General features: G+C 70.6%; 45 protein-coding genes and 1 pseudogene. 25 read left to right on the top strand and 21 right to left on the bottom strand.

Going from position 1 to position 51,899, the window contains the following annotated elements; translation table 11 throughout:
• Nucleotides 1–160: 160 nt before the first annotated feature.
• Nucleotides 161–466, bottom strand: a complete 306-nt coding sequence (locus AB0M08_RS38725) for an STAS domain-containing protein (RefSeq protein WP_364504863.1) — start codon at nucleotides 464–466, stop codon at nucleotides 161–163.
• Complete coding sequence (locus tag AB0M08_RS38730) at nucleotides 463–912, bottom strand: ATP-binding protein (protein ID WP_364504865.1); 450 nt, start codon at nucleotides 910–912, stop codon at nucleotides 463–465. The genes AB0M08_RS38725 and AB0M08_RS38730 overlap by 4 nt, the downstream gene beginning before the upstream one ends.
• A gap of 124 nt (nucleotides 913–1,036) precedes the next feature.
• Between AB0M08_RS38730 and AB0M08_RS38735 the strand changes: the two genes are divergently transcribed.
• From AB0M08_RS38735 to AB0M08_RS38755, 5 genes are all read left to right on the top strand, one after another.
• The gene (locus tag AB0M08_RS38735) at nucleotides 1,037–2,914 is read left to right on the top strand and encodes an ATP-binding protein (protein ID WP_364504867.1); all 1,878 of its coding nucleotides are present in this window, start codon (nucleotides 1,037–1,039) and stop codon (nucleotides 2,912–2,914) included.
• 94 nt (nucleotides 2,915–3,008) lie between these two features.
• Entirely contained in the window at nucleotides 3,009–3,707 is a 699-nt protein-coding gene (locus AB0M08_RS38740) for an energy-coupling factor ABC transporter permease (protein WP_364504869.1), read from the top strand.
• Complete coding sequence (locus AB0M08_RS38745; protein WP_364504871.1) at nucleotides 3,704–4,051, top strand: PDGLE domain-containing protein; 348 nt, start codon at nucleotides 3,704–3,706, stop codon at nucleotides 4,049–4,051. The genes AB0M08_RS38740 and AB0M08_RS38745 overlap by 4 nt, the downstream gene beginning before the upstream one ends.
• A gap of 3 nt (nucleotides 4,052–4,054) precedes the next feature.
• A complete protein-coding gene (cbiQ, locus tag AB0M08_RS38750) occupies nucleotides 4,055–4,807 on the top strand; it encodes a cobalt ECF transporter T component CbiQ (RefSeq protein WP_364504873.1) in 753 nt (250 codons plus the stop codon).
• On the top strand, nucleotides 4,804–5,568 hold the full coding sequence (locus AB0M08_RS38755) for an ABC transporter ATP-binding protein (protein WP_364504875.1): 765 nt from the start codon (nucleotides 4,804–4,806) through the stop codon (nucleotides 5,566–5,568). Before cbiQ ends, AB0M08_RS38755 begins: the two co-directional genes overlap by 4 nt.
• A 24-nt stretch (nucleotides 5,569–5,592) precedes the next feature.
• On the opposite strand, the gene AB0M08_RS38760 is transcribed toward AB0M08_RS38755, so the two are convergent.
• Nucleotides 5,593–5,976, bottom strand: coding sequence for a peptidoglycan-binding protein (locus AB0M08_RS38760; protein ID WP_364504877.1), 384 nt, complete (start codon nucleotides 5,974–5,976; stop codon nucleotides 5,593–5,595).
• A 188-nt stretch (nucleotides 5,977–6,164) separates the two neighbouring features.
• A complete protein-coding gene (locus AB0M08_RS38765; protein WP_364504879.1) occupies nucleotides 6,165–8,573 on the bottom strand; it encodes a phosphoketolase family protein in 2,409 nt (802 codons plus the stop codon).
• A gap of 209 nt (nucleotides 8,574–8,782) precedes the next feature.
• On the opposite strand from AB0M08_RS38765, the gene nhaA reads away from it, so the two are divergent.
• Together nhaA and AB0M08_RS38775 are read left to right on the top strand one after the other, a co-directional pair.
• Entirely contained in the window at nucleotides 8,783–9,952 is a 1,170-nt protein-coding gene (gene nhaA / locus AB0M08_RS38770; protein WP_364504881.1) for a Na+/H+ antiporter NhaA, read from the top strand.
• A 49-nt stretch (nucleotides 9,953–10,001) separates the two neighbouring features.
• Nucleotides 10,002–11,132, top strand: coding sequence for an FAD-dependent monooxygenase (locus AB0M08_RS38775; protein WP_364504883.1), 1,131 nt, complete (start codon nucleotides 10,002–10,004; stop codon nucleotides 11,130–11,132).
• Between the two features lie 94 nt (nucleotides 11,133–11,226).
• Here AB0M08_RS38775 and AB0M08_RS38780 read toward each other — a convergent pair whose 3' ends face one another.
• Complete coding sequence (locus AB0M08_RS38780; protein ID WP_364504885.1) at nucleotides 11,227–11,898, bottom strand: enoyl-CoA hydratase-related protein; 672 nt, start codon at nucleotides 11,896–11,898, stop codon at nucleotides 11,227–11,229.
• Between the two features lie 96 nt (nucleotides 11,899–11,994).
• On the opposite strand from AB0M08_RS38780, the gene AB0M08_RS38785 reads away from it, so the two are divergent.
• From AB0M08_RS38785 to AB0M08_RS38800, 4 genes are read left to right on the top strand one after another with little or no spacing between them, the layout of a single operon-like run.
• Nucleotides 11,995–12,159: a hypothetical protein gene (locus tag AB0M08_RS38785; protein ID WP_364504887.1), complete on the top strand. Its 165-nt coding sequence runs from the start codon at nucleotides 11,995–11,997 to the stop codon at nucleotides 12,157–12,159.
• Nucleotides 12,160–12,213: 54 nt separating this feature from the next.
• Nucleotides 12,214–12,717 (top strand): SRPBCC family protein, encoded by a 504-nt coding sequence (locus AB0M08_RS38790; protein WP_364504889.1) that lies wholly within the window; start codon nucleotides 12,214–12,216, stop codon nucleotides 12,715–12,717.
• Nucleotides 12,714–13,082, top strand: a complete 369-nt coding sequence (locus tag AB0M08_RS38795; RefSeq protein WP_364504891.1) for a YciI family protein — start codon at nucleotides 12,714–12,716, stop codon at nucleotides 13,080–13,082. Before AB0M08_RS38790 ends, AB0M08_RS38795 begins: the two co-directional genes overlap by 4 nt.
• Before the next feature lie 53 nt (nucleotides 13,083–13,135).
• Nucleotides 13,136–14,416, top strand: coding sequence for a sigma-70 family RNA polymerase sigma factor (locus AB0M08_RS38800; protein WP_364504893.1), 1,281 nt, complete (start codon nucleotides 13,136–13,138; stop codon nucleotides 14,414–14,416).
• Between the two features lie 133 nt (nucleotides 14,417–14,549).
• Here the strand turns inward: AB0M08_RS38800 and yicI are convergent, their stop codons facing one another.
• The 6 genes from yicI to AB0M08_RS38830 form a co-directional block, all read right to left on the bottom strand.
• Entirely contained in the window at nucleotides 14,550–16,802 is a 2,253-nt protein-coding gene (gene yicI / locus AB0M08_RS38805) for an alpha-xylosidase (RefSeq protein ID WP_364504895.1), read from the bottom strand.
• A gap of 9 nt (nucleotides 16,803–16,811) precedes the next feature.
• Nucleotides 16,812–17,699: a carbohydrate ABC transporter permease gene (locus AB0M08_RS38810; RefSeq protein WP_364504897.1), complete on the bottom strand. Its 888-nt coding sequence runs from the start codon at nucleotides 17,697–17,699 to the stop codon at nucleotides 16,812–16,814.
• Nucleotides 17,696–18,577: a sugar ABC transporter permease gene (locus AB0M08_RS38815; protein ID WP_364504899.1), complete on the bottom strand. Its 882-nt coding sequence runs from the start codon at nucleotides 18,575–18,577 to the stop codon at nucleotides 17,696–17,698. The genes AB0M08_RS38810 and AB0M08_RS38815 overlap by 4 nt, the downstream gene beginning before the upstream one ends.
• A 63-nt stretch (nucleotides 18,578–18,640) precedes the next feature.
• Nucleotides 18,641–19,954 carry an extracellular solute-binding protein gene (locus tag AB0M08_RS38820; protein ID WP_364504901.1) on the bottom strand — a complete coding sequence of 438 codons (1,314 nt, stop codon included), beginning with the start codon at nucleotides 19,952–19,954 and terminating at the stop codon, nucleotides 18,641–18,643.
• 153 nt (nucleotides 19,955–20,107) lie between these two features.
• Entirely contained in the window at nucleotides 20,108–21,124 is a 1,017-nt protein-coding gene (locus AB0M08_RS38825) for a LacI family DNA-binding transcriptional regulator (protein ID WP_364504903.1), read from the bottom strand.
• 130 nt (nucleotides 21,125–21,254) lie between these two features.
• Nucleotides 21,255–24,158: a glycoside hydrolase family 3 C-terminal domain-containing protein gene (locus AB0M08_RS38830; RefSeq protein ID WP_364504905.1), complete on the bottom strand. Its 2,904-nt coding sequence runs from the start codon at nucleotides 24,156–24,158 to the stop codon at nucleotides 21,255–21,257.
• Between the two features lie 192 nt (nucleotides 24,159–24,350).
• On the opposite strand from AB0M08_RS38830, the gene AB0M08_RS38835 reads away from it, so the two are divergent.
• Entirely contained in the window at nucleotides 24,351–25,712 is a 1,362-nt protein-coding gene (locus AB0M08_RS38835; protein ID WP_364504907.1) for an FAD-dependent oxidoreductase, read from the top strand.
• Between the two features lie 35 nt (nucleotides 25,713–25,747).
• Here the strand turns inward: AB0M08_RS38835 and AB0M08_RS38840 are convergent, their stop codons facing one another.
• Together AB0M08_RS38840 and AB0M08_RS38845 are read right to left on the bottom strand one after the other, a co-directional pair.
• Nucleotides 25,748–29,050: a S8 family serine peptidase gene (locus AB0M08_RS38840; RefSeq protein ID WP_364504909.1), complete on the bottom strand. Its 3,303-nt coding sequence runs from the start codon at nucleotides 29,048–29,050 to the stop codon at nucleotides 25,748–25,750.
• Nucleotides 29,051–29,207: 157 nt separating this feature from the next.
• The gene (locus AB0M08_RS38845; protein ID WP_364504911.1) at nucleotides 29,208–29,858 is read right to left on the bottom strand and encodes a TetR/AcrR family transcriptional regulator C-terminal domain-containing protein; all 651 of its coding nucleotides are present in this window, start codon (nucleotides 29,856–29,858) and stop codon (nucleotides 29,208–29,210) included.
• A 124-nt stretch (nucleotides 29,859–29,982) separates the two neighbouring features.
• On the opposite strand from AB0M08_RS38845, the gene AB0M08_RS38850 reads away from it, so the two are divergent.
• Together AB0M08_RS38850 and AB0M08_RS38855 are read left to right on the top strand one after the other, a co-directional pair.
• Complete coding sequence (locus AB0M08_RS38850) at nucleotides 29,983–31,215, top strand: MFS transporter (RefSeq protein ID WP_364504913.1); 1,233 nt, start codon at nucleotides 29,983–29,985, stop codon at nucleotides 31,213–31,215.
• 13 nt (nucleotides 31,216–31,228) lie between these two features.
• Nucleotides 31,229–32,950: a glycoside hydrolase family 3 N-terminal domain-containing protein gene (locus tag AB0M08_RS38855; protein WP_364504915.1), complete on the top strand. Its 1,722-nt coding sequence runs from the start codon at nucleotides 31,229–31,231 to the stop codon at nucleotides 32,948–32,950.
• Nucleotides 32,951–33,182: 232 nt separating this feature from the next.
• Here AB0M08_RS38855 and AB0M08_RS38860 read toward each other — a convergent pair whose 3' ends face one another.
• Nucleotides 33,183–34,109: an alpha/beta hydrolase gene (locus AB0M08_RS38860; RefSeq protein ID WP_364504917.1), complete on the bottom strand. Its 927-nt coding sequence runs from the start codon at nucleotides 34,107–34,109 to the stop codon at nucleotides 33,183–33,185.
• A gap of 84 nt (nucleotides 34,110–34,193) precedes the next feature.
• Between AB0M08_RS38860 and AB0M08_RS38865 the strand changes: the two genes are divergently transcribed.
• Nucleotides 34,194–34,646 carry a helix-turn-helix domain-containing protein gene (locus AB0M08_RS38865; protein ID WP_364504919.1) on the top strand — a complete coding sequence of 151 codons (453 nt, stop codon included), beginning with the start codon at nucleotides 34,194–34,196 and terminating at the stop codon, nucleotides 34,644–34,646.
• A gap of 840 nt (nucleotides 34,647–35,486) precedes the next feature.
• Here AB0M08_RS38865 and AB0M08_RS38870 read toward each other — a convergent pair.
• Nucleotides 35,487–36,119 carry a TetR family transcriptional regulator gene (locus AB0M08_RS38870; RefSeq protein ID WP_364504921.1) on the bottom strand — a complete coding sequence of 211 codons (633 nt, stop codon included), beginning with the start codon at nucleotides 36,117–36,119 and terminating at the stop codon, nucleotides 35,487–35,489.
• A gap of 92 nt (nucleotides 36,120–36,211) precedes the next feature.
• Here AB0M08_RS38870 and AB0M08_RS38875 point away from each other — a divergent pair, with 92 nt between their 5' ends.
• Genes AB0M08_RS38875 through AB0M08_RS38885 form a run of 3 tightly spaced genes read left to right on the top strand, consistent with a single transcriptional unit; the run spans nucleotide 36,212 to nucleotide 39,293 of the window.
• Entirely contained in the window at nucleotides 36,212–37,360 is a 1,149-nt protein-coding gene (locus AB0M08_RS38875; protein ID WP_364504923.1) for an acyl-CoA dehydrogenase family protein, read from the top strand.
• 13 nt (nucleotides 37,361–37,373) lie between these two features.
• Complete coding sequence (gene fabG, locus AB0M08_RS38880) at nucleotides 37,374–38,123, top strand: 3-oxoacyl-ACP reductase FabG (protein WP_364504925.1); 750 nt, start codon at nucleotides 37,374–37,376, stop codon at nucleotides 38,121–38,123.
• A gap of 12 nt (nucleotides 38,124–38,135) precedes the next feature.
• The gene (locus tag AB0M08_RS38885) at nucleotides 38,136–39,293 is read left to right on the top strand and encodes an acyl-CoA dehydrogenase family protein (protein WP_364504927.1); all 1,158 of its coding nucleotides are present in this window, start codon (nucleotides 38,136–38,138) and stop codon (nucleotides 39,291–39,293) included.
• A 172-nt stretch (nucleotides 39,294–39,465) separates the two neighbouring features.
• Here the strand turns inward: AB0M08_RS38885 and AB0M08_RS38890 are convergent, their stop codons facing one another.
• Complete coding sequence (locus AB0M08_RS38890; protein ID WP_364504929.1) at nucleotides 39,466–40,431, bottom strand: polysaccharide deacetylase family protein; 966 nt, start codon at nucleotides 40,429–40,431, stop codon at nucleotides 39,466–39,468.
• Between the two features lie 128 nt (nucleotides 40,432–40,559).
• On the opposite strand from AB0M08_RS38890, the gene AB0M08_RS38895 reads away from it, so the two are divergent.
• On the top strand, nucleotides 40,560–41,111 hold the full coding sequence (locus AB0M08_RS38895) for a hypothetical protein (RefSeq protein WP_364504931.1): 552 nt from the start codon (nucleotides 40,560–40,562) through the stop codon (nucleotides 41,109–41,111).
• Between the two features lie 46 nt (nucleotides 41,112–41,157).
• Here AB0M08_RS38895 and AB0M08_RS38900 read toward each other — a convergent pair whose 3' ends face one another.
• From AB0M08_RS38900 to AB0M08_RS38910, 3 genes are read right to left on the bottom strand one after another with little or no spacing between them, the layout of a single operon-like run.
• Complete coding sequence (locus AB0M08_RS38900; RefSeq protein WP_364504933.1) at nucleotides 41,158–42,153, bottom strand: LLM class flavin-dependent oxidoreductase; 996 nt, start codon at nucleotides 42,151–42,153, stop codon at nucleotides 41,158–41,160.
• A 28-nt stretch (nucleotides 42,154–42,181) separates the two neighbouring features.
• Nucleotides 42,182–42,706 carry a hypothetical protein gene (locus AB0M08_RS38905; RefSeq protein WP_364504935.1) on the bottom strand — a complete coding sequence of 175 codons (525 nt, stop codon included), beginning with the start codon at nucleotides 42,704–42,706 and terminating at the stop codon, nucleotides 42,182–42,184.
• Nucleotides 42,707–42,740: 34 nt separating this feature from the next.
• Complete coding sequence (locus tag AB0M08_RS38910) at nucleotides 42,741–43,685, bottom strand: DMT family transporter (RefSeq protein WP_364504937.1); 945 nt, start codon at nucleotides 43,683–43,685, stop codon at nucleotides 42,741–42,743.
• Between AB0M08_RS38910 and AB0M08_RS38915 the strand changes: the two genes are divergently transcribed.
• From AB0M08_RS38915 to AB0M08_RS38925, 3 genes are read left to right on the top strand one after another with little or no spacing between them, the layout of a single operon-like run.
• On the top strand, nucleotides 43,684–45,096 hold the full coding sequence (locus AB0M08_RS38915; RefSeq protein ID WP_364504939.1) for a PLP-dependent aminotransferase family protein: 1,413 nt from the start codon (nucleotides 43,684–43,686) through the stop codon (nucleotides 45,094–45,096). The two genes, AB0M08_RS38910 and AB0M08_RS38915, sit on opposite strands and share 2 nt — an antisense overlap.
• Nucleotides 45,097–45,137: 41 nt before the next feature.
• Entirely contained in the window at nucleotides 45,138–45,347 is a 210-nt protein-coding gene (locus AB0M08_RS38920; protein WP_364504941.1) for a DNA-binding protein, read from the top strand.
• Nucleotides 45,348–45,378: 31 nt separating this feature from the next.
• Nucleotides 45,379–46,266 carry a L,D-transpeptidase gene (locus tag AB0M08_RS38925; RefSeq protein WP_364504943.1) on the top strand — a complete coding sequence of 296 codons (888 nt, stop codon included), beginning with the start codon at nucleotides 45,379–45,381 and terminating at the stop codon, nucleotides 46,264–46,266.
• Between the two features lie 557 nt (nucleotides 46,267–46,823).
• Here AB0M08_RS38925 and AB0M08_RS38930 read toward each other — a convergent pair.
• Nucleotides 46,824–47,960, bottom strand: coding sequence for an LCP family protein (locus tag AB0M08_RS38930; protein ID WP_364504945.1), 1,137 nt, complete (start codon nucleotides 47,958–47,960; stop codon nucleotides 46,824–46,826).
• A gap of 233 nt (nucleotides 47,961–48,193) precedes the next feature.
• Nucleotides 48,194–48,424 (bottom strand): annotated as a pseudogene (locus AB0M08_RS38935) (helix-turn-helix transcriptional regulator); the annotation flags it as partial.
• Nucleotides 48,425–48,669: 245 nt separating this feature from the next.
• Between AB0M08_RS38935 and rho the strand changes: the two are divergent.
• The 3 genes from rho (at nucleotide 48,670) to AB0M08_RS38950 (ending at nucleotide 51,755) form a co-directional block, all read left to right on the top strand.
• The gene (gene rho, locus AB0M08_RS38940) at nucleotides 48,670–49,815 is read left to right on the top strand and encodes a transcription termination factor Rho (RefSeq protein WP_364504947.1); all 1,146 of its coding nucleotides are present in this window, start codon (nucleotides 48,670–48,672) and stop codon (nucleotides 49,813–49,815) included.
• 240 nt (nucleotides 49,816–50,055) lie between these two features.
• The gene (locus AB0M08_RS38945) at nucleotides 50,056–50,844 is read left to right on the top strand and encodes an SAM-dependent methyltransferase (protein ID WP_364504949.1); all 789 of its coding nucleotides are present in this window, start codon (nucleotides 50,056–50,058) and stop codon (nucleotides 50,842–50,844) included.
• Between the two features lie 32 nt (nucleotides 50,845–50,876).
• The gene (locus tag AB0M08_RS38950; RefSeq protein WP_364504951.1) at nucleotides 50,877–51,755 is read left to right on the top strand and encodes a helix-turn-helix transcriptional regulator; all 879 of its coding nucleotides are present in this window, start codon (nucleotides 50,877–50,879) and stop codon (nucleotides 51,753–51,755) included.
• Nucleotides 51,756–51,899 lie beyond the last annotated feature (144 nt).

The following is a 51,899-nucleotide window of genomic DNA, read 5'->3' on the forward strand; positions in this document are numbered from 1 at the left end:
CCCGCCGCCCGCCCCCCCCCCCCCGGGGGGGGGGCGCGCGGGGGGGCCGGGGGGGGGGGGGGGGGGGCCCCCCCCCCCCGGGCGCCCCCGGGGCCCCCCCCCCGGGACCGGGACGCGCGCTGGGGCCGGGACCACCCGCCCGGATCGCGAGCGGGCCGGGTCAGGGGGAGGTGAGCAGGGACAGGACGCCGGTGGCGGCCATCGAGCGGCGGACGATGCCCCGCGCGCCGGTCACCTGGAACGCGACCGCGCGGCTCTCCGCCGTCGTCCGGGCGTTGAGCAGGGCGTCGATGCCGGCCGAGTCGCAGAAGGTGAGCGCCGCGACGTCGAGGACCAGGCGCCGTGGCAGCGGATCGGTGAGAGCCTCGCGCACGTGCACGTCGACCAGATCAGCGGTGGCCAGGTCCAGCTCACCGTGGAACGCGAGCCGGCGCACCCCGGCTCCGTCGTACCGGATGATCCTCATGCCGCACTCCTCCGGGGCATGTCCTCATGATCGGAACGGAAGGTACCGGACTCCACCGGGGTGAATCCGGGGCAGGAGAGGAGCTGGACGCGGACCTGTTTGCCGCCCTCGTGGTTGTGCACCGACCAGCCGGCCGAGAGCGCCTCGATCAGCTCGATGCCGCGCCCGCCGACCTCGTCCGGTGGCCGGCGGCGCGGTACCACCGACGAGCCGTCCGCGACCGAGACGACCACCCGTTCGTCGTGCGCCTCCACGTGCAGGGCGACGCAACCGCCGCCGTGCCGGACCGCGTTGGTGACCAGCTCGCTGACGACCACGGCCGCCGCGTCCAGCCAGTCGGCGTCGCGGAAGCCCCAGCCCGTCAGCACCGCGACCACCGCCCGGCGCGCCGCGCCGGGGGCGCCGCGGTCGAGTGGTACGTCCAGGTGTGCGGTCAACGCGCTCATGTGACACCCCGAGATCGCCGATGTGCGGCCGGACAGTACCCCTGCCACGCCAGTCGCGAAACCTGGAGTCGATTTTGTCGCTTTTCTCCGTTTTATGGGGTTACGTCGTCCTAGAGTGACGCCCATGGCAGCGGTGCTCGTGGTCGAGGACAATCCGGAACATCAGGCGGTACTCGCCGAGATCGTCCGGCGGCTGGGACACCAGGTCACCGTCGCGGGAGACGGCCGGGAGGGGCTCGCCGTCGCGCTCGACACCCGCCCCGACCTGGTGATCGCCGACGTCGACATGCCGCACCTGGACGGGATCCGGATGTGCCGGGCCCTGCGCGCCGACCCGGTCACCGCGGATGTCCCGGTCGTGCTGATCACCGGCTATCTCCCGCCCGGCGACAGCCTGCTCGACGACACCCAGGCGGCCGCCGTGGTGTCCAAGCCGTTCAGCGTACGGGGACTGACCGAGACCCTGCGTACCGTCCTGGAGTCCGCGGTGCCCGGCCGGGACGACGGCGCGTTCCTGACCGGCCTGATGCAGAGCCTCGACGTCGGGGTGGTCGCCTGCGACCTGGCCGGCCGGATCGTCCTCGTCAACCAGGCGGTCCGCGACTTCTACGGCGAGGAGAGCGTCGACGTCCCGCTGCGCGACTGGCCGGAGCGCTTCCGGCTGAAACGGCACGACGGCACCCCGATCGAGCCGGGCGAGCTGCCGCTGGACCGGGCCCGGCGCGGCGAGGAGGTGCATCACGCGGACCTGCTCGCGTACGACCGCCTGCACCGCCCCCGCTGGTTCGCGGTGAACGCCCGCCCGGTCCGCGACCGCACCGGACTGGCGATCGGCGCTCTGGCCGCCGTCCACGACGTGACCGCGGACCACCATCAGCACCAGTACGAGAACTGCAAGACCGAGGTGCTCAAGGTCCTGGTGCACGCCTGGGACACCGCACGGGCCGGCGAGGCGGTGCTCCGGGCCATCTCGGAGTGCCTGGGCTGGCCGCACCTGCGGCTCTGGCTGGTCGACGAGATGACCGAACGGCTCCGGCCGGCCGCCACGCACACCGTGACCGGGGCGGGCGCCGGATCGGGCGAGGAGCTGGCCGAGCTCTGCTGGGAGCGCGGCGAGCTGGTCTGGGTGCCCGACGCGCAGGGCGGTGCGGTGCCGGTCCGGAGCGCGGAGAAGGTGGTCGGCGTGATCACCTTCTTCTGCGCCGACCCGCTGGAGACCGATCCCGCCCTGGCCGTGCTCCTCACCGGGATCGCCGGGCTGTTCGGGGCGTACCTGGAGAGGCGCCGTTCGGAGGAGCTGGCCAACCAGCTGGCGGCGAGCATCGGCGAGTACATCGCGCTGGTCGGGCACGAGCTGCGGACCCCGCTGACCTCGATCGCCACCTACACCGACCTGATCGCCGAGTCCGGCGACGAGACCACCATCGGCGAGGTCCGCGACCTGCTCGACGTGATCGAGCGGAACAACGCCCGCCTGCGCCACCTGGTGGAGCGCCTGCTCGACCTGGCCGCCCTGGAGTCCGGCCACGCGGACCTGACGATCGGCACGGTCGACCTCTCCGCCGCCGTCCAGGCCGCGGTGGCGACGGTGACCGCGGAGGCCGGCGAACCGCGCCCGCAGGTCCGCACCGATCTGCCGGACCGGCTCACCATTCCGGGTGACCAGGCCCGGCTGCGCCAGGTCGCGGAGAACCTGATCGGGAACGCGGTCAAGTACAGCCCGGCCGGCTCGACCGTGACGGTGAGCCTGACCGCCGACGAGGACGCCGCGGTGCTGACCGTGGCGGACACCGGCATGGGCATCCCGGACAACGAGCGGAACCGGCTCTTCGCCAGGCTGTACCGGGCCACGAACGCCCGGCACAGCGGCATCCCGGGGGCCGGGCTGGGCCTCGCCCTGAGCCGGGCGATCATCGAGCTGCACCGCGGGACGATCACGCTCGGCGGCGGCGACGAGGGCGGGACGATCGCGACCGTGCGGCTCCCCCGCTCGGCGCCGTAGGATCATGATCACCGATCTTCCTAGTTGCCAAGGATATGCAACAGCTCCTGGTGCCTAATATGCTGACCCGCGGACGGGCCGCAGGGGAGGCACCATGGACGCACAGGCGATGCACATCGCGAACGGGATCGTGAACGGCCCCGTCTCCGCGGTCTTCGTCATCTTCGCGGTCGCCGTGCTGACGGTCTGCGTGTGGAAGGCCCGCGCCGACCTCGACGACCGCCTCGCACCGATGGCCGGTCTGGTCGCGGCGTTCATCTTCGCCGTGCAGATGCTCAACTTCCAGGTGCTGCCCGGCGTCTCCGGCCACCTGCTCGGCGGCACCCTCGCGGTGATCCTGGTCGGCCCGTGGGTCGGCGCGCTCTGCGTCTCCACCGTCCTGATCGTCCAGGGCCGGCTCCTCGCCGACGGTGGGCTCACCGCCATCGGCCTGAACATCACCAACATGGCGATCCTCGGCACCGCCGCCGGATACCTGCTGGTCGCGGGCCTGCTGCGGGTGCTACCGAAGACGCCGGCCGGCATCGGCGCCACCGCCTTCATCGCCTCGGTGATCAGCGTGGTGGTCGCCTCCCAGGGCTTCGTCCTCGAGTACGCCCTCGGCGGCACCACCGACCTCTCGCTGCCGGCCATCTCCGGCACCATGGCCGGCGTCCACGTCCTGATCGGCATCGGCGAGGGCCTGATCGCCGCCAGCACGGTGGTCACCGTCGCCAAGGTCCGGCCCGATCTCGTGTACGCCCTGCGCCGGTTCCGTAAGCCCGTCACGATCGAAGCGGAGGCCGTCGCATGAACAGGAAACCCGGCTGGTTCCTCGCGGGTGGCCTGCTGGTCGCCCTGCTCCTCGCCGGTGTCGTCTCGAACTTCGCCTCCGGCAGCCCGGACGGCCTGGACGCGACCGCCCGGGACGGCTGCGCCGTCGACGACGCCGGGGAGATCACCGGCGGGACGTGCATGGCGCAGAAGGAGCAGGCCCACCAGATGGCCGACAGCCCCCTGGCCGACTACGGCGTCAAGGGCATCGACAACCCGTACCTGTCGACCGGCCTCTCCGGCGTCCTCGGCGTGCTGATCACTTTCGGCATCGGGGCGGGCGGCTTCTGGCTGGTCCGCCGGCGCGAGCACAGGGCCGCCTGAGCCGTGGGCGCGGGCCACTCCCATCCGCTGTACCTGTCCCGTCCGGGCCGGGTGCACGCGCTGGCCCCCGAGGTGAAGATCGCGGCGGTCCTGCTCTTCACGATCGTCGTGGTGGTGACGCCACCGACGTCGTACGCGGCTTTCGGGGGCTATGCGATTCTGCTCGCATGCGTCGCCGTCATCGCGAGGATTCCGGCGGTATGGCTGCTCAAGCGGGCGACGATCGAACTCCCCTTCGTCCTCCTCGCGATCACGCTGCCCTTCCTCGGGCACGGCGAGCGCGTCCACTGGCTCGGCATGTCCCTGTCGGTCGAGGGGCTGCACGGCGCCTGGAACATCTTCGCCAAGGGCACCCTGGGCGTCCTCGCCAGCCTGCTGCTCGCGGCCACCACCACCATGCGCGACCTGGTCCTCGGGCTCGACCGGCTGCGCTGCCCGGCGGTCTTCACCCAGATCATGACGTTCATGCTGCGCTACATCGACGTGCTCGCCGACGACGCCCGCCGGATGCGGATCGCCCGCCTCTCCCGCGGCTACGACCCGCGCTTCCTCTGGCAGGTCAAGGCGTTCGCGGTCGGTGTCGGTTCGCTCTTCCTGCGATCGTACGAACGCGGCGAGCGCGTCTACCTCGCCATGGTGTCGCGCGGCTACACCGGGCGGCTCCCGCAGACGGGCACCGCCCGGGCTCCGGGACGCGAATGGGCGCTCGCCGCCGTCCTGCCGCTGCTCTCCATCGGCATCGCGGTTCTAGCATGATCGACGTGACGACCTCCGCGCTCCGGGTCACCGGGCTGCACTACGCGTACCCCGACGGCCGCGCCGCCCTCCGCGGTGTCGACCTGACCCTGGCGCCCGGCGAGCGGATCGCGCTCCTGGGCCCGAACGGCGCCGGCAAGACCACGCTGGTCCTGCACCTCAACGGCATCCTGCACGGCGGCGCCGGCACGGTCGAGGTCGCCGGCCTCCCGGTGGTGCCCACCGACCGCGCCCGCATCGCCGAGATCCGCCGCCTGGTCGGCATCGTCTTCCAGGACCCGGACGACCAGCTGTTCATGCCCACGGTCGCCGAGGACGTCGCGTTCGGCCCGGCCAACCTCGGCCTGCGCGGCGCGGAACTGGACGCCCGGGTCGACGAGGCGCTCGCCGCGGTCGGCATGTCCGCACACCGCGACCAGGTCCCGCACCACCTCAGCTTCGGTCAGCGCCGCCGGGTCGCCGTCGCCACCGTGCTCGCCATGAAACCGGAGATCCTGGTCCTCGACGAGCCCTCCTCGAACCTGGACCCGGCCAGCCGCCGCGAGCTCGCCGAGATCCTGGAGTCGCTCCCGGTGACGATCCTGATGGTCACCCACGACCTCCCGTACGCCCTGGAGCTCTGTCCCCGATCGGTCATCCTCGACGAGGGCCGCATCGTCGCCGACGCCCCCACGGGAACCCTGCTCGCGGACCGCGACCTGATGGCCGCCCACCGCCTGGAGCTCCCCTTCGGCTTCGACCCCGCGACCGCCGCTCGCTGAGGCGGCGGTCGCGGGGGAAGCCCGTCAGGCCGCTTGCTGCAGCGGTGCCGCGGCGGCGGAGGACTCGACGAGGGCGAGCCACGTGCGCGGGCCGACCACCCCGTCGACCGGGATGCCGGACGAGGCCTGGAAGCCGCGGACCGCCTGCTCGGTGACCTCGCCGTAGACACCGTCGGGGTTCGCGGTGACGGCGGCCAGCTGCTGGACGCCGGCGACCGCGTTGCCCCGCGCACCGGGCTTCACCGTGACGAGCAGGGCCTCCCAGGTCTCCGGGCAGACCACACCGTTGTCGGGGATGCCCCGGGTTCGCTGGTAGGCGCGGACGGCGTCACCCGTCTGCGCGCCGAATACGCCGTCCACGGTGACCGTGTGACCGTGGGCGCGCAACAGGTACTGCAGGGTGGGCACGGGATGCCGAGTCGAACCCTGTCGGGTCGTCGGCCAACGGCGGAGCGTACCGGCCATCTGGGGTCCCCTTCCTCATCGTCGAGTAGGTGTGTGCCTTTCACCTTCGCGTCACTCGTCACCGAAAGAAAGGGTGAAGTATCTCTCCGCCCACACTTTGTAAAGCGGAGAGATGCTCAAACCCACCTAGATCAACGCTGCGCCCCGGTCCCGAGTGACCAATCCCGCACCTCGGGCATGTCCTCCAGGTGCTCCACGACGTACTCCTCGTGCTTCGCCAGCATCTGCTCGCACCACTGCTTGAGCTCGGTCGCACCGCTCGGCAGCCGCTTCGCGTTGTTGATCGCGTCCATCACCAGGTGGTAGCGGGAGGCCCGGTTCCGCACCGTCATGTCGAACGGCGTGGTCGTGGTGCCCTGCTCGATGAAGCCGCGCACCCGGAACCGGTCGGCGTCCGGGCGGCCGTGCACCAGCTGGTGGATGGCGCCCGGGTAGCCGTGGAAGGCGAACACCACGTCGACGTGGTCGGTGAAGAGCTCGCGGAACATCGTCTCGCTCATGCCGTGCGGGTGGTCCTTGGGCCGCGGCAGCGTCATCAGGTCGACCACGTTGACCACCCGGACGTCCAGCTTGGGCAGCCGCTCCCGGAGGATCTGCGCGGCCGCCACGGTCTCCATGGTCACCACGTCGCCGGCGCAGGCCAGCACGATGTCCGGGTCCCGGCTGCCGTCGTCGGTGCCGGCCCACTCCCAGATCCCCGCGCCCTTGGCGCAGTGCTCGATCGCCTGGTCCATGTCGAGGAACTGCAGCTGCGGCTGCTTGTCGATCACGATCAGATTGATGTACGACCGGGAGCGGAAGCAGTGGTCGGCGACCGAGAGCAGGGTGTTCGCGTCCGGCGGCAGGTAGACCCGCGCCACGTCCCCACGCTGGGTGAGCACGACCTGGATCAGCCCGGGCCCCTGGTGCGAGAACCCGTTGTGGTCGTTGCGCCAGGCGGTCGAGGTGAGCAGCACGTTCAGGCTGGGCACCTTGGCGCGCCAGTCCAGGTGCCGCGCCTCCTGCAGCCACTTGCCGTGCTGCACCGTCTGGGAGGCGCTGACCATCGCGAACGCCTCGTACGTGGCGAACATGCCGTGCCGCCCGGTGAGGTTGTACCCCTCCAGCCAGCCGTGGCAGTTGTGCTCGGAGAGCACCTCCATCACTCGGCCCTGGCGGCTGATCTTCACGTCGTCCGGGGTGACCGTCTCCATGAAGCCCCGGTCGGAGACGTCGAAGACCGCGCCGAGCCGGTTGGAGTTGGTCTCGTCCGGGCAGAAGAGCCGGAACCGGTCGTCGTTGCGCCGGTAGATGTCGCGCATCATCTCGCCGAGCTTGCGGGTCGACTCGGCCCGCTCGACGGCCGGCTGCCGCACGTCGATCGCGTAGTCCCGGAAGTCGGGCAGGTCCAGGTCGACGGTGAGCCGGCCGCCGTTGGCGTGCGGGCTCGCGCTCATCCGCAGGTCACCCTCGGGCGCCAGGTCGCGGACCGGCCCGCGCGGAGCGCCGGTCGCGTCGAACAGCTCCTCCGGCCGGTACGACCGCAGCCACTGCTCCAGCATCCTCAGGTGCTCGGGGTTGTCCCGGACACCGGAGAGCGGTACCTGGTGGGCCCGCCACGTGCCCCCGACGGTGATGCCGTCCACCTTCTCCGGACCGGTCCAGCCTTTCGGCGTACGCAGAATGATCAGCGGCCAGTGCGGCCGGGAACCGTCCCAGTCGCCGCCCCGCGCCGCGGCCTGGATGCTCTTGATCCTTCCCCAGGCGGCGGCGAGCGCCTCGGCGAACCGGTGGTGCATCCCCGGCAGGTCCTCGCCGCTGACCTCGATGATCTCGTAACCGTGGCCCTCGAGGAGCTTGCGGACCTCGGCCGGATCCTTGCGGGCGAGCACGGTGGGGCCGGCGATCTTGGCACCGTTGAGGTGCAGGATCGGCAGTACGGCACCGTCGTGCTCCGGGTTGATGAAGGAGATGCCCTTCCAGGAGCCCTCGAGCGGGCCGGTCTCCGCCTCGCCGTCACCCACCACCGCGACGGTCAGCAGGTCCGGGTTGTCCATCACCGAGCCGAACGCGTGGACGAGCACGTACCCGAGCTCGCCGCCCTCGTGGATCGACCCGGGCGTGGTCACCGAGACGTGGCTGGGGATGCCGCCGGGGCTGGAGAACTGCCGGAACAGCCGCAGCATGCCCTCCTCGTCCTGGCCGATCCGCGGGTAGACCTCGGAGTACGTGCCCTCGAGGTACCCGGCGGCGACCAGCGCGGGCCCGCCGTGCCCGGGACCGGCCAGGTAGATGGCCTCCTGCCCGGTGGTCTTGATCAGCCGCGAGACGTGCGCGTAGATGAACGAGAGCCCGGGGCTGGTACCCCAGTGGCCGAGCAGGCGCGGCTTGATGTGCCCGGCGCTCAGCGGCTCCCGCAGCAGCGGATTGCCCTGCAGGTAGATCTGTCCGACGGTCAGGTAGTTGTTGGCCCGCCACCATGCGTCGAGACTCGCCACCTCGGCGTCGTCCGGCCGGGCGAGCTTGCGGACCAGGTCCTCGTGGTCGAGCACAGCGGTCACGATCTTTCCTTCCCCTGAAGGCTTCGTCGTCTTAACTGTTCCTCCGATGGGACCCCGCCGGGCAGGGTCCTTCGGCCCTTCCGAGCGGGACGTTACCCGGGGCGACCGGGACCATGCGGGGCGTCCGCATGATCGCCACGTAGAATGGCGGGTGGTGTGCCGGGAAGTCTGGTCGGCGTTCATTCTGGTGTCGTTTTTCAGGAGGACGCGTGACACTTCTCGGCAGGGGCAGCTGGCCCGAGGCACGGCGGATCGCCGAGATCCTGCGCACCGAGACCGTCGGCGGCATGCTGCTCATCGGCGCCACCGCACTCGCCCTGATCTGGGCGAACTCACCGTGGAGCGGCGGATACGCGGCGCTCTCCGATCTCCACGCGGGGCCTTTGACGCTCGCCGAGTGGGCGGCCGACGGGCTGCTGGCGATCTTCTTCTTCGTCGCCGGGCTGGAGCTCAAGCGCGAGTTCGTCTCCGGTGACCTGCGGGATCCGCGCCGGGCGGCGCTGCCGGTCGCCGCGGCCGTCGGCGGGATGATCGCGCCCTCGCTCGTCTATCTCGCCGCCGGCGGCCCGGGGCGTGGCTGGGCGGTGCCCACCGCCACCGACATCGCCTTCGCCCTGGCCGTGCTCGGGGTGATCAGCACCCACCTGCCGAGCGCGCTGCGCACCTTCCTGCTCGCCCTCGCCGTGGTCGACGACCTGCTCGCGATCATCGTCATCGCCTTCTTCTACACCTCGTCGCTGCACCCGATCCCGCTGCTGCTGGCGGTCCTGCCGATCGCCGCCTTCCGGTTCCTCCCCCGGCTGCGGATCCCGCTGGCCCTGCTCGCCTGGTTCCTGGTGCACGAGTCCGGGGTGCACGCCACCGTGGCCGGGGTGCTCCTCGCCTTCGTCGTGCCCACCGGGGCGTCCGAGCGCCTCGAACACCGGCTGCGGCCGATCTCGGCCGGTGTCGCCGTGCCGCTCTTCGCGTTCTTCTCGGCGGGCGTCGCACTGACTGGAAATTTCGGATATATCAGCATTGCGGTGGTTGCCGCCCTCGTGCTCGGCAAGCCGATCGGGATCATGGCGGCGACCTGGCTGGTGCAGCGCTTCACCCGCGCCGAGCTGGACGCGGGGCTGAGCTGGTGGGACGTCCTCGGGCTGGGCCTGCTCGGCGGGATCGGCTTCACCGTCTCGCTGCTCGTCGGCGAGCTGGCGTTCGGCTCCGGCACCCCGCTCGACGACCAGGCCAAGATCGGGGTGCTGACCGGATCGCTGCTGGCGGCGCTGCTCGCCACCGCCGTGCTGCGCTGGCGCAACCGGCACTACCGGCGGATCTGCGCTGCCGAGGAGGCCGACGAGGACGGCGACGGCATCCCCGACGTCTACCAGCAGACGTGACAAACGTCCCGTTCCCGGTGAACCACAGTGGACGGTAGGCTCGTTCTCCGTGCCCGCCGTTCGCAAGGTCCTCGTCGTCGGTGCCGGAACAGCCGGCACCGCGACCGCCATCTGTCTCGCCGCCGGCGGTGTCGAGGTCGATCTGATCGACGCCCTCCCCGACGTCGGCGCTCTCGGCTCCGGGATAACCCTCCAGGGCAACGCTCTGCGCGTCCTGCGCGAGCTGGGCGTCTGGGAACGCCTGCGACTGCTGGGGTACGGGTTCGACAGCATCGGTTTCCGCGCGCCCACGCCGCAGGCACCGCTGGTCGCCGAGGTCAACGACTCGCGTACCGGCGGCCCCGACCTGCCCGCCGCCTTCGGCACGTACCGTCCGGTCCTCGCCCGCCTGCTGGTCGACCGGGCCGCCGAGGCCGGTGCCCGGGTCCGCTTCGGCACCACGTTCACCGCGATCGACCAGGACGGCGACGGCGCCGAGGTCACCCTCACCGACGGTTCGACCGGCCGCTACGACCTGGTGGTCGGCGCCGACGGGATCCGCTCGGCGGTGCGCCGCGCGATCGGCATCGAGCTGACCACCCGCGACATCGGCATCGAGATCTGGCGGGTGGTCGCTCCCCGCCCGGCGTCGGTGACGCGTACCGAGATCATCAACGGCGGGCCCGCGTACATCGCCGGCTACTGCCCCACCGGCCCGGACTCGCTCTACGCGTACCTCGCCGAGCCCCCGCGCCACCGCGGCGACCTGACCCCGGCCGAGACCGTGGACGTGGTCCGCGAGCTGGCCGGCAGCTACGGCGGCCCGTGGGAACGGATCCGGGAGAGCGTCGGCGACCCGTCCCGGATCAACTTCGCCCGCTTTCAGACCCACATCCTGGACGCACCCTGGCACCGCGGCCGCGCGGTCGTCATCGGCGACGCCGCCCACGTCGCCCCGCCGACGCTGGCCCAGGGCGCCGCGATGTCCCTGGAGGACGCGTCGGTCCTCGGCGACCTGCTCCTGGAGCACGAAACGGTCGACGACCAGCTCTGGGAGGCCTTCACCACCCGCCGCCTGGAGCGCGTCCGCACGGTGGTCGGCGCCTCGGTCCAGATGTGCCAGTGGCTCCTCGACGGCATCCGCGGCGACGTCCCCGGCCTGCACAACCGGGTCGCCGCCGCCGTCTCCCACCGCGCCTGACGCACCCCGCCCACCCGGCACCCTGCTCACCCACCACACCCGGCTCACCCAGCGCCCGGCTCACCCGGTGCCCGGCTCGCTCAGCGCGCCGCCGCTACCCCAGCGGGTCAGCCCGGTCCCGCAGCGTCGCGATGGCCGGGGCGTACATCCGCGCCTTGATCGTCCCGAGCGTCTCCCCGGCCTTGCCCACGTTGGCCGCCGCGATCTCCACCGCGGTGGCCCGCACCGCGCTCTCCTCCACGGCGTGATCGACGATCTCGTCCGCGAGCGCGTCCGCCCCGCCGTACCGCCGCCCTGTCGTCATCGCCTCATGCGCGACCCGGACGCTGAGCCGGCTCTGGATGAGCGCACCCATCCCCCGGGTGAACGGAATGTTGATGTCCACCTCGGGCAGACACCAGAACCCACGATCCCCGCGCATCACCCGGAAGTCATGCGCGAGCGACAGCATGGCCCCCGCCGCGAAGGTGTGCCCCTGAAGTGCCGCCACGGTGATCAGCGGCAGCGACAGCACCCGCGCGAACAGCTCATGCACGTCGTTGGCGTACTCGCTGAACCTGTCCCCGTTCGCCCCGAGCCACTCCAGATCGAGCCCGTTCGAGAAGAACTTCCCGGTCGCCGCGGTGACCAGCGCCCGGGGCCCGCCGGCCTTCTCCACCTCATCGAGGTGCGCGTTGACCTCAGCGAGAAAGTCCGGATGGAACCGGTTCTCCCCATCGCCGAGGTCGAGGATGAAGACGTCGTCCTGCCGTTCCAGCGTGGGCATGCAGCCTCCTCAAGCCTTGTTACCCATCGGTAACTTGGCCATCATAGCCACCCTCTCCAGCGAGCGAAACCGCTGGAGGCCGCACCTACGGTGATCGTGGTCGCCGCCCTCTTCGCGGCCATGGAGACGGCACACCTGCCCGTCCGGTTCCGGGACGGCGAACTCACGAAGCTCGAACTCAGGAAGCTCGAACTCGGTAAGGAGGTGCAGGTCACCGCTCGCCGGCGGATCGACCGGCAGAAAGACCGACCGCGCCGGTAGTAGACGGCCGATCCCGTTCGTCACTCCATCAGACGACGAGAGAGGAGCCGGCTGATGGACCTGGTCACGGGTGCGGGGGTGACGGTCGCGATGACCGTGCCGATGTCGAGGGAACGGGTGTGGGAGCGCGTCACCGCGGTGGAACGGATCGGTGAGTGGAGTCCGGAGACAGTCGGCGCGAGCTGGTGTGCGCCCGCGACCGCGGCCGTCCCGGGTGGGCGGTTCCGGGGGCACAACGTCTTTCCGGGTGGGTTCGCGTCCACGGTCACCTGTGAGGTCGTCGCGCTGCAGAAGCCGGAGGTCTTCGCCTGGACGGTGCTCGATCAGGACGGGCGGGCCGGGTCGGTCTGGCGGTATGAGCTCGGCGACGGCGACGAGCCGGGGACCACGGTCGTGCGGCACACGTTCACGCACGGTCCGGGCGACACCGGGGTACGGGCCGAGGCGGCGACCGACCCGGGCACGCTGCACAGCAGGCTGACGACGCTGTGCGGCAACATGGTCGGGACGATCGCCGCCATGACGAGCGCCGATGTATCGGCGGGAGGAGCGCGATGAGGTATCTGATGCTGGTCTGCGTCGACCCGGACGACACCGGGCAGCCGGAGGGCGCTCCCGATATCGAGGAGTGGGTGTCCGAGATGGATCAGAAGGGCCTCCGGGTTCTCGGCAGCCGGACCCGGCCCGCGAGCGACGCCACCACGGTCCGCGTCCGGGATGGGCGGGTGCTGCTGACCGACGGGCCGTACGCCGAGGCCAGGGACGTCATCGGCGGATTCGACATCCTGGACTGCGCCGATCTCGACGAGGCGATCGAGGTGGCGGCTAAGCACCCGATGGCCTGGGCCGGGGTGATCGAGCTCCGCCCGTTCTGGCCCTTCGAGGAGAAGGAAGAGGGGAAGGAAGAGGGGGAGCAGCCCTGACCGACCGTATCGCGGAGATCTACGCCGACGGGTGGAGCCGGATCGTCGCCACGATGATCCGATTCACCGGCGGCGACTGGGATCTCGCCGAGGAGTGTGCCCAGGACGCGTTCATGCAGGCGCTGCGGACGTGGCCGGAGTCGGGCGTACCGGATCAGCCGCTGGCCTGGCTGACGACCACCGCGCGCCGCAAGGCGATCGACCGGATCCGCCGCGCCGCGCGGGAGGCGGCGAAGCTGGCCGAGGTCGCGGCGGCGACCGCGAGCCGGGTGGCACCCGCTGCCCAGGACGGCGAGGCCCCGGACGGCGCCGTCCTGGGCGGCGCGGTCCAAGACGGCGAGGCCCCGGACGGCGAGGCCCCGGACGGCGCGGTCCAGGGCGGCGCGGTCCAAGGCGGCGCGGTCCAAGGCGGCGCGGTCCAGGAAAGCGAGGTCCGGGACGGGGAGATCCCGGATGAGCGGCTGGAGCTGATCTTCGCCTGCTGCCATCCGGCGCTCGCGCTGGAGGCGCAGGTCGCGCTGACGCTGCGCTGCCTGGGTGGGCTGAGCACCGCCGAGATCGCGCGCGCGTTCCTGGTTCCGGAGCGGACGATGGGCCAGCGGCTGTTCCGGGCCAAGCAGCGCATCCGGCACGCCGGGATCGCCCTGCGGGTCCCGCCGCCACACCTGCTCCCGGAACGGCTGCCCGCGGTGCTGTACGTGCTCATTCTGATCTTCGACAAGGGCACCGCCCAGGCCCCGGAGGCGATCCGGCTGGCACGCCTACTCGTGGAGCTCATGCCGGACGAACCGGAGGCGCTGGGGCTGCTCGCCCTGATGCTGCTGCACGACGCCCGGCGCGCCACCCGCCTCGACGCCGCCGGTGACCTGGTGCTCCTCGCCGATCAGGATCGGTCACGCTGGGACCACGACGGGATCGCCGAGGGCGCCGGGCTCTGTGAACGGGCCCTGCGGCACGGCCGGGCCGGGCCGTTCCAGCTGCAGGCGGCGATCGCGGCCTGTCACGCCACCGCACCCAGCGCGGCGGAGACCGACTGGCCGCAGATCGCCGGGCTCTACGGGCATCTCGCCCGCGTCGATCCGGGTGAGATCGTGGCGCTGAACCGGGCGGTCGCGGTGAGCATGACCGACGGCCCGGCGGCGGCGCTGAGACTGGTCGACGCGATCGACCGCCTGGACGGCTACCACCTGCTGCACGCCGTCCGCGCCGACCTGCTGCGCCGGCTGGACCGCCACGAGGAGGCCGCGAAGAGCTACCGGACGGCCCTGCGGCTGGCGCCCACCGAGGCCGAGCGCCGCTTCCTGAGCGGCCGCCTGGCAGGAACAGGCCACTGAACCACAGCACCGCGGACACAGCAGCACGGGCACAGCACCACGGGCACAACAGCACGGGCACAGCACCACGGGCACAGCACCGAAAGGGAGTGATCGGCGGAGCCTGGTGGGCCCCGCCGATCACCGGTGCTGCTTAACCCAGGGTGAGGGTGCAGCTGTCCTGGTCCGCGTCGAGCGAGACGACCTCGTCGCCCAGCTGGACGCGCCATGGGAGGGCTTCCCCGCTGCGGCCGATGCGAACCTCGGAGCCCGACCGGGTGACGGTGAAGACCGTGTCGGCGCCGGACGGGCCCGGCACGACCACCGCCGTACGGTCGGCGGAGGGCTCGAAGAGACGCAGGGTGACGCCGTCGCGGAAGTCGTAGTCCGGGCGGTCCTGACGGGCGCCGACCGGGATGACCGCGCCGGGGCGGACCAGCAGCGGCACGCTGCTGAAGTCGTGCGTCTCGCGCACCCAGCCGGGGCCGGTGACGACCTCGCCGGTCAGGTAGTGCGTCCACCGCCCCTCGGGTACGTAGTACGACACCTCGCCCTCCGCGCTGAATACCGGCGCGACCAGCAGGTCCCCGCCGAGCATGTACTGCCGGTCGAGGTAGGCCGCCGCCGGGTCGTCCGGGAAGGCGACCGGCATGGGCCGCATCACCGGCAGACCGGTGAAGTGGGCCTCGCGCGCGGCACCGAACAGGTACGGCATCAGCCGGTACTTCAGGTGGGTGAAGAAGCGCAGGACGTCGACGGCCTCCTCGTCGAAGTTCCACGGCACCCGGTACGACTTCGACCCGTGCAACCGGCTGTGCGAGGAGAGCAGCCCGAACGCGATCCACCGCTTGAACACCGCCGGATCGGGCAGCCCTTCGAACCCGCCGATGTCGTGGCTCCAGAATCCGAAGCCGGACGACATCAGCGACAGGCCGCCGCGCAGGCTCTCCGCCATCGACGCGAAGTTGCCGGTGTTGTCGCCACCCCAGTGCACCGGGAACTTCTGCCCGCCGACGGTCGCGGAGCGCGCGAAGAGAACGGCCTCCCCCTCGCCACGCGCCTCCTTCAAGACGTCGAAGACCACCTGGTTGTAGATCTGCGTGTAGTAGTTGTGCATCCGCTCCGGGTCGGACCCGTCGTGCCAGACGATGCCCTCGACCGGGATGCGCTCGCCGAAGTCCGACTTGAACGCGCCGACGCCCATCTCGACCAGCGCGCGGAGCTTCGCGGCGTACCACGCGCACGCTTCGGGGTTGGTGAAGTCGACGAGTCCCATGCCGGCCTGCCAGCGGTCCCACTGCCAGACGTCGCCGTCGACGGTGCGGACCAGGTATCCCTTGTCGCGCCCCTCGGCGAAGAGCGGCGAGCGCTGCGCGATGTACGGGTTGATCCAGAGGCAGGTCTTGAGCCCCTTGCCGGCGAGGCGCTTGAGCATGCCCGGCGGGTCCGGGAAGACCCGGGAGTCCCACTCGAAGTCGCACCAGTTGAACTCGCGCATCCAGAACGTGTCGAAGTGGAAGACCGAGAGCGGCAGGTCACGCTCGGCCATCCCGTCGATGAAGCTGTTCACCGTCTCCTCGTCGTACGAGGTGGTGAACGACGTGGTCAGCCAGAGCCCGAACGACCAGGCCGGCGGCAGCGCGGGGCGCCCGCTCAGCGCGGTGTACTTGCGCAGCACGTCGGCCGGCGTGGGCCCGTAGATCACCAGATAGGAGAGCGACTGCCCGGCCACGCTGAACTGGGTCCGGGTGACCATCTCGGACGCGACCTCGAAGGAGACCCTGCCCGGGTGGTCGACGAGGACCCCGTACCCGCCGCTGGTGAGGTAGAACGGGACGTTCTTGTACGCCTGTTCGCTGCTGGTCCCGCCGTCCTCGTTCCAGATGTCGATCGTCTGGCCGTTCTTGACCAGCGGCCCGAAGCGCTCCCCGAGTCCGTAGACGACCTCCCCGACCCCGAGGTCGAGCTGCTCATGGATGAAATGCCCGGAATCCCCGGAGACGATCCCCGCGCCTTTCCAGCCGCTCCCGGTGATCCGCCGACCGGAGGGGTCGAGAAAGTCCAGCCCCCACTCCTCGCCGGTCCGCACCGCAGCGGTCAGAGAACCCGACGTCAGGGAGTCCGCACCGACCGACAGATCCACGGGAGAGGAGGCGAGCTCGAAGTTGGGGAGACGCGGACGGCCACCGTCGAAATGGGACAGCGTCACCCGGATCACGTCCGGCGCCGGCGAGGAGAGGCGGACGGTCAACAGCGCGGCGTCGAGCGTGTCGCCACGGTCCTGGACCCGCTTCGTCGCGGCGTACACGGTCAGGGAGTCGACACCCACCAGACTGTCCTGGAAGTGCTGGGGATGCAGCACGGTCAGCCCGTCACGCTTACGCCAGTACCCGTCGGTGAACTTCATGGAGATCCTTTACTTGATGGCACCGGCAGCGATGCCGCGCGTGAGGGTCCGCTGGAAGATCAGGAAGAAGACCATCGCCGGGAGGATGCCGATCAGCGCCGAGGCACTGGTCGTGGTGGCGTCCATCATGCGATCGCCCTGGAGCACGCCGAGTGCCACCGGAACGGTCTGGTTGTCGTTGGAGATCAGGAAGATCAGCGGCAGGAAGAACTCGTTCCACGTCCAGATGAAGAAGAACGTGAAGAGGACCGCGAGGGTCGGCCGGCTGACCGGGACCACCACCCGCCAGAGCGCCCGCCACTTCCCGGCGCCGTCGATCGCCGCCGCCTCCAGCAGCTCCTTCGGGAACTCGCCGTAGACCGAGGTCAGCAGGTACGTCCCGAACGCGCTCTGGATGACGGTGAAGATGATGATGATCGACCAGAGGCTGTCGTAGAGCCCGAGCTGCTTGGACAGGTAGTAGAGCGGGTAGACCAGCACCTCCTGCGGCAGCAGGTTGGCGACCAGGAAGAAGACCAGGAACCAGATCCGGCCCTTGACCTTGCCGATGCCCAGCGCGTACGCGTTGAACACCGAGAGGATCACGCCCAGGACGGCCACCACCAGGCTGGTGATGAAGCTGTTCCAGAGCTTGAGCCCGAAGTTCACCCGGTTCCAGAAGTCGACGATCCCGTCCCAGTACAGATGGCCGGGAATCGACAGCGGCCCGTTGCTGGCGTAGTCGGCCGGGCTCTTGAACGCGTTGACCGCGACGACCAGCAGCGGCGCGACCATCAGCAGCAGGAGCACCAGGAGGACGGTCAGGATCAAGAACCGCGTGGGGTGACGGTCGCGGAAGGACTTGCGCTCCGTTGCTTTCACGGTACGGCGGGGAGCGCGCGCTGTGGTGACGGTCATGACTGGTCAGCCCGGTTCTGGAGGCGCAGGAAGACGACGGCGAGCACGATGATGAGCACGGTCAGCACGGTGGAGATCGCGGAGCCGTACCCGACCTGGGCCTTCTCGAAGAAGTTCTTGTAGGCGAAGTAGGAGGGCACCAGTGTCGCGTTGCTCGGCCCGCCGCGGGTCAGCACGAACACCTGCCCGAAGATCTTGAGCGACGCGATGGTGGTGGTCACCAGCACCACGTACAGCTCCGGCCGGATCATCGCCACGGTGATCTTCCGGAACCGCTGCCACCAGGAGGCGCCGTCCAGGTCGGCCGCCTCGTAGAGCTCGGGGTCGATCCGCTGGAGTCCGGACATGAACATGACGACCGGGTAGCCCAGCTGGAACCAGACCATCACGAACATCACGCTGTAGAGCGCGTACTTCGGGTCACCCAGCCAGTTCTTCGCCAGCGAGCCGAGCCCGGCCGACTCCAGGATCCGGTTGAGCGCGCCGTAGCTGGGGTGCAGGATCCAGCCCCAGATGATGCCGGTGACCGCGACCGGGAGCACCTGCGGCAGGTAGTACCCGGACCGCAGCACCGCGGCCCACCGGTCGCCGAAGTGCTTGCCGATGTAGTCGAAGAGCACCGCCGCCAGGATCAGGCCGAGGATCGTCGGCACCACCGCCATGGCGAGGATGAGCAGGGCGATGTGCCCGAACGAGGCCCAGAAGTTGGCGTCCGCGAAGAGCCGGGTGTAGTTCTCCAACCCGACCCAGCGGGGCTCGCCGACCCCGGTCCACTTGGTGAAGCTGATGTACACCGTCATCACCAGCGGGACGACGATCACCGCGATCGACGCGAGGATCCCGGGGATGAGGTAAACCGCGTAGCCGCGATTCTTCACAGCGGTCCCTTTCCTGGCCGTGAGCGGCGCGGCCACACCGGGCCGGCCGCTCACGGCGCAGACTCACTTGCCGAGATCGGCCAGGTTCTCGTCGTACGGCTTGGCGATCTCGTCCAGGAACCCGGTCGGCGTCTTCGAGCCGTTGATCAGGCCCTGCACGCCGGCGACCAGGGTGTCGTAGTAGCCCGGGGCCGGCCAGTCCGGGTAGAACGCGAGGCCGTCGCCGGTGACGAGCTTGTTGAAGTTCTCGATCAGTTCCTTGTTCTTCGCGTCGGTGATCGCCGAGGCGTCCGCCGCGACCGGCACGCCGCCGCTGTTGCCGAGCAGGTTCTGCACCTCCGCCGACATGGTGATGTCGATGAAGTCGTACGCGAGCGCCTTGGCCTTGCTCTTCTCCGGGACGACCCAGAGGTTGCCGCTGGAGCCCGGGTGCAGCGTGTTGCCGGGGAAGAGGAAGCTGCCCCACTCGAACTTCTTGACCTCGCTGGCGAAGCGGCCGTACCACCAGCTGCCGGAGATCAGGATCGGGTACTTGCCCTGCTCCCAGGAGACGCCCATGTCCTCGGCCTTGATGCCCGCGGAGTCCTTGCCGATGTAGCCCTTGCTCACCCAGTCGGCGAAGGTCTGCGCGCCGTACGTGAACGGGGTGCCCTTGAAGTCGATCTTGTTCTTGTAGAGCTGGTAGTCGTCGACCCAGGCGCGGTCGGCCTTGGAGAGGGCCAGCTCGTAGAAGATCTGCTGGGCGGGGTACTCGGCACCGCCGACCGCGAGCGGGGTGACCTTGTTCTGCACGAAGGTGTCCAGGGCCGTCACGAACTCGTCGAACGTGGTGGGCACGGCGAGGTTGTACTTCGCGAAGGCGTCCTTGTTGTAGTAGACCATCACGTACTCGCCGTAGTTGGGCACGCCGTAGTAGTTGCCGCTGCCCATGATGCCGTCTTCGTCGTACTTCGCCGTGGTCTGCAGGCTGGCGCTCAGCTTCTTGTCCCAGCCGTACTCGGTGACCTGGTCCGAGAGGTCGGCGAGCAGTCCCTGCTTGGAGAGCAGACCGGCGGTCGCGTTGCCCTTGTTGTACTCGAGGATGTCCGGCGCGCTGTCCGAGTTCAGGATCATCTGGGCGTTCTGCTGGATCTGCTCGAAGCTCTTCTCCTCGAACTTCACCTCGACGCCGGGGTGCTTCGCCTTGAAGAGCTCGATCGCCTTGGCCCAGGCGACGCCCATCGCGCTGGTCGCGCCCTCGTAGTGCCAGAGCGTCAGGGTCTTGGCGTCCGCGCCGTCGTCGCCGCCGCTGTCGTCCCCGCCACCACAGGCGCCGAGGGCGAGTGATGCGGACGACAGAAGGGCGCCGGCCAGCAGGCCGCGACGAGTAATAACCATGTGGTCCTCCCAGGGGGACTGGTCTGAGGAGTTACACGCGAAGGGGTGAGGATCAGGATCGTCGAAGCGCTTCGACACCGCATCGAACATTCGTCGAAGCGCTTCGACAACCGCGTTCTGAGGGCAGACGCTATGGAACCGGGGATGGAGATGTCAACGGTGTGACGGCGAGATTTCGCGACAGCTGCCCCGCTCGACCAGACTCGGCTCGAGCAACCTGGTCAGCTCCACCCGGCGGCCGTCCAGCAGCCGCATCGCGGTCTCCACCGCGATCGTCCCGACGTCGTGCGCCGGGATGTCGATCGAGGTCAACGGGACCGGCATCGCGATGGCGACGTCACGCGGGCAGATCGCCACCACCGAGACGTCCTCCGGCACCCGCCGGCCGGTGGCCTGGAGCAGATCGAGCAGCGGCCGCAGCGCCTCCTCATTGTGCACCACCAGCGCGCTGAGCTGCGGCAGTTCGGCGTCGAGGTCGGCCAGGCAGGCCCGCGCCCCGTCGGCGCCCGGCTCGCACGGATGCGTCACCGTGCGCAGGCCCAGCGCGGCCGAGGTCTCCAGGAAGCCGGTGAGGAAGCGGTCCGCGTACGTCGTCTGGCGCCGGTAGACGGCCGGCGACGGGCCGACCAGGCCGATCCGGTGGTGGCCACGCTCGGCCAGGTGCCGCAGGGCGGTGCCGGCCGCGGCCTGGAAGTCCAGGTCCACACAGGCGATCCCGGCGTGGTCGGCGGGCAGCCCGATCAGCACCGACGGCTGCTTGAGCCGGCGGAGACCGGAGATCCGCACGTCGTCCCGCTCGATGTCCATCAGGATCAGCGCGTCGACCATGGTGCTGTGCGCGACCCGCTCCAGCCCGGCGGTCCCCTCGTCCTTGGTCAGCAAAAGCACGTCGTGGTTGTGCGCGCGGGCCGCGGTCACCACCGCCGTCGCGAACTGCATGATGACCGGCACGTTGACGTCCACCCGCAGCGGCGCCACCAGGGCGAGCACGTTCGTCTTGCTGCTGGCCAGCGCGCGGGCGCCGGCGTGCGGATGGAAGCCGAGCTCGGCGATGGCCGCCTGCACCCGCGCGCGGGTCTCGGCCGAGATGGGCCGGCGGCCGCTCAGGACGTACGACACCGTGCTGGGCGAGACACCCGCCGCCCGGGCGACGTCGTTAATCGTCGGCACTGCGCCTCCCCAACTGCGGTCCCTTGCCAAGGACCCTCCCTTGCGTCGCATCCTACGAGCAGGTCGTGGCCGGTCCTCAGGGGTGTCGTCCGCACGGCGGGACACCCCGGAGAACCGGCCACCCGGGGTGTCAGGTGATCGAGAACGTCGCCAGGCGGAGGCCCGGGGACGGGATCAGGTAGACGTCCTGGCGCCCCGACGCGGGGGAGACCGGCGACGTCACGGTCGTGTACGCATACGGGCCACCGGTGGACGGGACCGCCGCCGTACCCAGAAGCCGCCCGTGGGGTGAACCCAGCCTGACCTCGACGCTGCCGGAACCGGAGGCACTCAGCGTGAGGGTCCGCCCGCCACGCAGCGCGACGTCCTTGAAGGCAACCCAGTCACCGGCCGCCGAGGCGCCGATCACCGTGCCGCTCCCCTTGGCCTCGTCGAGCAGGCGCACACCCCGGTAGGCGTCGAACGTCTCGGCCCGGGTCGACGTCGACAGGTCACGCGCCGGAATGGTCTCGCCATGCACCGACAGCGACGCGCGCTGCCGGATGTCGGACGAGGACGAGCCGATCAGCACGTCGTAGACCGAGCTCTCGGTGATCCACTTCTGCCGCGTCTGATCCCAGCGCCGCAGATCCTCCGGGGTCAGCGCGAAGGTCACCGTCGTCGCCTGACCGGCTTTCAACGAGATCTTCCGGAAGTCCCTGAGCTGCTTGTTCGCGGTGGTGTCCCGGGAGGTGCGCTGGTGGGTGTAGAGCTGCACGACCTCGTCGCCCGCCCGCTTCCCGGTGTTGGTGACGCGCACCGTGACCTTGCCCGATTTCACGGATATATCGGAGTATGTGAAACTCGTGTACGACAACCCGTGCCCGAAGGCGTAGAGCGGATCCGCGTCGCTGTAGAGGTAGGTCTGCTTCGTCGTGATGATGTCGTACTCGTTGAGGTCGGACGGCAGCTGCGCGACCGACCGCGGCCACGTCTGGGTCAGCCGGCCGGCCGGGTTGACGTCGCCGAAGAGCACGTCCGCCACCGCGTGCCCGGTCTCCGCGCCCGCGTGGGTGGTCCAGAGGATGCCCGGCACGTTCTGCTGCGCCCAGGTGATCGCCTCCGGGTAGCTGCTCTCCAGCACCACGACGGTGTTCGGGTTCGCGGCCCGGACCGCCCTGATCAGCGCCTCCTGCCGCTCCCCCAGCCCGAGCCCGGTCCGGTCGTGCGCCTCCCGCCCGGCGACGAACGGGTTGGTCCCGACCACGACGACCGCGGTCGAGGTCTTACGAGCGGCCGCGGCGGCCTGCGCGACGCCGTCGACCAGCACCTCCCTGGTGAAGTGCGCGGCACCGGCGGCCGTCGACGACCCGAGACCGAGCGTCCCGTCGGCACCCACGGTCACGTAGGTGCCGGTACCGAACCAGCTCTCCTGCGTCTCGTACCCGGCGTAGTGCAGCACGACCGTACCGTCGCCCTGATCCTCCACCTTGAACTGCTGCTGCACGAACCAGCCGGTCGGCTCGTCGGCGCTCGCCCCGAACGGCCCCCAGTTGTAGGTGACCAGCTTCCCGTTCGCCACGCTCCGCAACGTCGAGACGCCGTCGCCCCAGTCGATCGAGTCGAACTGAGCGGCGGCGTCGGCGGTCACGCCGGTGGCCGCGATCGCGGAGGGGTCGGCGGCGCTCACGTAACGGCCGGTGGTGACGTCCCTGAGCGCGATCCGGTCCGCGCCGTCCGCGGTCGTGGTGGCGACCCGCTCGCCGATGCCGTCCAGCGGGGTGACCCGGTAGGGCAGCTGACCGCCGTACCAGTCGGTGTAGAGCGTGTCCGCCAACGGGCCGATAACGGATATCTTCGATTTGCTCTTCAGCGGCAGGATCCCGTTGCCGTTCTTGAGCAGGACCATGGCGTCGGCCGCGATCTCCCGGGCCAGCTGCCGATGCGCGGGGCTGTCAACGACATCACCGGGAATATCGCCATAAGGTCCTCCGTCGGGATCGAACTCGCCGAGCCGGAACCGGATACTCAGCGCGTCCCCGACCGCCCGGTCCACGTCGGACACCGTCAGCAGCCCCTGGTCGAGCGCCGCCTGCACGGCCGTGACCGTCGGCGCCCCGTCGGTGTCGTTGACCGTGAAGCTGTCCACCCCGGCCCGGATCACCGCGGCGTCCGCCTCGGCCTGGGTGGCGAAGTACGCCTGCGACCCGGTCAGGTTGGTCGGCGCCCACGCGTCGGTGACGTTGAAGAGCCGCCGGTCGCTCCAGCCCCGGACCAGCGTCGCGAGGTCCGGGTCGACGGTGGCGGGCCGCCCGTTGATCAGGTTGTACGACGCCATCACCCCGGTCGCGGCGCCGTTCTCCAGCGCCGTCCGGAAGGGCGCCCGGTCGTACTCGTTCAGGACCCGCTGTGGCACGTTCGACGAGGTCCGGTCGCGCAGCGTCTCGTTGTTGTACGCCGCGTAGTGCTTGAGGGTCGGCGCGGTCTTCAGCCGATCGGGGTCATCGCCTTCGAGCCCCTTCCCGTACGCGGTGGCGACCGCCCCGGTGAGCAGCGGATCCTCGGAGTACCCCTCCTCGTTGCGCCCCCACCGCGGATCGCGCAACAGGTTGACCACCGGTGCCCAGAGGTTGAGCCCCCAGGTCGCCGGGTCCTCGGCGTGCAGACCGCGCGCCTCGTCGCCGACGGCCGCGCCGACCCTCGCGATCAGCGCCGGGTCCCAGGTGCTCGCCAGGCCGACGGCCTGCGGGAAGACGGTGGCGGTCGCGTCGATCTTCGCGCCGCCCTGGGCGTAGGAGTTGGACCAGGCCACGCCGTGCAGCGCCTCGGTGCCGGATTTGAAGATCCCGATCCCCAGACGTGGGATGGCGGGCTGGTACTGGTGCAGCAGGGAGATCTTCTCGGCCAGGGTGAGCCGGCCGACCAGGTCGTCGACGCGGGCCGCCAGCGGCAGCCCCGGGTCGCGGAAGGGATACGTCTCCGCGGCGCGCGCGGCGCCGGGTGCGAGCGGGACGGCCAGGAGCGCGGCCGCAAGGAACGCCAGACTACGTCTCATCGTTGCCTCCTCGATGGCAGAGCGAATTGCCGGTCAGGGGACGTTCTGACCAGCGGAGACACATATGGGGCCGTGGCTCATCGAAGCGCTTCGACGGAGCGTGGGCTCACCATAGATGCGGCCCGATGCGCCCGGCAACACCTTCCGGAAATCCGCCGTTAACAGTCCGCACAACCGGGGAATCATGGGCGGATGCGACTGATCGTGATAGGCGGGGACGCGGCCGGAATGTCCGCGGCGTCCCAGGCCCGGCGCCGGCTCGCCGCCGCGGACTGCGAGATCCTCGCCTTCGAACGGGGCCGGTTCACCTCGTACTCGGCGTGCGGGATCCCGTACTGGATCGGCGGCGTGGTGGACGGGCCGGACGCCCTGGTGGCCCGCGACCCGGCAGCCTTCCGGGAGGCCGGGATCGACGTGCGCACCCGCCACGAGGTGACCGGAATCGATCTGACGGCGCGCACCGTCACGGTCCGCGACCTGGACGGCGGGCGCGAGCTCCGCGAGGGCTTCGACGAGCTCGTCTACGCGACCGGCGCCACCCCGGTCCGCCCCGGCTGGGCCCGGACGGACGCGGGCGGAGTCTTCGGCGTGCAGACCCTGGACGACGGCGCCGCGCTGCGCGCCTGGCTGGAGAGTGATCCGAAGCCGTCGGCCGCGGTGGTGATCGGCGCCGGCTACATCGGCGTCGAGATGGCCGAGGCGCTGATCAATCGCGGCCTGAGCGTGACCCTCGTCGAACGCGCCGAGCAGCCCATGGCGACCGTCGACCCGGACATGGGCGCGCTGGTCGCCACCGCGATCCGGGGCCTCGGCATCGATCTGCGGACCGGCGTCACGGTCCAGGGCCTGGAGATCAAGAACGGCCGGGTCGCGTCGGTGGTCACCGATGCGGGGCCGCTTGCGGCCGACGTCGTGGTGATCGCTTTGGGGGTACGCCCGAACGCCGCGCTCGCCGAGGAGGCCGGGATCCCGCTCGGGTCCACCGGCGCCCTCCGCACCGATCTGCGACAGCGCGTGCCCGGCGCCGAGGGCGTCTGGGCGGCCGGCGACTGCACCGAGGTGCTGCACCGGGTCTCCGGACGGCGGGTGCACGTCCCGCTCGGCACCCACGCGAACAAGCAGGGCCGGGTCGCCGGGATCAACCTGGGCGGCGGGTACGCGACCTTCCCCGGCATCGTCGGCACCGCGGTCACCAAGGTCTGCGACCTGGAGGTGGCCCGGACCGGCCTGACCTCGGCGGAGGCCGCTCTCGCCGGGTTCGCGACGGTGACCGCGCCGGTCGAGTCGACCAACCGGGCGGGCTACTTCCCGGGCGCCGTCCCGATGACGGTCAAGCTGATCGCCGAACGGGACACCGGGGTGCTGCTCGGCGCGCAGATCGTCGGCCGGACCGAGGCGGCGAAACGCGTCGACGCCCTCGCGGTGGCCCTGTGGAACCGGATGACCGTCACCGAGATGACCGCTCTGGATCTGGGGTACGCGCCGCCGTACGCCCCGGTCTGGGACCCGATCCTGATCGCCGCGCGCAAGACCGAGGAGAAGCTCAGGGGGTGAGCCCGGACGGGCCCACCCCCTGATGAATCGCCTGCCTACTCCGTGACGGCGCCGATCGAGACCGAGCCGCGGCCGACGACCGCGCCCTCGTCCGTCACGAACTGCACCTCGCCGAAGAGGCTCCGGCCGGCCGGCGGTACCGAGGCCGCGGTGACCGTGCCGGTGATCGTGGTGCTCGCCCCGGCGGCCAGCACGACCGGGGTGGCCGGCACCGCGACCGTGCCGAGCGCCGCGCTGTAGTAGACGTCGAGGTAGTCGTACTCGGTCGTGCCGGCGGGCACCGCGTACCCGTCGACCTCCACCGTGTACTCACCGGCGGCGGGGGCGTCGATCGAGACCGACTCCTCCGCGTCGCCGTCCGCCTCGTACCCGACCTGCACCCCGTTCTCGTCGTAGACGTAGAGGTCCAGGTCGGCGCCGACGTCGCTGGGGTTGCCGATCGACACGTCCAGCTTCTCGGCGCCCTCGGGCACCACGACCGTGAAGTACTGCACGCCGCCCTCGGCGATCGACGGGCGCTGGCTCAGCGAGCTGCCCAGCGAACCGCCCAGGGCCGACACGGTCAGCGGGCCGTAGTCGTTGGTCACCGTCCAGGTCACCGGGGTGGCCACCCCGGCCTGCACGCTGTCCAGGGTCACCGTCTCCGGGTCCACCGTGACGCCCTGCAGCTTCGCGGTGAGCGTGAACGGGTTCGACAGGACCGGCGAGGTGCGCCGCGACTCGACCTCGAACTCCCAGACGCCCGGGAGCGGTTCCTCGTACGACCGCTCCTCCGGCTTGCAGACCGACGCGTCCGAGTAGTTCGTGTAGCAGTACGGGCTGGAGGTCGGCTCGACCGGGACGCCGTACGGGTTGATCGCGATCCACCGGGTCTGCGAGCCGCTCGCGATGCCGGTCAGGTCGACCTGCAGCGCCGCCGCCCCCTCCGGCACGGTCAGGAAGAACGACGTGGTGGAGTTCCGGTCGACCTTCCCCGACCAGCTCTTCGTGTACGACGGGCTGCTCAGCGCGTCCCCGGTGACGACCGTGTTGAGCACCTCGAAGTCGATCGCCGGGGTCTTCGGGTCGTCGACGGTGAGGATGGCGCTCGTGACGCCGGTACCCGCCCGCACCTTGACCTTGACGGCGACCGCCTTGTTCAGCGGCAGCCCGACCGATCCGGCCGACGAGAACGCGCCGTGGTCGCCGAGCCAGCCGAGTCTGTGCTCGATCGTCTTGTTCGGCCCGCTGGTCCGGGTCAGCTCGACGGTGACCGTCTTGGTCTGCCCCGCCGTGTAGCCGCCGTCGGCCGCCGCGCACCGGTTGTAGATGCCGGTGCCGACGCCCGGGGTGGCCAGGTAGTCGTCGAGCGGCGTGCAGACCGCGGCCGACGACGTGTAGGTCCGCGGCGTGCCGACCTTGTTCAGCAGCGACCACGAGGCGGGCACGTCGAACTGGCCGTAGCCCTGCTCGTACGCCCCCTCGCCCGCGATCGGGTTCGCGGTCGTGTAGATCGCCCGGCGCAGCTGGGCCGGGGTGACCGTGATCCGGCTCTGCTTCGCCGCCGAGAGCAGCAGCGTGGCCGCGCCGGTGGCCTGCGGGGCCGCCATCGACGTGCCGTTCTCCATCGCGTACCCGACCGGCAGCGTGTAGCCGACGGTGTCCAGGCCCTCGACGACCTCCCAGGTGGGCGTCGCGGAGATGGCCGAGCCGGGCGCCGCGATGTTCGGCTTGAAGCCGCCGTCCTCGCGCGGGCCCCGCGACGAGAAGTTGAAGAGCTGCAGCGACTTGCGGGTCACCGAGCCGTAGTTGGCGAGCCAGGTCTCCTTGGAGATGCTGGCCGCCACGCTCACCACGGAGGTGGCCACCGACGGGTCGCCGATGGTGTTCACGCCGGAGCCGGAGTTGCCGGCCGAGATGAACATCTGCACGCCGTAGTCGTTGATCAGCGTGTCGTAGAGGACCGCGCGGGCGTTGTTGCCGTCGTTGAGCGCGGGCAGGCCGCCGATCGACATGTTCACGATGTCGACGTGCCGGTTCACCACCAGGTCGACCATGCCGGTGGTCAGCGCGGCCGCGGTGCAGCCGCCGCCCCACGAGCAGGCCCGCGCCGAGACGATCGTCGCGCCCGGGGCCTGGCCGTCCAGGTTCCTGTTGCCCAGCAGGTCGTTACCGGCGGCGATGCCGGCCACGTGGGTGGCGTGCAGGCCCTCCGGGATGCCGATGTTGACGAAGTCGGTGACCTGGCCGGGCAGCCCGGCCGGGGTCAGGTCGACGTCCTCGCGGTACTCGACCACGAACGGCATCCGCTCGACGACCTCGGTGTTCGGGTTGTCGGTGCCGAAGTAGCCGACGTCGTACTTCTCGTTGTACGGCCGCATCACGGCGTCGTCGGTGAAGTCCTTGTTCTGGTTGACGTCGACCCGGATGTCGTGGCTGACCGGGTCGTAGAGCACGCCCCAGACGTCGGTGGTGTCGCCGTCCCGGTTGACGTCGCCGGCGGCGTCGTCGGCCGCCGTGATCGACTCGCTGAAGCGGTTGATCCGCCACGAGCCGGCCGGCGCGGTCCAGGTGGATCCGGCGTACGTGAAGGTGGGGCCGGTGACCGCGGTGAGCATGGCCCGCCAGGAGCCGTCACCCTCGGTCAGCGGGTCGGTGGCGGTCACCCAGTCGGTGATCTTCCGCTCGCCGGTGGTGGTCTTCTGGAGCGAGGGGTGCGCCAGGTCGACACCGGTGTCCATGATGCCGATGGTGACGCCGCGGCCGTCCCAGGTGGGGTGCTTCTTCTTGAAGTCCACCGACCCGGTCTCGGCGGTCGGCATGTACGGGTTGTCGGCCGGCGTGCTCGCGCCCGGCCCGCTCGCGACCCCGCCACCCTGGTACGCGGCGGTGGTGTCCGCGGTCAGGTCCGGCTCGTCGATCTGGATCGTCTCGTCCAGGTCGATGGCCTTGACGCCGCTCAGCTTCGCGGTGTTCAGCACCTTACCGGTGGGCACCGTGGCCAGCACGTACCCGACCTGGTCGAACCGGCGGGCGATGCTGCCGCCGAGGCTCTCGACCTGGGCCGCGACGTCGTCGGCCTTCCCGTCGGCGGTGGCGATGATGACGGTGACGCTGGTCTTGTCCGCCGCCTCGGCCTCGGCGAGCAGGCCCGCGTCATGCGAGCCGAGGGTCTCCACCGGCGACCCCTTGGGATCGACGTCCTCGGTGGTCGGTGCGGTGCCTGGGCTGGCGGCGAGCGCCGCGCTCGGATCGGCCACGGCCGGTGCCGAACCACTCAACGTCGCCACGCCGGCCACCACGCCGAGCGCCACGACCGAGGTGAGGGTACGACAGCCCCATGTGGATTGTCGTCTCACGTACGGGTCCTCCGGGAGAATGGCGCCCAGAGGGGTTTCCCGGGCGCTCTCCCGGGATCTTCCGATCGATCCGCATGGAAGTCACTACGGTCGATGACGTCGTGACCAGGACGTGATATTCGACCTTTCGCATAGACGAAGACATATTTCGCGGAAGTTACCCGAGCAGGCTCTCCAGGCCCGCGATGAATATGTCCACATCGAACTGAAATTGCCGCTCCGGTGACTCGTCCCGCAGCTCGATCAGGCGCCGCATCGTCGGCAATTGATCGGGCGCCGCCTCGGCGAACATCCTCCGCATCTCGGTCACCTGCGGGTGCCCGCGGTACTTCCCGGCCAGAATCGCGTCGCGGGCCGAGACGAAGACGATCTCACCGAGCATGGCGATCGCGCGGCACGCCTGCTCCTCGGTGAACCCGGCGGCGAGCAGGGTACGCGCGTAACGCTCCGCCGGCGCCAGGGCTGCCAGGCCCTCGGCGGCCGGCATCCGGACGTACTCGAAAAGGGTCCCGGTCTTGAGCAGGCCCTCCCGGTTGGCCGTCGCGAAGGCCCGGGTGGCCTCGCGCCAGTCGGTGACCTCCGCCGTCTCCCGACGGGCCATCTCGCCCTGGATCACATCGAAGGCGACCAGCTCGAGCAGGCCCTCGCGGTCGGCGACGTGGTAGTTGAGCGCCTTGCGGTCGACGCCGAGCTCGGCGGCGACGGCCTGCATGGTCAGGGTCTCCGGGTCCATGGCCCGGGCCACGGCGACGATGCGCTCGCGGCTGAGCCGTGGCGGGCGACCACGGCGGCGTGAAGTGGGCTGCACCCGCCGGATCTTATTTCCCGCCGGGGAAACCAGCCACCCCGAACCTCTTGACCTGCGTGCCAGGTCACACCTAGTTTTTCCCCACGGGGAAATTCGTAACCAGCTCGAAACCTAAGGACTCTCGATGACCACAACAGAGTCGCCGATAGAAGCACCCGCATCCCACCGCAAGCTGCTCCTGAGCCTCTTCCCTGCCAATGTGAGCATGTTCCTGCTCTGGGGCGCCATCCCCTCGATCCTCCTGGCTCTGCAGGTCGAAGGGATCGATCCGGACAACAAGGCAGGAAACCTCGCGATCGTCTACACGATCGGCGCCCTCGCCGCGATGATCGCCCAGCCCCTCGGCACCGTCTCCGACCGCACCCGCTCCAAGTACGGCCGCCGCGCCCCGTGGATCGTCGGCGGCGCCCTGGTCGGCGGCCTCGGCCTGATCGGGATGGCCGCCGCGAACACCCTGGTGCAGATCGGCATCGGCTGGGTGATCGTGCAGATCGCCTACAACTTCTGCCAGGGCCCGCTGAGCGCGATCATGCCGGACCGGGTGCCGCCCGCCGTCCGCGGCATGTTCTCCGCGGTCGCCGGCTTCGCGATGATGCTCGGCGCGATCGGCGGCCAGCTGATCGGCGCCGCCTTCGCCGACGACATCGGCGGCGGTTACGTCCTCTTCGCCGGCCTCGCCCTGGTCACCTTCACGCTCTTCGTGGTGATCAGCCCGGACCGGGACAACCGCGCCGACGAGCGCCGCCCGTTCGACCTCGGCGCCCTGCTGCGGACCTTCTACTTCAACCCGCGCAAGCACCCCGACTTCGGCTGGGCCTTCATCGGGCGGCTCCTGCTGTACCTGGGCTACTTCATGGTCAGCAACTACCAGCTCTACATCCTGCAGGAGTACATCGGCCTCGGCGACGACGCGGTGAACAAGGTCGCGGTCCTCGGCGGCGCCTCGCTGATCCCGACGCTGATCGCCACCCTGCTCGGCGGCCCGCTCTCCGACCGGCTCAAGCGCCGCAAGCCGCTGATCTACCTCGCCTCGATCATCTGCGGCGTGGCCCTGCTGATCCCGTGGCTGATGCCCACCCTCACCGGCATGGTGATCTTCTCGATGCTCAACGGCTTCGGCTTCGGCCTCTTCGGCTCGGTCGACACCGCCCTGGTCAGCGAGGTGCTCCCGGCCCAGGAGGACGCCGCCAAGGACCTCGGCGTCATCAACATCGCGGCCACCCTGCCGCAGGTCTTCGCCCCCGGCGTGGCCGGCGCGATCGTCGTCGCGACGGGCTACGGCTCGCTCTTCCCGATCGCCATCGTCCTCATGATCCTGGGCGGCTTCGCCGTCTGGCCCATCAAGACCGTACGTTGAAAGGATCCTCCTGATGCACCCCTACCAGGACGCCACCCTCCCGATCGACCAGCGGGTCGAGGACCTGCTGAGCCGGATGGCGCTGGAGGACAAGGCCGGACTGATGTTCCAGCAGATGGCGACCATCGGCGACCTCGACGCGACCGGCTTCATGGACACCCCGTCGATGCGCGAGATGCTCGACCGGCGGATCACCCACTTCAACATCCTCTTCGCGCCGAGCGCCCGGGAGATCGCCGCCTGGCACAACACGCTGCAGGACGAGGCCCGCAGGCACCCGCTCGGCATCCCGGTGAGCATCTCCACCGACCCGCGGCACCACTTCACCGACAACCCGGCCACCGCGATGCTCGCCGGCCCGTTCGCCCAGTTCCCGGAGATGCTCGGCCTCGCCGCGATCGGCGACGAGGACCTGGTGGAGCGCTTCGCCGACCTGACCCGGCGCGAATACCTCGCGGTCGGCATCCGGGGCGCGCTGCACCCGCAGATCGACCTGGCCACCGAGCCGCGCTGGGCCCGGCAGAGCGCCACCTTCGGCGAGGACGCCGATCTGTCCACCCGGCTCGGCGTCGCCTACATCCGCGGACTGCAGGGCGCCGGCGGCGTCGGACCGGAATCGGTCTCGGTGATGGCCAAGCACTTCCCCGGCGGCGGACCGCAGAAGGACGGCGAGGACCCGCATTTCGCGTACGGTCGTGAGCAGGTCTACCCCGGCGGCAGGTTCGACCTGCACCTGGAGCCGTTCCGGGCGGCGATCGCGGCCGGGGTCGCGCAGCTGATGCCGTACTACGGGATGCCGGTCGGCCTGGACGGCGTCGAGGAGGTCGGCTTCGGCTTCAACCGCGAGATCATCACCGGCCTGCTCCGCGAGCAGCTCGGCTACGACGGCATCGTCTGCACCGACTGGGGCATCCTCACCCGCACCTGCTGGGGCGTCGAGGACCTCACCTACGAGCAGCGGATGATCAAGTCCCTGCACGCGGGCGTCGACCAGTTCGGCGGCGAGACCAGCACGGACGTCCTCGTCACGCTGGTCAAGAACGGCACCGTCGCCGAGTCCCGCCTGGACGCGTCGGTGCGGCGCCTGCTGCGGGAGAAGTTCCGCCTCGGGCTCTTCGAGAACCCGTACGCCGACGAGGCCCGGGCCGAGATCGTCGTCGGCACCCCGGCCGCCCGCGCCGAGGGCATCGCCGCCCAGGCCGCCGCGCACACCCTGCTGATCAACGCGCCGACCGGTCCGGCCCGCCTCCCGCTGGCTCCCGGCCTGAAGGTCTACGCCGAGGGCCTGACCGACGTCGACGGCAACGCCGAGCTGGTCGCCACGCCGGCGGAGGCCGACGTCGCCGTGCTCCGGCTGAGCGCCCCCTTCGAACCGCGCGGTTCCGGAATGGACATCGAGTCGTTCTTCCGGGCCGGTTCCCTCGACTTCCCGGCGTCGGAGATCGCCCGGATCCGCACCATCTGCGCCACGGTCCCCACGGTGATCGACATCTACCTGGACCGCCCGGCGATCCTCGCCGGCTTCGCCGACTCAGCCGCTTCGCTGATCGCCAACTTCGGCGCTTCCCCGGCCGCTTTCCTCCAGATCCTCTTCGGTACGGCCTCGCCCCAGGGCAACCTCCCGTTCGACATCCCGTCCTCGATGGCCGCCGTCGAGGCCAGCCGCCCCGACGTCCCGTTCGACACCGCCGCCCCGACCTTCCGTTTCGGCCACGGCCTCCGATACGCCGACTGACAGTCCGCCACTCCCCTCTTCACGCGACCCCCGTTCTTCTCTGGCCGCCCTCCGCCCCTCTCAAGCGGCCGCCCTACCCGGTGGCCGCCCCCGGTGGCCGCCCTACCCGGTGGCCGCCCCCGGTGGCCGCCCTACCCGGTGGCGTCGCGGGATCACGGATTCCGCGGCGCCGCCGCCTTTCCCCGCCATTCTTTCCCCGCTTCGCCTTCCCTTTTGTCCTTCCTTTTCGGCATCAGTTGCTCTCGAGCACCGCAACGAGCCGGTCCGCAAAGGCACGCGGATGCGTCAGATTCCCGTTATGCCCGCCGGGAAAGCGCACCGCCTCCACCCCGGCCCGATCGGCGAGCGCCAGCGCCGCGAGATAATCGAACCCGGTCACCGGACTGCTCTCCCCGACCGCCGGAACGATCCTTGCCCCCGCCGGACCGACCCGCGCTCCCGCCCGACCGACCCGCGCTCCCGCCGGAACATCCATCAGCGACAGCCGGTCCTCCAGCACCGCCGCAAGGTCGTACCGCAGGAAGTACTCGAAGTTCGCCGCCCGTCGCTCCGTGAACGGAAACGCGGTGATCCCTTCCTCGGTCTCCTGCGCCCGAGGATCGATCCCCAGCACCGCCGCGACCTTCCCCGCCGCCGCGCGCCACCCGCTCTCCCGATGCACGTCGAGTACTCCCTCGAGTTCACCCCGCGCACGCTTCTCGACCTCCGGCGCGAGGAATCCCAGCGCGATCGGCTCGTGGGCGACCAGCGTCCCGACCGTTCCCGGATGGTCCACCAGCAGATGCAGCCCGATCGCCGCCCCCATGCTGAGTCCGAGAACGGTCACCGGCCCGGCCGCCACATGCCTGATCACGGCCGCCGCGTCGGCAGCGTGCCGGCGAACGCTCGCCCCCGCGCCCGGGTGCCACCGAACGCCCGCCCCCGTTCCCCCCGTTCCCCCCGTTCCCCCCGTTCCTCCCGTTCCCCCCGCATCCGGAACGCTCCGGCTCAGCCCTCGCCGATCCCACGTGACCACGGTGAACCGCCCCACCAGCCGCTCCACGAGATCGACACTCCGATCCGCGTCCCCTTCGCCGCTCTGCCCGATCACGAGCACCGGCCCGTCCCCAGCAACCTGAAAATGGATACGCGCCCCATCAACCGCCACAAGTCCGTCCACGCCTCCGACGCTAACCCATCATTCTTGATGCATCAACAGTGATGCATCACTGTTGATGCATCAAGAATGATGTAACCTGGTGCGGTGACTCCGGTTGAACTGATGCTTCTCGGCCGCACCCTCACCAAGATCGGCGAGCAGGCCCTCCCCGCCCCCGACGAGGGACCCACCGGCGGCGAACGTGTGGTCGTCGTGGTGATGGCCGACATCTACGCCAATGAGGGCACCACGGTCAGCGAGGTCGCCCGCCGCACCGCCCTCCCGCAGAGCGCGGTCTCGAACGCCGTAGCCCGCCTCCGTTCCGCCAGCTCGATCGTCTCCACCCCCGACCCCGACGACCGCCGCCGCCAGCTCCTGCACCGCAACCCCGCCATGACCCCCCGCCGGACGAAGGTCGCCACCGCCGACATCTCCCCCGCCGTCGCCGCCGCCTTGGACCCCGACTCCCCCACCGCGCTGCCCGAGGTCCTCGCCGCTCTGGAGACCCTGTCCCGCCACTTGACCCCGTCCTCCATCACCCGTTTCAAGACCTCTTGACCCCGGGGGGAGACCCGCTTGACCCCCAGGGGACCCGCTTGACCCCCAGGGGACCCGCTTGACCCCCAGGCCGCGGGGAACCCGCTTGACTCCCGGGGGACCCGCGAGACGAACTCTGGGGGTGATCACCGATCGATGAGCGGCGGCACTGTGGGCCGGCCAGGCTCACGATCATGGCCGGAGCACAGCCGACGGCGGCCGCTCGCTCCGAAGAAACGCACCGGCCCCCGGCTGGCTCTGAAGGGTGTGTCCGCAGGCCCGAGACACCTCTGACCCCGCTGGTCAATTCCGGCGGGGGGGTTCCCGGTCGGGGTGGATCCCGGTTGGCCGGGTTTGATCGACTTTTCGTGATCAGCTGCGGTGATGATCTTGGTGGCTGGCGTTCTGGGGTGTGTCGGCGGGCTTGAGTGACCTCTGGGTGCCAGCTTTTCCGGCGCGGCTGGTGTTCAGGGGTCTCTCGGGCGCCTGAGACACCCCGGATCGCCAGCCGACGGGCCCGAGGCACCCCGGATCGCCAGCCGGACCGGCCGAGGCACCCTGGACGGCCCGCCCCACCGCCTGCGGGCACCGCCGCCCGGCGGGCCCGCGACCGAAACCTGGCCGACCGAAACCCGGCCGACGGAATCGACGATCCGCGGGCGGCGAACGTTTCGGACGGGCACTCGCCGCGGGATCCGGCGTCCCACCCGGGCGGTCCAGCATCGACCAGCAGGGTCACCTCTGAACGCCAGCCGACTGACGAGAACACGAACACGGATCAACGCGACCGGAGTGCGGGGCCTGACCCCCCGGGTAGCACGCGACCGACTGGAGAACGTCCAGGATGGCCGGCCACGCGGGTCACGACGCCCCGGCGGGGGAGGACAGGCGGATGGCGAGGCCGTCGACGAACGTCAGCAGCGCGAACTCGAAGCTGTCCCGGTCCACCGCGTCGGCGTGTTCCCGTAGCCGGTGCGCGTCGCCGAGGGCCGGGTAGCGGTCCAGGTAGACCTGCACGTCGTCGACGAACCCGCGCGAGAACGAGCCCATCGCGGCGCCGATGACCAGGTATTTCGTCGAGGCACCGATCATCGTGGCGTCCCGCGGGGACCAGCCGGCCGCGACCAGCCCGCCATGGATCGCGTCGGCGCGGCGCAGCGAGGCGTCCCGCTGGCCGGGGCCGTGTGCCAGGAACGGGACGATGTTCGGGTGCTCGGCCAGCGCCGCGCGGTAGGAGCGCGCCCAGCCGAGCAGCCCCTCGCGCCAGCCCCGGCCGAAGGCGCTCACGTCCACCTTCTCCATGATCTCGCTGGCGACGTCGTCGAGCAGCCGTTCCTTGGTCGGGTAGTGGAAGTAGAGCGCGGGCGCGCTGACCCCGAGGGCGGCGGCCAGCTTGCGCATGCTCAGCCCGTCGAGCCCGTCCCGGTCGATGATCTCCAGCGCGGCGGCCCGGATGCCCGTCTGACTCAGGAGGGGCGTGCTGGGCCGGGGCATGTGATCTCCCAACGAGGAAGTCCTTGGACGCCTAACGCTGTTAAGTTAACATGGCGTTGCAAACCTGACAGCGTTCAATTGGGGAGCCGGCCGTGGACTTCACCCTCTCGGAGGAGCACGAGCAGCTGCGGGACCTCGCCCGCGAGTGGGTCGAGCGCGAGGTCGTCCCGCACGCCACCGAGTGGGACCGCGCCGAGCAGGTCGACCCGAAGATCGTCGGGAAGCTGGCCGAGCTGGGCTTTCTCGGACTCGGCATCACCGAGGAGCTGGGCGGCTCGGGCGGCGACTTCCTCTCCTACACGCTGATGATGGAGGAGCTCGGACGCGGCGACACCTCGGTGCGCGGCATCGTCTCGGTCTCCCTCGGCCTGGTCGCCAAGAGCATCCAGGCGTACGGCACGGATGATCAGAAACAGCGCTGGCTGCCGTCGATGTGCGCGGGCGAGACGCTCGGCTGCTTCGCCCTGACCGAGCCCGGCACCGGCTCCGACGCGGGGAACCTGGTCACCCGGGCGGTCCGCGACGGCGAGGACTGGCTGATCAGCGGCGAGAAGATCTTCATCACCAACGGGACGTGGGCGGGAGTCGCGCTCGTCTTCGCCCGTACCGGAAAACCGGGACCTCGCGGCGTCACCGCCTTCCTGGTGCCCACCGACCGCGCCGGCCTCGGCCGGCGAGAGATCAAGGGCAAGCTGGGCCTTCGCGGACAGGCCACCGCCGAGCTCACCTTCGACGAGGTGCGCGTCGCCGACGCCGAGCGACTCGGCCCCGAAGGCTCCGGCTTCACGATCGCCATGGGCGCCCTCGACAAGGGCCGGATCGCGGTCGCGGCAGGATCGGTCGGTCTCGCTCGTGGGTGCTTAGAGGCATCTCTCGCGTACGCCGGGGAGCGCGTCCAGTTCAGCAAGCCCATCGCCTCGTATCAGCTGGTCCAGGAGATGCTCGCGGACATGGCGGTGGAGACCGAGGCCGCCCGGCTGCTCGTCTGGCGCGCCGCCGACCTGGTCGATCGCGGACAACCGTTCGGCACGGCCGCCTCGATGGCCAAGCTCTACGCGAGCGAGACCGCGGTCAAGGCCGCCAACCACGCCATCCAGGTCTTCGGCGGGTACGGCTACGTCGACGAGTTCCCGGTCGGCAAGTACCTGCGCGACGCCCGGGTCACCACGCTCTACGAGGGCACCAGCCAGATCCAGAAACTACTCATCGGCCGAGCGCTGACCGGGATCAGCGCCTTCTAGCAGGGGGTTTCGAATGAGTCGGGTCGCCATCGTCACCGGCGCCGCACGCGGGATCGGCGCGGCCACCGCGCTCCAGTTCGCCTCGGAGGGTACCGCCGTCGCCGTGCTCGACCTGGACGAGTCGGCCTGCGCGGACGTCGTCGGCCGGATCCGGGCTGCGGGCGGCACCGCGCTCGCGCTGGGCTGCGACGTCGCCGACGAGGCCCAGGTGGACGCCGCGGTCGACAAGGTCGCGGCCGAGCTCGGCGGCGTCGACGTGCTGGTCAACAACGCCGGGGTGCTCCGCGACAACCTGCTGCACAAGATGTCGTCCTCGGACTGGGACATCGTGATGAACGTGCACCTGCGCGGCGCGTTCCTCTGCAGCCGGGCCGCCCAGCGCCACATGGTGCCGCGACGGTCTGGCAAGATCGTCAATACGTCGAGCGTCTCGGCACTGGGCAATCGCGGTCAGGCGAACTACGCTGCCGCGAAGGCCGGGATCCAGGGGCTCACCCGTACGCTCGCCATGGAACTGGGGCCGTTCAACATCAACGTCAATGCGGTGGCACCGGGCTTCATCGCCACCGAGATGACGGACGCGACGGCTGCTCGTGTCGGGCTCTCCGCTGCCGATATGCAGGCCAAGGCAGCGGAGATCACGCCGCTGCGCCGAGTCGGGCAACCGGAGGACATCGCCCGCGTGGTCGCCTTCCTGGCCGGCGACGCCGCTTCGTTCATCACCGGCCAGACCATCTATGTCGACGGCGGCCGCCGTCTCTGAAAGGGAACTCGCATGCGCCGCACCATCTTCAACGAGGACCACGAGGCTTTCCGGCAGACGCTGCGGGAGTTCCTGCAGGCCGAGGTCGTACCGCACTACGACCAGTGGCTGCACGACGGTGAGGTGCCGCGCGACTTCTACAAGAAGCTCGCCGACCTGGGACTGTTCGGCATCGAGGTGCCCGAGGAGTTCGGCGGTGCCGGGATCGACTCGTTCAAGTTCGCCGCGATCCAGTACGAGGAGAGCACCCGCGCCGGTGTCAGCTTCGGCGGCTCCGGGGTGCACGTCGCGCTCTGCCTGCCGTACCTGCTGAAACTCGCCACGCAGGAGCAGAAGGAACGCTGGCTGCCGTCGTTCGTCAGCGGCGACATGATGTTCGCGATCGCGATGACCGAGCCGGGCACCGGATCCGACCTGGCCGGCATGACCACCAACGCCAAGCTCACCGAGGACGGGAAGCACTACGTCCTGAACGGCGCGAAGACCTTCATCACCGGCGGCGTCCTCGCCGACCGGGTGATCGTCTGCGCCCGCACCTCCCCGCCCAAGCCGGACGACCGCCGGTACGGCATCTCTCTGCTGGTCGTCGACACGAAGCTCCCCGGATACTCGGTCGGCCGCAAGCTCGACAAGCTCGGCCTGAAGACGTCGGACACCGCGGAGCTGGCGTTCTCCGACGTCCTCGTCCCGGTCGAGGACCTGCTCGGCGAGGAGAACAAGGGGTTCTCGTACCTCGGCCAGAACCTCCCGCAGGAGCGCCTCGGCATCGCGTACGGGGCGTACGCGCAGGCCGCCGCCGCGGTCGAGTTCGCCAAGCAGTACACGCAGGAGCGCAAGGTGTTCGGCCAGTCCGTCGCCTCGTTCCAGAACACCAAGTTCGAGCTGGCCGCGTGCCAGGCCGAGGTGGACGCGGCGCAGGCGGTCGCCGACCGGGCGCTCGAAGCCCTCGACGCGGGCGAGCTGACCCCGGCGGAGGCGGCCTCGGCGAAGCTGTTCTGCACCGAGGTCGCGCACCGGGTCATCGACCGGTGCCTCCAGCTGCACGGCGGGTACGGCTTCATCAACGAGTATCCGATCGCGCGGCTTTACGCGGACAACCGGGTCAACCGGATTTATGGCGGTACGTCCGAGGTGATGAAGATGATCATCGCAAAGGACATGGGGTTGTAGGAGGGTGGGCCGGGCGCTTCGAGGGGTGCGCTGTGTGGGCGGTTTTGGGCGGGGGATGACTTACTCCGGGCGGTCAGGCTTGATCCCTGCGTAAGTCATCCCCCGCCCAAAACCTTGCCTGGTTGCGGTGGGTGCCGCGGCGCGGTCCACTCCGGGGGCGGCGGGTGCATGGTCACCCTAGGTGTGGTGGTGCGGGGACACTGCTGGTGGATGGCTCGGTGCTCGCGGGTGGCTCGGTGCTCGTGGGGGGCTCGGTGCTCGTGGGGGGCTCGGTGCCGGGGATGTAGTCCTCGAGGCGGGCGGGGGTGAGGCCGGCCTTGTGGATGGCCTTGAGGACGGCGAGGAAGTCGTCGACGAAACGTGGGCGGAAGTGCATCAGGATGATGTCGCCGGGCTGGACCAGGTGGGGCCGCTGCTGGTAGAAGACCTTGCCGTGGTCGGTGGTCTCCTTCCACGTGAAGACGGCCTTCATGCCGCAGTCGTGGGCGGCGCGCAGGGTCGTCGTGTTGTAGGAGCCACCCGGTGGGCGGAACAGGGTCGGGCGGGTGCCGTAGTACTTCTTCAGCTGGTCCGCTCCGCCACAGATCTCACGCTTCTGACCCTCGTACGACAAATGCGTCATCGTGGCGTGCGTGATCGTGTGGTTCTGCACGGTGGCACCGGCGCCCAGCAGCGGCGTGAAGTAGTCCGGGTCGTCCTGGATCGCGTTCACCTCGAGGAAGAGCGTGACCGGGACGTTCGCGGCCTGGAAGAGCTTCAGGGCCATCGGGTCCTTCTGCCAGCCGTCGTCGATGGTGATGAACGCGATCTTCTCGGTCGTCGGGATACGCGCGAAGGCGCCCGCCCTGTCGCCCTTGGGCAGGGTCAGCTGCGACGGCGCGGGCGGCGCCGGGAACTCCGGTACGCGGGCACGCAGGGCGGGCGGCAGCGCGGCCAGGGCGGCGGAGATCCCCTCCGGAGTGGCGGAGGCGGTGGCCGACGGGACCGGCGACGGGACCACCGGATCCAGGCCGAGCCAGGACGCGGCACCGCTCGGCGAGGGCGCCGGGGTTCCTCCACCACCGGTCGCGGCGCACCCGGCGATGATCGACACCAACGTGCCCGCGACGACCGCGCGCAGTGCTCTGCTCGTCAACATGCCGGCTTTCCTCGGGGGTCGGGATCGGGGGTCCACAACCATGGGACGGCTGTGGACCCGTGGAATGTTGGCACAGACATGCAAATGTGCCGTTCGTCATCATTCAAGCGGGCCGTAGGGTGATCGGCATGGCGTTGTTGCACAAGGCGGAGATCCGCCCGACCAAACTGGAACTGCTCACCACGTGGCTACCCGCGCAGAAGTGGTACACCGGCCCCGCCGAGCCCGAGGTCACCCGGATCGCCGCGGCCCGCTTCGACGACCCGGCCGGCGAGGTCGGCATCGAGATCATGCTGGTCCGCGTGGGTGACGGCCCGGTGCTGCACACCCCGCTGACCTACCGCGGCGCCCCGCTGCCCGGCGGCGAGGAGTGGCTGGCCGGCACCACCGAGCACTCGTACCTCGGCCCGCGCTGGGTCTACGACGCGGCCGGCGACCCGGTCGCGCGGGCCGTCATCGCCGCGGCGATCCGCACCGGCGCCCAGCAGGCCGAGGAGGAACTCCGCGCCCCCGACGGCACCCTGACCACCCGCGTACCGGACATGAAGCTGCACGGCACCGGCGGTTCCGGCGCCTCCGTGGAGATCATCCGGTTCCCCTCCGACGCCATGGCGAACACACTCACCGGCGTCTGGCCCGGCCAGGACACCCCGCTAGCCCTGGCCCGTCTCCTCCCGTGAGACCGCCCGTCCTCTCCGCGGCGGCTGACAGACCCCGGCGCGGCCGCTACGCCGCGGCGGGCTTCCAGCCCAGGGCCGGGCCCAGCGTCGTGGCCATGTCGGTGAGGATCTGGACGTAGTCGTCGTGGTCGAAGGTGAACGGCAACGCGAACGCCACCTCGTCGATCTCCTGGAACGCCACGTGCGCCGACAACCGCTCCGCGATCTCCTCCGACGAGCCCACGATGTCCGGGGCGAACATCATCCGCGCCGGGCCCTGGGGCGTCAGCGTGCGCGGAGTGCGCTTCTCGGCGTACGCCAGATATCTGGCCTTCTGCGCGGCCGTGGCGCTGTCCGTCGGGATGACCACCAGGCCCTGGGAGATCCGGCCGGCCGGATGGAGCTCGCGGAACGCCCGTACGTGAGAAAGCTGGATCGTGGCGAAGTCCTCCGACTCCTCGGCCTTCACCACGCTGCTGGTCAGGAAGTTCATGCCGTGCTCGGCGGCCCAGCGGGCGGAGCGCAGACTGCCGCCGCCGTACCACAGGCGGGACGCGAGACCCGGCGAGTGGGGCTGGACCCGGTCGGAGAACTCCTCGAAGCCCTCGCTGCCCCGGAAACCGGTGACGGGCTCCCCGCGTACGCAGGCAAGCAGACGCTCGACCCGCGCATAGCTGAAGTCCTCCGCCGAGGCCGTGTCCGGATAGAGCGCGTCCTTGACGCGCTCGTAGTGCATCGGCGGGCCGACGCTGATGCCGGGGTGGAGGCGGCCGCCGGAGAGGAGGTCGACCGTGGCCAGGTCCTCGGCGAGGCGCAGCGGGTTCTCCCAGCCGAGCGGGATCACCGCGGTGCCCAGCTCGATCCGGGAGGTCCGCTGCGTGGCTGCGGCGAGCACCGCGACCGGCGACGAGATGCCGAACTGCAGGTGGCGGTGCCGCAGCCAGGCGCTGTCGAAGCCGAGGCGCTCCCCCAGCTCGATGATCTCCAGCGTGGATTCGTGGCCCCGGCGCGGGTCCGCCTCGTCGAACAGTCCGATGGTGAGAAAACCCAGCCTGCGCAGCATGATCACAATCCTAGTCCGGCCATAGGAGTTACGGCTCCTCGGGCTCCGGCGGGATCGGCGCGGCCGGGACGGTCGGCGCGGCGGTGGGCAGGACCAGCAGACGGGTCACCGTGGTCCGGTGCGAGCGACGGCCCTCGCACGGCATCTCCTGCGGGGATCCCGGGCGCAGCGTCCCGTCCGGCTGGTTGGTGTATTCCAGATCGGTCGTCAGCTCGATCCCGGTGGGGGCGTCCGCGGTCGCGGTGACCTTGAACCCCATGTAGTCCACGTCGCGCTGGGCCAGGTTGCCGCTGCGCAGGAAGGACGCGTAGGTGCCGGTGTTCTCCGGATACGTGACGGTCACGCCGGGCGCGCTGAAGGTGACCCGCACGTCACAGACGTCGGTGAGCGTGGTCCACCAGGTCTTCACCCACTCCGCGTTTCCCGAGGTCACGGCCGGGACCACGTACTTGTCGACGGGTTGCGGCCCGCGCGTGCCACCAGCCTGGGCGGGCGCGGCCGGCAGCGCCGCCAGGATCACACCGGCCAGCGTCACGGTCCGGAGGAAACCCATGATTCACACCCTTTCTGGTACGCCGTAAGGACACTCACGACGCTAGATCCGCGGTCACGGGCGCATCGACGGCCCGCGGCGGGCTCACTCTGACGGGTGTCGTCGCGCGCTGCCGCTGGGCCAGCGCCACGCAGCCGAGCACCAGTACCGCCGCCCCCGCCGCCGTCGCCGTCACCCGCTCGCCGAGCAGCAGCGCCGACCAGAGCAGGGTGAGCAGCGGCTGGGCGAGCTGCAGCTGGCCGACCCGGGCGATACCACCGCGGGCGAGCCCGGCGTACCAGGCGAAGAAGCCGAGGAACATCGAGACCACGGTCAGGTAGCCGAACCCGAGCCACGCGCCCGGACCGGCGTGCGGCGGCTCGCGGAGCGCCGCGATCACGGTGATCACCGTGGTGGCCGGGAACGCCAGGATCAGTGCCCAGCAGATGGTCTCCGCGCTGCCCAGCGAGCGGGCCAGTACCGCCCCTTCGGCGTACCCGAGACCGCAGAGCACCACCGCGACCAGGAAGAAGACGTCCGCCACGCTGTTGGTGGGCCCGCCGGTGAACACCAGGACCGTGACGGCCCCGGCCGCGGCGGCGATCCAGAAGAGCCGGGTGGGCCGCTCGTGGGCCCGCAGCACCGCGAAGACCGCCGTTATCCCGGGGAGTAACGCGATCACCACGGCGCCGTGCGCGGCCGGTGACACGGTCAGCGCCAGCGAGGTGAAGAGCGGAAAGCCGACCACCACCCCGGCGGCGACCACCGCCAGGCTCCGCCACTGCGCCCGGGTGGGCCGGGCCGCCCGGCGGAACCACAGGTAGACGGCGGCGAGCAGGCCCGCGCCGACGGCCCGCCCGAAGGCGACGAACCAGGGGTCCAGGTCGGCCACGGCGACCCGGGTGGCCGGCAGCGACATACTGAACGCGAGCACTCCCAGCGCGCCGAGGGCGATACCCGTTACTCGATCAGACCGGAAAGCGTTACTCTTGCCTCTCATGAATGACGATAACGCGATGCAGCGTGTTATCCAAGATCTTCGGGCGGCGGCGGCCGGCGGGACCGGCACCCGGCTGCCCTCGGTGCGCCAGCTGACCGCCCGGCACCACGTGGCCCCGGCGACCGTGGCCCGGGCCACCCGCCAGCTGGTCGCCGAGGGCCTGATCGAGGCGGTCCCGGGTCGCGGGCTCTTCGCCACCGCCCCGGGCGCCGGGCCGTCCGCCGGACCGGGCGCCGGGCCACCGGACCACTCCTGGCAGACCGTCACGCTCGGCGCCCGCCCCGAGGGCGAGGACGCGATGCAGGCCCTGCTCGCGGTCCCGCCGCCCGGGGCGATCGCGCTCTCCGGCGGTTACCTCGACCCGGCCCTGCAGCCCACCACCGCGCTCGGGGCCGCTCTGGGCCGCGCCGCCCGGCAGCCCGCCGCCTGGGACCGGGGCCCGGCCGCCGGGAACGCCGACCTGCGCGCCTGGTTCGCCCGGGACACCGGTGCCGGACTGCACGCCGACGACGTGGTGATCTGCCCGGGCGGGCAGGCCGCGCTGACCACCGCGATCCGCGCGCTCACCGCTCCCGGCGATCCGGTGCTCGTCGAGTCACCCACCTACCTGGGCGCGCTCGCCGTCGCCCGGTCCGCCGGCCGCCGGGTGATCCCGGTGCCCGCCGACGCGGACGGCGTCCGCCCCGACCTGCTCGCCGCCGCCCTGGACCGGACCGGTGCCCGGCTCCTCTACTGCCAGCCGCGGTACGCGAACCCGCACGGCGCCACCCTCGCCGCCGGGCGCCGGCCCGCCGTGCTCGCCGCGATCCGGAGCGCCGGCGCCTTCCTGCTGGAGGACGACTACGCCCGTGACCTGGGCATCGACGGCGAGCCCGCGCCACCGCTGATCGCCGCCGACCCGTCCGGCCACGTGGTGCACCTGCGCTCGCTGACCAAGGCGATAGCCCCGGGCCTGCGGGTCGCCGCGCTGATCGCCCGCGGTCCGGCCGCCCAGAGGCTGCGCGCGGCCCGGCTGCTGGACGACTTCTTCGTGGCCGGCCCGCTCCAGCAGGCCGCCCTGGAGTTCGTGACCTCACCCGCCTGGCCCCGTCACCGCCGTACGCTGCGCAACGCCCTCCGCGAACGCCGGGACGCGCTGCTCACCGCCCTGCGGCGGCATCTTCCCGGCCTGGTCCCGGCGAGCGTGCCCGGCGGCGGCTTTCATCTCTGGGTACGTCTCCCCGACGGCACGGACGAGTCCCGGGTGGTGACCGCCGCGGCCGCCGAGCAGGTGGTGGTCTTCCCCGGCCACCCATGGCACGGCGCCGAACCGCCGGGCGCCTTCCTGCGCCTGACCTACGCCGCGGCGCCGGCCGACCGGCTCGACGAGGGCGTACGCCGGCTGGCACGTGCCGTCACCCGGTCGAGCTGACTTGTTCCCCGGCAACTAGCGTAGCGCCTATAGTCGGACGCATGACGACCCCGATCGATGTCATGGGCCCCTACGAGATCCGCGCCCGGCTCGGCCACATCAGCCGGCAGCGGACCACCGCGATCATCCACCGTGACGACTTCCCCGCGCCCGCCGCGACACTGGCCATGGGGAGCATCTGGCACACCACCGACGTGGAGGGGTGGATCGACCGCCGCCGTCCGCGATTGAGCCGCACCCACACCGATTAAGACCCTTCCCGGGTACGGCTACCCTGGCCCCATGCCGATCGCCCCCTCCGTCGGCCCGAACCGGACCCGCGTGCTCCTCGGGGCTGCCGCCGTCCTCGTCGTGGCAGCCCTGATCGCCGCCTTCGTCCTGGTGGGCCGCCACGAGTCGCGGGAGACCGCCACGCCCGGCCGGGTCTCCCCCGCAGCCTCGGCCACCCCCTCGGCACCGGCGAGCTTCGCCGTGCACCCGCTCGAGGCCGCCGCGGCCCCCGACGGCCTGATGACCATCAAGTACGCGAAGGGCCCGAGCGGCCTGCCCGCCGACCCCGACCAGACGTCGACCGAGGCGCTGACCGAGGGCCTGCACCCGACGAAGAGCCTGGTCCTGTACGACGCACCCGGCGGCAAGCCTCGCGCGTACCTGCCCCCGAAGATCAGCGGCCTGCGCACCCTGGTCCCGATCGCGGCCCGGGAGAACGGCTGGACCGCCGTGCTGGTCCCGTCGGTGAACCGCCGGATCGGCTGGATCCCGGACGACGCCGGCTTCACCACCGAGGAGCTGCACGACCAGATCGTCGTCCGCCTCGGCAAGCACACGCTGACCTGGCTGCGCGACAGCGAGATCAAGGATTCCTGGACGGTCGGCGTCGGCACCGCGGCCACCCCGACACCGCTGGGCCGCACGTACGTGATGGGCCAGACCGGCACGAGCGGCGAGGTCTACGCGGGCCTGGACGCGCTGGTGCTCGGCTCGGTCCCGGAGGACCCGGACAGCATGGCCGAGGTCTTCCAGCTGGCCCACACGGGCATCCACGCGTGGTACCGCTCCAGCACCTTCGGCAAGAGCGCCAGCAACGGCTGCGTCCGCATGCCCAAGGCCGCCCAGAAGACCCTGCTCGCCGAGGTCCCCTCCGGCACCCCCATCACGATCCTCCCCTGACAGGCCGCTGGGGTTTGTCACAGGCCCCGGGCCAAGATCGCCGTTTTCTGCCACCGTTCCGCGAGGGATGGGGGTTTCCCCCGGCCGGGGCGGGCCCCGCATGGCCGGGCTCGATCGACATTTCATGATCAACTGCGGGGATGATCTTGGTGGCTGGCGCTCAGGGGTGTGTCGACGGACTGGAGTGACCCGTGAGCGCCAGCTTTCCCGGCGCGGCTGGCGTTCACGGGTCACTCGGAGGGCCCGAGACACCCATACGGCCCAGCCAAGCGGTCCCAGCTGGCGGTCTGGGGTGTCTCGCAGCGCCTGAGATACCCCTGACCACCAGCCCGGAAGATCCACTTCCCGCCGAACGCCGATGCATCACGGTTGATGCATCAGCCGTGATGCATCGTGGCTGATGCATCACGGCCGATGCATCGCGGGTGATGCATCACGGTTGATGCATCGTCGAGCAGCGCTCACGTGGTCTGGTCTCGTCGCTGGTCGCTGGCCTGCTGCGTACCGGAGGCGGCAGGCGGGGTGGAGACCGGGGAGGGTGGGCCGAGGCCGACGGGTCAGGAGAGCATGACCGTTTCGGCGGCGTCGGCGTTGTCGGTGCGGAGGGCGTCGAAGAGCTTCTTGGCCTTCGCGGTGTCCGGGAGCACCACGCTCTGGTCGCCCTTCATCGCCGTACCCGAGCTCGGACTGGTGTACATCGCCAGGTCGCCGCCGCGCAGGCCGCGCAGGTCGGTGGCGGTCCCCAGCAGGTTCAGGGTGTCGTCGACCTTGACCGCGCCGGCCGTGGCGCGGATGAACTTGTTCAGTTTGGTCGGGCTGGAGAGTGTGCCGCTGGACGCCGCCTTGTTCAGGACCGCCTTGATCACGTCCTGCTGGTGCTGGATGCGGGCGAAGTCGCCGTCGGCGAACGCGTACCGCTCGCGGGCGTAGTCGAGCGCCTTGTCGCCGTCCATGGTCTGGGTGCCGGCCTTGAACTGGCGTACGCCGCCCGGGGCCAGCGAGTGCGTCGAGACGAACGGCTGGTCGACGGTGATCTCGACGCCGCCGAGAGCGTCGATGATCTCCTTGAAGCCGGAGAAGTCGACCATCACCACGTGGTCGATCCGGATGCCGGTGTAGTCCTCGACGGTCTGTACGGTCAGCGGCACGCCGCCCCACGCGTACGCCGCATTGATCTTGGCGTTGGTGTCGCCGTGCTTGCCGTCCGCGGACTTCGGGACGTGTACCCAGGTGTCGCGGGGGATGGAGACCATCTGCGCGGCCTTCTTGTCGCCGGAGACGTGCAGCACGATGATCGTGTCGCTCCGGGAGCCGCTGGTGTTCTCCGGGTTGCGCGTGTCCGAGCCGAGGACCAGGAAGTTCATCGCGTCGCCGGCCGAGGCGTCCTTGGTCGGGCGGTCCGCCTCGGGCACGTTGTCGAACGCGTCGACCCGGTCGACGTCGCCGGAGACCGACCGGTAGTAGATCCCGGCGGCGATCGCCACGCCGGCGCCGAGCACGACCGGGATCAGCACCAGGACGACGAGCAGCCTTACCCAGAGAGGCCGGCGCCGCTTCGGAGCCTCGGCAGAGGCGGGTGCGACCGGGTCACCGGCGAAGGGCACGACCGAGTCGCCGGCGAGCGGCGTGGCCGAGTCGCCGACGGATTCGCCGAGGTCGGCAGCGTGGTCGAGCGGAGCACCGGGGTCTGGCATGGCGATGATCGTACTGACGCGGGCAACGGGGCCGATGTGCCCAATCGGCCGCATCGAACGGCGGTCCGCGGGCCCCGACCGACGGAACAGGTCGGCCCGTTCGGGCGAGATGCGACCGGCCGCGAGATGCGAGACTGCGCGGGCCGGGCCACCTGCGAACGGGCGACCTGTGAACGGGCGGTCTGCGAACGGGCGACCGGCGAGCGGTCGGCCTCCGGACGGCCGGCCTGCGGGATCCGGGCCAGCTCCAGGCGCACCTCGTCGAGCAGGTCGGCGAGGGAGAGGCCGAGCGCGCGGCAGATCGCGGCGAGGATCTCCGACGAGACCTCCTTGGTGCCGCGCTCCACCTCGGACAGGTAGGGCAGCGAGACCCCGGCCGCGGCGGCCACGTCCCGCAGGGTCCGGCCCTGGCGCAGGCGCACCCGCCGCAGAACCGACCCGATCATCCGGCGCAACAGCGGCATGGTCCCGCCACCTCCCCACAGCTGGTGTGAGACAGAGCCTACTGGGCGTGGTCGAGGAACAGTGCTACGGTGGGCTCAACCCGGAAGCCGGTGGCATCCATCGCCCGGGATCCCCACAACGCCGTTCAGGCGAGTGAACGCACGGCAGGCCCAGCGCCGCCATCCACACCACGCCGCGAGCAGCCGCGCATCTCCGGACACCGCAGCGCGCCGCGAGCACGAGCATCGCGAAAGGCAGTCCCATCATGACGGTCACCCGTACCCAAACCCGTACCCAAAAAAGCCCTGAAATCACTGCAAACCAGGAGGAGACCCACGGCGTAGACGCGCTCCTCGACATCGTCGACGACCGTGGCTGGCTGCGTGCCGACGGCTACCTGCCCGGCCGCGCCGACATCCCGGTCTCGATCGCCGAGATCCGCCGCCACGACCTGCGGCGCGGCGACCGGGTGACCGGATTCGCCCGGGTCACCCGGCCGGGTAGGCCCGCCCAGCTGCAGGTCACCGCGGTCAACGGCCGCCGGCCCGGACCGCGGCCCGACTTCTACCGGCTCACCGCGCTGCACCCGCAGGAACGCCTGCGGCTGGAGACCGGTTCCGATCAGCTGCTGACCCGGCTCATCGACCTGGCCATGCCGATCGGCAAGGGGCAGCGCGCGCTGATCGCGGCACCGCCCAAGGCCGGCAAGACCACGGTGTTGCAGCAGGTGGCGAACGCGATCGCACACAACGCCCCGGAGTGCCACCTGATCATGGTGCTCGTCGACGAACGGCCCGAAGAGGTCACCGACATGCAGCGCACGGTCAAGGCGGAGATCGCGGCGGCCACTTTCGATCGTCCGCCGCAGGAGCACACCGCGGTCGCCGAGCTGGCGATCGAGCGCGCCAAGCGCCTGGCCGAACAGGGCGAGGACGTGGTGGTGCTGCTCGACTCGCTGACCCGTCTCGGTCGCGCCTACAACCTGATCGCGCCGGCCGGTAAGGGGCGCACGCTGAGCGGCGGCCTGGACAGCACCGCGCTGTACCCGCCGAAGCGCCTGCTCGGCGCCGCGCGCGCCATCGAGGGCGGCGGCTCGCTGACGATCATCGCGACCGCCCTGGTGGAGAACGGCTCCGCGCTCGACACGCTGATCTTCGAGGAGCTCAAGGGCACCGGCAACGCCGAGCTCAAACTCGACCGCTTGCTCGCCGAGGCCCGGATCTTCCCGGCCGTCGACCTCACCGCCACCGGCACCCGCCACGACGAGCTCCTGCTCAGCCCCTCCGAGCGGGTGGTCGCGGCCGCGCTGCGCCGCGCGTTCGCCGGTCACGACAAGCGCGAGGTCATGACGCAGCTGCTGAGGCAGCTGCGGACCACCTCCAGCAACGCCGACCTGCTGCGCCGCTTCTGACCGTACGCCGTCCGCAGCGCGACGAGCACACGCCGTCCGCCATACGCGAAGCGCACGCTGTCCGCGGCGCGAAACAGGCCTACGCCGTTCGCGGCGCGTCGTCCCCGACCGTGTGACCTGCCGGTCCCCACTTCGATGACGGTCGTTCACCAACGCCCACTAGACGTGAGTATGCTGTGCCCAATTGCCCGGCGCGGATCCACAGAGGACTCGTGATCCGCACGAACACAAGGATGTGGCGTGGCGGAAGACGTCCCCAAGGTGGACACGAACATTCCCCAGACCGCCCGGATCTGGAACTACCTGCTCGGCGGCAAGGACAACTTCGAGGTCGACCGTCAGGTCGGCGACCAGATCGTGCAATCACTACCGCAGTTCGCCGAGCACGCCCGGCTCAGCCGGAAGTACCTCGCTCGCGCGGTGCGTCACCTGGCCGGCCCGGCCGGGATAACCCAGTTCCTGGACATCGGCACCGGCCTGCCCACCGCGGACAACACCCACGAGGTCGCGCAGCAGACCAACCCGGCCGCCAAGATCGTGTACGTCGACAACGATCCGCTCGTGCTGGCGTACGCCGAGGCGCTGCTGACCAGCACGCCCGAGGGGAAGACGGCGTATGTCAGCGCCGACCTCTACGACCCGGAGGCGATCCTCAAGCAGGCCGCCGACACGCTGGACCTGAGTAGGCCGGTCGCGCTGATGCTGATGGGCATCCTCGGTCACGTGGAGAGCGACGAGGAGGCCAAGCGGATCATCGACACGATCCTGGCCGCCCTGCCGTCCGGCAGCTACTTCGCGATGTACGACGGCAGCGACACCGACGCCGAGGTGCGCGAGGCCACCCGGATCTGGAACATCTCGGCGAACCCGAAGTACCACCTGCGCAGCCCCGAGCGGATCGCGGCTCTCTTCGACGGGCTGGAGATCATCGAGCCCGGTGTCGTATCGGTGACCCGGTGGAAGCCGGACGCCACGGCGGCGGACGCTCCGGAGATATCTCAGTACTGCGCGGTCGGCCGCAAGCCCTGACGCTGCGGCCTTGCCCTGGGGGGAAAGGAAGCATGGGCGAGGAACAGGACAGCGGGGGCTCCACAGTACGGCGATTGCAGGTGGGCATGCAGCTGCGTGCCCTCCGGCAGCGCAAGGGACTCTCCCGCGACCAGGCCGGATGGCAGATCCGGGCATCCGAGTCCAAGATCAGCCGGATGGAACTGGGCCGGGTCAGTTTCAAGGAACGCGACGTCGTCGACCTACTGGCGCTGTACGGCGTCGACGACCCGGCCGAACAGCAACGACTACTCACCCTCACCCGGGAGGCGAACGCACCCAGCTGGTGGCAGGAGTACGCGGACGTCCTCGACACGTGGTTCCAGAACTATCTCGATCTGGAACAGGCGGCCGAGCTCATCCGCACGTACGAGGTGCAGTTCGTGCCGGGGCTGCTGCAGACGGACGCCTACGCCCGGGCGGTCATCCGCCTGGGCCACGAGAACGCGTCGGCCGAGGAGATCGACCGCCGGGCACGGCTGCGGATGACCCGCAAGCAGGTGCTCGACCGGCCGGTCGCTCCCCGGGTCTGGGCGGTGCTCGACGAGGCCGTGCTGCGCCGCCCGATCGGCGGTACGGCGGTCCTGCGCGAGCAGGTCGAGAGCCTGCTGCACATCGCCGAGTCCTCCCGGACCGTCCGTCTGCAGGTGATGCCGTTCGAGACCGGCGGCCACGCGGCGGCGGGCGGCGCCTTCTCGATCCTGCGCTTCCCGCACGCGGAACTGGCCGACGTGGTCTACATAGAGCACCTGACCAGCGCGCTCTACCTGGACAAACGCGAGGAGGTCGACCACTACGCCGCGGCGATCGGCCGCCTCTTCATCGAGGCCACGTCCCCGGACCGCACCCCGGCCGTCCTCAAGCGCATCCTGAACGACCTGCGCAACGGCTGACCCGGGTACGGGCCGCGTCACCGCCCGATCCGGCCGCGAGACCGTACCCGGTCCGGACAGCGACGCGGGTCCGGGTTCTGGCTGGTGCTCAGGGGTGTCTCACGCGAAGCGGGACACCCCTGTGGACCAGCCGGGAGAGCGAGG

It is taken from the genome of Actinoplanes sp. NPDC051851, assembly GCF_040681165.1.
Lineage (GTDB): Bacteria > Actinomycetota > Actinomycetes > Mycobacteriales > Micromonosporaceae > Actinoplanes.

Excerpts from the sequence above, each read along its gene's own strand:
- AB0M08_RS38725 (WP_364504863.1), bottom strand. The coding sequence starts at position 466 with ATGAGGATCATCCGGTACGACGGAGCCGGGGTGCGCCGGCTCGCGTTC.
- AB0M08_RS38730 (WP_364504865.1), bottom strand. The coding sequence starts at position 912 with ATGAGCGCGTTGACCGCACACCTGGACGTACCACTCGACCGCGGCGCC.
- AB0M08_RS38735 (WP_364504867.1), top strand. The coding sequence starts at position 1,037 with ATGGCAGCGGTGCTCGTGGTCGAGGACAATCCGGAACATCAGGCGGTA.
- AB0M08_RS38740 (WP_364504869.1), top strand. The coding sequence starts at position 3,009 with ATGGACGCACAGGCGATGCACATCGCGAACGGGATCGTGAACGGCCCC.
- AB0M08_RS38745 (WP_364504871.1), top strand. The coding sequence starts at position 3,704 with ATGAACAGGAAACCCGGCTGGTTCCTCGCGGGTGGCCTGCTGGTCGCC.
- AB0M08_RS38755 (WP_364504875.1), top strand. The coding sequence starts at position 4,804 with ATGATCGACGTGACGACCTCCGCGCTCCGGGTCACCGGGCTGCACTAC.
- AB0M08_RS38780 (WP_364504885.1), bottom strand. The coding sequence starts at position 11,898 with ATGCCCACGCTGGAACGGCAGGACGACGTCTTCATCCTCGACCTCGGC.
- AB0M08_RS38790 (WP_364504889.1), top strand. The coding sequence starts at position 12,214 with ATGGACCTGGTCACGGGTGCGGGGGTGACGGTCGCGATGACCGTGCCG.
- AB0M08_RS38795 (WP_364504891.1), top strand. The coding sequence starts at position 12,714 with ATGAGGTATCTGATGCTGGTCTGCGTCGACCCGGACGACACCGGGCAG.
- AB0M08_RS38800 (WP_364504893.1), top strand. The coding sequence starts at position 13,136 with ATGATCCGATTCACCGGCGGCGACTGGGATCTCGCCGAGGAGTGTGCC.
- yicI (WP_364504895.1), bottom strand. The coding sequence starts at position 16,802 with ATGAAGTTCACCGACGGGTACTGGCGTAAGCGTGACGGGCTGACCGTG.
- AB0M08_RS38810 (WP_364504897.1), bottom strand. The coding sequence starts at position 17,699 with ATGACCGTCACCACAGCGCGCGCTCCCCGCCGTACCGTGAAAGCAACG.
- AB0M08_RS38820 (WP_364504901.1), bottom strand. The coding sequence starts at position 19,954 with ATGGTTATTACTCGTCGCGGCCTGCTGGCCGGCGCCCTTCTGTCGTCC.
- AB0M08_RS38830 (WP_364504905.1), bottom strand. The coding sequence starts at position 24,158 with ATGAGACGTAGTCTGGCGTTCCTTGCGGCCGCGCTCCTGGCCGTCCCG.
- AB0M08_RS38835 (WP_364504907.1), top strand. The coding sequence starts at position 24,351 with ATGCGACTGATCGTGATAGGCGGGGACGCGGCCGGAATGTCCGCGGCG.
- AB0M08_RS38850 (WP_364504913.1), top strand. The coding sequence starts at position 29,983 with ATGACCACAACAGAGTCGCCGATAGAAGCACCCGCATCCCACCGCAAG.
- AB0M08_RS38855 (WP_364504915.1), top strand. The coding sequence starts at position 31,229 with ATGCACCCCTACCAGGACGCCACCCTCCCGATCGACCAGCGGGTCGAG.
- AB0M08_RS38870 (WP_364504921.1), bottom strand. The coding sequence starts at position 36,119 with ATGCCCCGGCCCAGCACGCCCCTCCTGAGTCAGACGGGCATCCGGGCC.
- fabG (WP_364504925.1), top strand. The coding sequence starts at position 37,374 with ATGAGTCGGGTCGCCATCGTCACCGGCGCCGCACGCGGGATCGGCGCG.
- AB0M08_RS38885 (WP_364504927.1), top strand. The coding sequence starts at position 38,136 with ATGCGCCGCACCATCTTCAACGAGGACCACGAGGCTTTCCGGCAGACG.
- AB0M08_RS38890 (WP_364504929.1), bottom strand. The coding sequence starts at position 40,431 with ATGTTGACGAGCAGAGCACTGCGCGCGGTCGTCGCGGGCACGTTGGTG.
- AB0M08_RS38895 (WP_364504931.1), top strand. The coding sequence starts at position 40,560 with ATGGCGTTGTTGCACAAGGCGGAGATCCGCCCGACCAAACTGGAACTG.
- AB0M08_RS38900 (WP_364504933.1), bottom strand. The coding sequence starts at position 42,153 with ATGCTGCGCAGGCTGGGTTTTCTCACCATCGGACTGTTCGACGAGGCG.
- AB0M08_RS38905 (WP_364504935.1), bottom strand. The coding sequence starts at position 42,706 with ATGGGTTTCCTCCGGACCGTGACGCTGGCCGGTGTGATCCTGGCGGCG.
- AB0M08_RS38915 (WP_364504939.1), top strand. The coding sequence starts at position 43,684 with ATGAATGACGATAACGCGATGCAGCGTGTTATCCAAGATCTTCGGGCG.
- AB0M08_RS38910 (WP_364504937.1), bottom strand. The coding sequence starts at position 43,685 with ATGAGAGGCAAGAGTAACGCTTTCCGGTCTGATCGAGTAACGGGTATC.
- AB0M08_RS38920 (WP_364504941.1), top strand. The coding sequence starts at position 45,138 with ATGACGACCCCGATCGATGTCATGGGCCCCTACGAGATCCGCGCCCGG.
- AB0M08_RS38925 (WP_364504943.1), top strand. The coding sequence starts at position 45,379 with ATGCCGATCGCCCCCTCCGTCGGCCCGAACCGGACCCGCGTGCTCCTC.
- AB0M08_RS38930 (WP_364504945.1), bottom strand. The coding sequence starts at position 47,960 with ATGCCAGACCCCGGTGCTCCGCTCGACCACGCTGCCGACCTCGGCGAA.
- rho (WP_364504947.1), top strand. The coding sequence starts at position 48,670 with ATGACGGTCACCCGTACCCAAACCCGTACCCAAAAAAGCCCTGAAATC.
- AB0M08_RS38950 (WP_364504951.1), top strand. The coding sequence starts at position 50,877 with ATGGGCGAGGAACAGGACAGCGGGGGCTCCACAGTACGGCGATTGCAG.